This window comes from Mesorhizobium sp. USDA 3734 (assembly GCF_056279665.1).
Genome location: NZ_JBWCCW010000001.1, coordinates 3167884 through 3220860 on the forward strand (window position 1 = coordinate 3167884; position 52977 = coordinate 3220860).

General features: G+C 62.0%; 65 protein-coding genes, 1 tRNA gene and 1 pseudogene (2 of these 67 cut by a window edge). 38 read left to right on the plus strand and 29 right to left on the minus strand.

The window, feature by feature from the left end:
- A protein-coding gene (gene panC / locus ACZ89F_RS15280; RefSeq protein ID WP_476092700.1) for a pantoate--beta-alanine ligase crosses the window boundary here: on the plus strand, positions 1-583 show its 3' portion. 269 nt of this gene lie to the left of the window's left edge; only the last 583 of its 852 coding nucleotides appear in the window; its start codon lies off the left edge, out of view; it ends in the stop codon at positions 581-583.
- A gap of 40 nt (positions 584-623) precedes the next feature.
- Here panC and ACZ89F_RS15285 read toward each other — a convergent pair whose 3' ends face one another.
- The 4 genes and pseudogenes from ACZ89F_RS15285 to gatB all read right to left on the minus strand — a co-directional run bounded on the left by ACZ89F_RS15285 (position 624) and on the right by gatB (position 3874).
- Positions 624-968, minus strand: coding sequence for a VanZ family protein (locus ACZ89F_RS15285; RefSeq protein ID WP_476092702.1), 345 nt, complete (start codon positions 966-968; stop codon positions 624-626).
- Between the two features lie 96 nt (positions 969-1064).
- Positions 1065-1763, minus strand: coding sequence for an AIM24 family protein (locus tag ACZ89F_RS15290; RefSeq protein WP_476092703.1), 699 nt, complete (start codon positions 1761-1763; stop codon positions 1065-1067).
- A gap of 116 nt (positions 1764-1879) precedes the next feature.
- Positions 1880-2368 carry an N-acetyltransferase family protein gene (locus tag ACZ89F_RS15295; protein WP_476092704.1) on the minus strand — a complete coding sequence of 163 codons (489 nt, stop codon included), beginning with the start codon at positions 2366-2368 and terminating at the stop codon, positions 1880-1882.
- A 5-nt stretch (positions 2369-2373) separates the two neighbouring features.
- A pseudogene (gene gatB, locus ACZ89F_RS15300) lies at positions 2374-3874 on the minus strand (Asp-tRNA(Asn)/Glu-tRNA(Gln) amidotransferase subunit GatB).
- A 280-nt stretch (positions 3875-4154) separates the two neighbouring features.
- On the opposite strand from gatB, the gene ACZ89F_RS15305 reads away from it, so the two are divergent.
- Positions 4155-4412: a YjhX family toxin gene (locus tag ACZ89F_RS15305; protein ID WP_476092705.1), complete on the plus strand. Its 258-nt coding sequence runs from the start codon at positions 4155-4157 to the stop codon at positions 4410-4412.
- Positions 4413-4460: 48 nt separating this feature from the next.
- On the opposite strand, the gene ACZ89F_RS15310 is transcribed toward ACZ89F_RS15305, so the two are convergent.
- Positions 4461-4892 carry a CBS domain-containing protein gene (locus ACZ89F_RS15310; protein WP_183452886.1) on the minus strand — a complete coding sequence of 144 codons (432 nt, stop codon included), beginning with the start codon at positions 4890-4892 and terminating at the stop codon, positions 4461-4463.
- Positions 4893-4979: 87 nt separating this feature from the next.
- Positions 4980-5741 carry a rhomboid family intramembrane serine protease gene (locus ACZ89F_RS15315; RefSeq protein WP_476092706.1) on the minus strand — a complete coding sequence of 254 codons (762 nt, stop codon included), beginning with the start codon at positions 5739-5741 and terminating at the stop codon, positions 4980-4982.
- Between the two features lie 389 nt (positions 5742-6130).
- Between ACZ89F_RS15315 and ACZ89F_RS15320 the strand changes: the two genes are divergently transcribed.
- The 5 genes from ACZ89F_RS15320 to ACZ89F_RS15340 all read left to right on the plus strand — a co-directional run bounded on the left by ACZ89F_RS15320 (position 6131) and on the right by ACZ89F_RS15340 (position 10170).
- The gene (locus ACZ89F_RS15320; RefSeq protein WP_476092707.1) at positions 6131-6763 is read left to right on the plus strand and encodes a PAS domain-containing protein; all 633 of its coding nucleotides are present in this window, start codon (positions 6131-6133) and stop codon (positions 6761-6763) included.
- A gap of 183 nt (positions 6764-6946) precedes the next feature.
- Entirely contained in the window at positions 6947-7564 is a 618-nt protein-coding gene (locus ACZ89F_RS15325; protein WP_476092708.1) for a PilZ domain-containing protein, read from the plus strand.
- 269 nt (positions 7565-7833) lie between these two features.
- Entirely contained in the window at positions 7834-8442 is a 609-nt protein-coding gene (locus ACZ89F_RS15330) for a transglutaminase-like cysteine peptidase (protein ID WP_056584421.1), read from the plus strand.
- A 297-nt stretch (positions 8443-8739) separates the two neighbouring features.
- The gene (locus tag ACZ89F_RS15335; RefSeq protein WP_476092709.1) at positions 8740-9492 is read left to right on the plus strand and encodes an NYN domain-containing protein; all 753 of its coding nucleotides are present in this window, start codon (positions 8740-8742) and stop codon (positions 9490-9492) included.
- A 117-nt stretch (positions 9493-9609) separates the two neighbouring features.
- Entirely contained in the window at positions 9610-10170 is a 561-nt protein-coding gene (locus ACZ89F_RS15340) for an ankyrin repeat domain-containing protein (RefSeq protein WP_476092710.1), read from the plus strand.
- A gap of 48 nt (positions 10171-10218) precedes the next feature.
- Here the strand turns inward: ACZ89F_RS15340 and ACZ89F_RS15345 are convergent, their stop codons facing one another.
- Together ACZ89F_RS15345 and ACZ89F_RS15350 are read right to left on the minus strand one after the other, a co-directional pair.
- Positions 10219-10746, minus strand: coding sequence for a gamma carbonic anhydrase family protein (locus ACZ89F_RS15345; RefSeq protein ID WP_476092712.1), 528 nt, complete (start codon positions 10744-10746; stop codon positions 10219-10221).
- A gap of 20 nt (positions 10747-10766) precedes the next feature.
- On the minus strand, positions 10767-11108 hold the full coding sequence (locus tag ACZ89F_RS15350; protein ID WP_136622401.1) for a DUF6949 family protein: 342 nt from the start codon (positions 11106-11108) through the stop codon (positions 10767-10769).
- A 125-nt stretch (positions 11109-11233) separates the two neighbouring features.
- On the opposite strand from ACZ89F_RS15350, the gene ACZ89F_RS15355 reads away from it, so the two are divergent.
- Entirely contained in the window at positions 11234-11965 is a 732-nt protein-coding gene (locus ACZ89F_RS15355) for a hypothetical protein (RefSeq protein WP_476092713.1), read from the plus strand.
- A 67-nt stretch (positions 11966-12032) separates the two neighbouring features.
- Here the strand turns inward: ACZ89F_RS15355 and ACZ89F_RS15360 are convergent, their stop codons facing one another.
- Together ACZ89F_RS15360 and cysE are read right to left on the minus strand one after the other, a co-directional pair.
- The gene (locus ACZ89F_RS15360) at positions 12033-12236 is read right to left on the minus strand and encodes a DUF3126 family protein (protein WP_013531334.1); all 204 of its coding nucleotides are present in this window, start codon (positions 12234-12236) and stop codon (positions 12033-12035) included.
- Between the two features lie 138 nt (positions 12237-12374).
- Positions 12375-13223, minus strand: a complete 849-nt coding sequence (gene cysE, locus ACZ89F_RS15365) for a serine O-acetyltransferase (protein WP_056584656.1) — start codon at positions 13221-13223, stop codon at positions 12375-12377.
- Positions 13224-13370: 147 nt separating this feature from the next.
- Between cysE and ACZ89F_RS15370 the strand changes: the two genes are divergently transcribed.
- The gene (locus ACZ89F_RS15370; RefSeq protein WP_476092714.1) at positions 13371-13976 is read left to right on the plus strand and encodes an HD domain-containing protein; all 606 of its coding nucleotides are present in this window, start codon (positions 13371-13373) and stop codon (positions 13974-13976) included.
- Positions 13977-13994: 18 nt separating this feature from the next.
- Here ACZ89F_RS15370 and ACZ89F_RS15375 read toward each other — a convergent pair whose 3' ends face one another.
- A complete protein-coding gene (locus ACZ89F_RS15375) occupies positions 13995-14900 on the minus strand; it encodes a LysR family transcriptional regulator (protein WP_476092715.1) in 906 nt (301 codons plus the stop codon).
- A gap of 122 nt (positions 14901-15022) precedes the next feature.
- Between ACZ89F_RS15375 and ACZ89F_RS15380 the strand changes: the two genes are divergently transcribed.
- The 7 genes from ACZ89F_RS15380 to speB all read left to right on the plus strand — a co-directional run bounded on the left by ACZ89F_RS15380 (position 15023) and on the right by speB (position 20896).
- A complete protein-coding gene (locus ACZ89F_RS15380; RefSeq protein WP_476092717.1) occupies positions 15023-16015 on the plus strand; it encodes an ABC transporter substrate-binding protein in 993 nt (330 codons plus the stop codon).
- 103 nt (positions 16016-16118) lie between these two features.
- Positions 16119-16901, plus strand: coding sequence for an ABC transporter permease (locus ACZ89F_RS15385; RefSeq protein WP_476092719.1), 783 nt, complete (start codon positions 16119-16121; stop codon positions 16899-16901).
- Positions 16902-16911: 10 nt separating this feature from the next.
- Positions 16912-17682: an ABC transporter ATP-binding protein gene (locus tag ACZ89F_RS15390; RefSeq protein WP_476092721.1), complete on the plus strand. Its 771-nt coding sequence runs from the start codon at positions 16912-16914 to the stop codon at positions 17680-17682.
- Positions 17679-18434, plus strand: coding sequence for an SDR family NAD(P)-dependent oxidoreductase (locus ACZ89F_RS15395; protein WP_476092722.1), 756 nt, complete (start codon positions 17679-17681; stop codon positions 18432-18434). Before ACZ89F_RS15390 ends, ACZ89F_RS15395 begins: the two co-directional genes overlap by 4 nt.
- Complete coding sequence (locus ACZ89F_RS15400; RefSeq protein WP_476092724.1) at positions 18428-19135, plus strand: SDR family NAD(P)-dependent oxidoreductase; 708 nt, start codon at positions 18428-18430, stop codon at positions 19133-19135. Before ACZ89F_RS15395 ends, ACZ89F_RS15400 begins: the two co-directional genes overlap by 7 nt.
- A gap of 12 nt (positions 19136-19147) precedes the next feature.
- The gene (locus ACZ89F_RS15405; RefSeq protein ID WP_476092725.1) at positions 19148-19918 is read left to right on the plus strand and encodes a creatininase; all 771 of its coding nucleotides are present in this window, start codon (positions 19148-19150) and stop codon (positions 19916-19918) included.
- A gap of 12 nt (positions 19919-19930) precedes the next feature.
- Positions 19931-20896: an agmatinase gene (gene speB, locus ACZ89F_RS15410; RefSeq protein ID WP_476092726.1), complete on the plus strand. Its 966-nt coding sequence runs from the start codon at positions 19931-19933 to the stop codon at positions 20894-20896.
- A 91-nt stretch (positions 20897-20987) separates the two neighbouring features.
- Here speB and ACZ89F_RS15415 read toward each other — a convergent pair whose 3' ends face one another.
- From ACZ89F_RS15415 to ACZ89F_RS15430, 4 genes are read right to left on the minus strand one after another with little or no spacing between them, the layout of a single operon-like run.
- Complete coding sequence (locus ACZ89F_RS15415) at positions 20988-21359, minus strand: hypothetical protein (protein ID WP_476092727.1); 372 nt, start codon at positions 21357-21359, stop codon at positions 20988-20990.
- A 27-nt stretch (positions 21360-21386) separates the two neighbouring features.
- Positions 21387-22154, minus strand: a complete 768-nt coding sequence (locus ACZ89F_RS15420; protein WP_476092728.1) for an alpha/beta fold hydrolase — start codon at positions 22152-22154, stop codon at positions 21387-21389.
- Positions 22155-22174: 20 nt separating this feature from the next.
- Positions 22175-22738, minus strand: coding sequence for a DUF192 domain-containing protein (locus tag ACZ89F_RS15425; protein WP_476092729.1), 564 nt, complete (start codon positions 22736-22738; stop codon positions 22175-22177).
- Between the two features lie 25 nt (positions 22739-22763).
- Positions 22764-23360 (minus strand): cold-shock protein, encoded by a 597-nt coding sequence (locus tag ACZ89F_RS15430; protein WP_109671722.1) that lies wholly within the window; start codon positions 23358-23360, stop codon positions 22764-22766.
- Positions 23361-23577: 217 nt separating this feature from the next.
- Here ACZ89F_RS15430 and ACZ89F_RS15435 point away from each other — a divergent pair, with 217 nt between their 5' ends.
- Together ACZ89F_RS15435 and ACZ89F_RS15440 are read left to right on the plus strand one after the other, a co-directional pair.
- Entirely contained in the window at positions 23578-24018 is a 441-nt protein-coding gene (locus tag ACZ89F_RS15435) for a VOC family protein (RefSeq protein WP_476092730.1), read from the plus strand.
- A 147-nt stretch (positions 24019-24165) separates the two neighbouring features.
- Complete coding sequence (locus tag ACZ89F_RS15440; protein ID WP_476092732.1) at positions 24166-24459, plus strand: DUF2218 domain-containing protein; 294 nt, start codon at positions 24166-24168, stop codon at positions 24457-24459.
- Here the strand turns inward: ACZ89F_RS15440 and ACZ89F_RS15445 are convergent.
- Together ACZ89F_RS15445 and ilvA are read right to left on the minus strand one after the other, a co-directional pair.
- Positions 24456-25028, minus strand: coding sequence for a DUF1697 domain-containing protein (locus ACZ89F_RS15445; RefSeq protein WP_476092734.1), 573 nt, complete (start codon positions 25026-25028; stop codon positions 24456-24458). The genes ACZ89F_RS15440 and ACZ89F_RS15445 overlap by 4 nt on opposite strands.
- Positions 25029-25042: 14 nt before the next feature.
- Entirely contained in the window at positions 25043-26299 is a 1257-nt protein-coding gene (gene ilvA / locus ACZ89F_RS15450; protein WP_476092736.1) for a threonine ammonia-lyase IlvA, read from the minus strand.
- A gap of 204 nt (positions 26300-26503) precedes the next feature.
- Here ilvA and ACZ89F_RS15455 point away from each other — a divergent pair, with 204 nt between their 5' ends.
- From ACZ89F_RS15455 to ACZ89F_RS15465, 3 genes are all read left to right on the plus strand, one after another.
- Positions 26504-26641 carry a hypothetical protein gene (locus ACZ89F_RS15455; RefSeq protein WP_476092738.1) on the plus strand — a complete coding sequence of 46 codons (138 nt, stop codon included), beginning with the start codon at positions 26504-26506 and terminating at the stop codon, positions 26639-26641.
- 112 nt (positions 26642-26753) lie between these two features.
- A complete protein-coding gene (locus tag ACZ89F_RS15460; protein ID WP_023812164.1) occupies positions 26754-27827 on the plus strand; it encodes an alpha/beta hydrolase in 1074 nt (357 codons plus the stop codon).
- Between the two features lie 143 nt (positions 27828-27970).
- Positions 27971-29134: an alpha/beta hydrolase gene (locus ACZ89F_RS15465; RefSeq protein WP_476092740.1), complete on the plus strand. Its 1164-nt coding sequence runs from the start codon at positions 27971-27973 to the stop codon at positions 29132-29134.
- A 165-nt stretch (positions 29135-29299) separates the two neighbouring features.
- Here the strand turns inward: ACZ89F_RS15465 and ade are convergent, their stop codons facing one another.
- Entirely contained in the window at positions 29300-31117 is a 1818-nt protein-coding gene (ade, locus tag ACZ89F_RS15470) for an adenine deaminase (protein ID WP_476092741.1), read from the minus strand.
- 148 nt (positions 31118-31265) lie between these two features.
- Between ade and ACZ89F_RS15475 the strand changes: the two genes are divergently transcribed.
- From ACZ89F_RS15475 to ACZ89F_RS15485, 3 genes are all read left to right on the plus strand, one after another.
- Positions 31266-32117 carry an alpha/beta fold hydrolase gene (locus tag ACZ89F_RS15475; RefSeq protein ID WP_476092743.1) on the plus strand — a complete coding sequence of 284 codons (852 nt, stop codon included), beginning with the start codon at positions 31266-31268 and terminating at the stop codon, positions 32115-32117.
- Between the two features lie 119 nt (positions 32118-32236).
- Positions 32237-32902, plus strand: coding sequence for an outer membrane protein (locus ACZ89F_RS15480; protein WP_476092745.1), 666 nt, complete (start codon positions 32237-32239; stop codon positions 32900-32902).
- A gap of 274 nt (positions 32903-33176) precedes the next feature.
- Positions 33177-33262, plus strand: a tRNA-Leu gene (locus tag ACZ89F_RS15485).
- Between the two features lie 124 nt (positions 33263-33386).
- On the opposite strand, the gene ACZ89F_RS15490 is transcribed toward ACZ89F_RS15485, so the two are convergent.
- The 4 genes from ACZ89F_RS15490 to ACZ89F_RS15505 form a co-directional block, all read right to left on the minus strand.
- Positions 33387-33680, minus strand: a complete 294-nt coding sequence (locus ACZ89F_RS15490; RefSeq protein WP_476092747.1) for a hypothetical protein — start codon at positions 33678-33680, stop codon at positions 33387-33389.
- Between the two features lie 407 nt (positions 33681-34087).
- Positions 34088-34297: a hypothetical protein gene (locus tag ACZ89F_RS15495; protein WP_136617415.1), complete on the minus strand. Its 210-nt coding sequence runs from the start codon at positions 34295-34297 to the stop codon at positions 34088-34090.
- A gap of 13 nt (positions 34298-34310) precedes the next feature.
- Entirely contained in the window at positions 34311-34568 is a 258-nt protein-coding gene (locus ACZ89F_RS15500; RefSeq protein ID WP_476092749.1) for a PilZ domain-containing protein, read from the minus strand.
- A 239-nt stretch (positions 34569-34807) separates the two neighbouring features.
- Positions 34808-35386 carry an NUDIX domain-containing protein gene (locus tag ACZ89F_RS15505; RefSeq protein WP_476092751.1) on the minus strand — a complete coding sequence of 193 codons (579 nt, stop codon included), beginning with the start codon at positions 35384-35386 and terminating at the stop codon, positions 34808-34810.
- A 233-nt stretch (positions 35387-35619) separates the two neighbouring features.
- Here ACZ89F_RS15505 and ACZ89F_RS15510 point away from each other — a divergent pair, with 233 nt between their 5' ends.
- From ACZ89F_RS15510 to ACZ89F_RS15525, 4 genes are all read left to right on the plus strand, one after another.
- The gene (locus ACZ89F_RS15510) at positions 35620-36723 is read left to right on the plus strand and encodes an NADH:flavin oxidoreductase/NADH oxidase (RefSeq protein WP_476092752.1); all 1104 of its coding nucleotides are present in this window, start codon (positions 35620-35622) and stop codon (positions 36721-36723) included.
- Between the two features lie 134 nt (positions 36724-36857).
- A complete protein-coding gene (locus ACZ89F_RS15515) occupies positions 36858-37175 on the plus strand; it encodes an SH3 domain-containing protein (protein ID WP_476092754.1) in 318 nt (105 codons plus the stop codon).
- A gap of 153 nt (positions 37176-37328) precedes the next feature.
- Positions 37329-37607, plus strand: coding sequence for a DUF982 domain-containing protein (locus ACZ89F_RS15520; RefSeq protein WP_013532012.1), 279 nt, complete (start codon positions 37329-37331; stop codon positions 37605-37607).
- 29 nt (positions 37608-37636) lie between these two features.
- Entirely contained in the window at positions 37637-37876 is a 240-nt protein-coding gene (locus ACZ89F_RS15525; protein WP_140607517.1) for a DUF2188 domain-containing protein, read from the plus strand.
- Between the two features lie 131 nt (positions 37877-38007).
- Here the strand turns inward: ACZ89F_RS15525 and ACZ89F_RS15530 are convergent, their stop codons facing one another.
- A complete protein-coding gene (locus tag ACZ89F_RS15530) occupies positions 38008-38295 on the minus strand; it encodes a hypothetical protein (RefSeq protein WP_476092756.1) in 288 nt (95 codons plus the stop codon).
- 67 nt (positions 38296-38362) lie between these two features.
- Positions 38363-39361: an alpha/beta fold hydrolase gene (locus ACZ89F_RS15535; protein WP_476092757.1), complete on the minus strand. Its 999-nt coding sequence runs from the start codon at positions 39359-39361 to the stop codon at positions 38363-38365.
- Between the two features lie 164 nt (positions 39362-39525).
- Between ACZ89F_RS15535 and ACZ89F_RS15540 the strand changes: the two genes are divergently transcribed.
- The 8 genes from ACZ89F_RS15540 to ACZ89F_RS15575 all read left to right on the plus strand — a co-directional run bounded on the left by ACZ89F_RS15540 (position 39526) and on the right by ACZ89F_RS15575 (position 48620).
- Positions 39526-40269 carry a competence/damage-inducible protein A gene (locus ACZ89F_RS15540; protein ID WP_476092759.1) on the plus strand — a complete coding sequence of 248 codons (744 nt, stop codon included), beginning with the start codon at positions 39526-39528 and terminating at the stop codon, positions 40267-40269.
- A gap of 80 nt (positions 40270-40349) precedes the next feature.
- Positions 40350-41183 (plus strand): universal stress protein, encoded by an 834-nt coding sequence (locus tag ACZ89F_RS15545; protein WP_476092761.1) that lies wholly within the window; start codon positions 40350-40352, stop codon positions 41181-41183.
- A gap of 236 nt (positions 41184-41419) precedes the next feature.
- Positions 41420-41920, plus strand: a complete 501-nt coding sequence (gene gpt, locus ACZ89F_RS15550; protein WP_057145797.1) for a xanthine phosphoribosyltransferase — start codon at positions 41420-41422, stop codon at positions 41918-41920.
- A gap of 211 nt (positions 41921-42131) precedes the next feature.
- The gene (locus tag ACZ89F_RS15555) at positions 42132-42620 is read left to right on the plus strand and encodes an NUDIX hydrolase (protein ID WP_476092763.1); all 489 of its coding nucleotides are present in this window, start codon (positions 42132-42134) and stop codon (positions 42618-42620) included.
- A gap of 114 nt (positions 42621-42734) precedes the next feature.
- On the plus strand, positions 42735-43046 hold the full coding sequence (locus ACZ89F_RS15560; RefSeq protein ID WP_476092765.1) for a PilZ domain-containing protein: 312 nt from the start codon (positions 42735-42737) through the stop codon (positions 43044-43046).
- Between the two features lie 668 nt (positions 43047-43714).
- On the plus strand, positions 43715-47497 hold the full coding sequence (locus tag ACZ89F_RS15565) for a vitamin B12-dependent ribonucleotide reductase (RefSeq protein ID WP_476092767.1): 3783 nt from the start codon (positions 43715-43717) through the stop codon (positions 47495-47497).
- 118 nt (positions 47498-47615) lie between these two features.
- A complete protein-coding gene (locus ACZ89F_RS15570; protein WP_476092769.1) occupies positions 47616-48386 on the plus strand; it encodes a hypothetical protein in 771 nt (256 codons plus the stop codon).
- 27 nt (positions 48387-48413) lie between these two features.
- Positions 48414-48620: a type II toxin-antitoxin system HicB family antitoxin gene (locus tag ACZ89F_RS15575; RefSeq protein ID WP_476097292.1), complete on the plus strand. Its 207-nt coding sequence runs from the start codon at positions 48414-48416 to the stop codon at positions 48618-48620.
- Between the two features lie 46 nt (positions 48621-48666).
- On the opposite strand, the gene ACZ89F_RS15580 is transcribed toward ACZ89F_RS15575, so the two are convergent.
- Both ACZ89F_RS15580 and ACZ89F_RS15585 read right to left on the minus strand, forming a co-directional pair.
- Positions 48667-49293 carry a hypothetical protein gene (locus ACZ89F_RS15580; RefSeq protein ID WP_476092771.1) on the minus strand — a complete coding sequence of 209 codons (627 nt, stop codon included), beginning with the start codon at positions 49291-49293 and terminating at the stop codon, positions 48667-48669.
- Positions 49286-49807: a hypothetical protein gene (locus ACZ89F_RS15585; RefSeq protein WP_476092773.1), complete on the minus strand. Its 522-nt coding sequence runs from the start codon at positions 49805-49807 to the stop codon at positions 49286-49288. Before ACZ89F_RS15585 ends, ACZ89F_RS15580 begins: the two co-directional genes overlap by 8 nt.
- Before the next feature lie 165 nt (positions 49808-49972).
- Here ACZ89F_RS15585 and ACZ89F_RS15590 point away from each other — a divergent pair, with 165 nt between their 5' ends.
- On the plus strand, positions 49973-50332 hold the full coding sequence (locus ACZ89F_RS15590) for a hypothetical protein (RefSeq protein ID WP_476092774.1): 360 nt from the start codon (positions 49973-49975) through the stop codon (positions 50330-50332).
- A 14-nt stretch (positions 50333-50346) separates the two neighbouring features.
- Here the strand turns inward: ACZ89F_RS15590 and ACZ89F_RS15595 are convergent, their stop codons facing one another.
- Together ACZ89F_RS15595 and ACZ89F_RS15600 are read right to left on the minus strand one after the other, a co-directional pair.
- The gene (locus tag ACZ89F_RS15595) at positions 50347-51312 is read right to left on the minus strand and encodes a DUF3592 domain-containing protein (protein ID WP_476092776.1); all 966 of its coding nucleotides are present in this window, start codon (positions 51310-51312) and stop codon (positions 50347-50349) included.
- A gap of 388 nt (positions 51313-51700) precedes the next feature.
- The gene (locus tag ACZ89F_RS15600; protein WP_476092778.1) at positions 51701-52309 is read right to left on the minus strand and encodes a class I SAM-dependent DNA methyltransferase; all 609 of its coding nucleotides are present in this window, start codon (positions 52307-52309) and stop codon (positions 51701-51703) included.
- 65 nt (positions 52310-52374) lie between these two features.
- Here ACZ89F_RS15600 and ACZ89F_RS15605 point away from each other — a divergent pair, with 65 nt between their 5' ends.
- A complete protein-coding gene (locus tag ACZ89F_RS15605) occupies positions 52375-52551 on the plus strand; it encodes a hypothetical protein (protein WP_476092779.1) in 177 nt (58 codons plus the stop codon).
- A gap of 9 nt (positions 52552-52560) precedes the next feature.
- On the opposite strand, the gene ACZ89F_RS15610 is transcribed toward ACZ89F_RS15605, so the two are convergent.
- Positions 52561-52977, minus strand: partial view of a glycoside hydrolase family 25 protein gene (locus tag ACZ89F_RS15610; RefSeq protein WP_476092781.1) — the 3' portion only. 678 nt of this gene lie beyond the right edge of the window; the window shows 417 of its 1095 coding nt (coding positions 679-1095); its start codon lies off the right edge, out of view; it ends in the stop codon at positions 52561-52563.

Here is a 52977-nt window from a genome sequence, read left to right on the forward strand (position 1 = left end):
CCACCTCGCATTCACGCCGACGGTCGGCGAGATGTATCCCGCCGGCTTCGCCACGAAAATCTCGGTTGGCGGCCCCTCAGCCGGGCTCGAATCGGACTTTCGGCCGACCTTTTTCGACGGCGTCGCCACGGTGGTGGCAAAACTCCTCCTGCAGGCAACGCCTGAATGTGCGGTCTTTGGCGAGAAGGACTACCAGCAGCTTTGCGTCGTCAGGCAGCTCTGCCGCGATCTCGACCTGCCCGTCGACATCATCGGCGCACCGACAATACGCGACGCCCATGGTCTCGCCATGTCGTCACGCAACGCCTATCTCAGTGAGGCCGAACTGAAGATCGCCCGCCAGTTCAACGTGATATTGCGCAACACGGCGGTGGCCCTGGCGGCAGGCGCCGACCCGAGCGACGCAACCGAAGAGGCCAGCCGCGCCCTGATCGCCGCCGGCTTCCAAAAAGTCGACTATGTCGAGGCCCGCGAAAGCCTTACGCTTGCGCCATGGCGTCGAGACCGCGAAGGGCGCCTGCTGGCAGCCGCCTGGCTCGGTAAGACCAGGCTGATCGACAATGTGGAGGTTTCTTCTGACTAGCGCGGAGGGCTCGATCCTCCGCGGCGGATTGCTGCCGCGCCTACCTCTCGCTCTTTTGTCCACCGGCCCTGACGATCAGGTGTCCCGCGACGATCCCAACCACCCCGGCAAAGGCTTTCACAAGCGCATCGATGAGGCGCGCGTGGCGACCGGGATCAATGATCTGAAGCAGTTCCAGCATGCCGGCGGTCACAGCCACAAAGATCACGGCTTGATACAGCCGGTTGGGGAAGCCGAGCGCCAGGGCGAAGCCCAACAGGACATAAGCCAAGGCGCGCTCAACATTCGCTTCGGCAAGGTGCGGCCGCATCTGGATCGGCGACAAGGTCGCGAAAATAATGATGGCGAGCAGCGCCAACGCTGCAGTGCGGGACAGTTTGGTCATTCTCTTGCATATCCGTCGTGAGCCGGCACAGCAAATGCCGGGATGACGCATGGCCGGATCGCCATGCGGTGCTGCCCGCCAGTCGCCTTCGTCGAACTATTCCTCGGTCGGCATATGCAGATACATCGACTGGATGCCGACCCGGCCCGGCCCGGTGAAGCGGTTGACGATGAAATTCATGTTGGCGCCGAAGAAGCCGCTCGACAGGCGGTCGATCCTGGTTTCCATGCTGACCGAGACATCCTTGAACAGCCAGCCACCCGGTTCGATGTCGATGGTTTCGCCGGCGGCGAGCGTCTTTTCGAAGACGTTGCCATAGCCGTGCAGCCAGACGATGCCGTCGCCGGAATCACCGCGAAACCGATCAATGAAGAAGCCGCTTTGGCCGAACAGCATCGTTGCCAGGCCGCGCATCCGTTCGAAGGTGTAGTCGACATTGCCGGTGGCGGCGAGGAACTGGTGCTCGCGCACCTGGATCTCCTCGCCGTGCCTCAGATGGATCGGCACGATGTGGCCCGGCCCGTCGCGGCTGAAGGCAATGATGCCCGCCCCCGACGCCTCGGTGATGAAGATCTGCATGCCGGCCATCATCCGCTTCAGTGCACCCTTCAGCGATTTCAAGCCGATGGTGATGGTGGAATTCTTCCACAGCAGGATGTGGTGCTCGAAATAGACCGGCATCCGCGTCACATCGACCGAAAGCACCGGCACCAGCTCGCCCGCTATATGATAGGTGACGCCGCCAAAGGTCTCGTCCGACACCTGTGTCGGCATCAGTTCCGGCAAGCTCGGCATGACAATCCCCCTCGCGCCGTTGCGTCCTTTGGATGCGGACGCTGGCTCAGGCAGCGTTGATACGGCTGCTGGGGCCGGTCAAATCAAAAACGCGAGACAATTGCCGGCTGGGCCGCCTATCCGAGCGACTTCTCGAAACTCAGCGTCGTCGGCTTTGAGGTATCACCGGACTCTACGGCAGTGCTGACGGGCAAAAAACCCTTCGATCGGTAGAAAGCAATGGCGGCGCCATTGGCCTCCTCGACCTCGACGCGCAGCGTTTGCGCTTCCGGGAAACTGGCTTCGACCTCGTCGAGCAGTGCTTGCCCGATCCCGCGCCTTTGGCAGTCCGGATGGACGTAGAGCTGGTTCAGCAGGATGACCTTCGCATCCGCGGTGGCGGCGGCGAAAGCCATGCCGCCGATGCGCTTGCCATCATCGGCCACCAGGAATTCCGAATTCGGCCGTGTCAGCCGTGAGCGGAGCGAGGCAATCGAGTGCCACTCATCGGTGATCTCGGTGACTTTGGCAGCGCCATAAATAGCGTCATAGGTCGCATGCCAGGTTTCCACCAGCAGCGTCCGCACAGCGGCAAGGTCGCGTTCGCCTGCGGTGCGGACGAACACGGCCCTTACTCGATGCCAAGCTTGGCCTTGACGAGGTCGTTGACCGCTTGCGGGTTGGCCTTGCCGCCGGTCGCCTTCATCACCTGGCCGACGAACCAGCCGGCCATGCTCGGCTTGGCGCGCGCCTGTTCGACCTTGTCGGGGTTGGCAGCGATCACCTCGTCGACGGCCTTCTCGATGGCGCCGGTGTCGGTGACCTGCTTCATGCCGCGGCTTTCGACCAGCTGGCGCGGATCGCCGCCCTCGTTCCAGACGATCTCGAACAGGTCCTTGGCGATCTTGCCGGAGATGGTGCCATCCTTGATCAGGTCGATGACCGCGCCGAGTTGGTCGGGCGAAACCGGAGCGTTTTCAATGTCTTTTCCGGCCTTGTTCAATTGCCCGAGCAGATCGTTGATGACCCAGTTGGCGGCGAGCTTGCCGTCGCGGCCGGCGGCCACCTTCTCGAAATAGTCGGCGATCGGCTTTTCCGACACCAGGATCGAGGCGTCATAGGTCGACAGGCCGAGCGACGCGATCAGCCGCGCCTTCTTGTCGTCGGGCAGTTCCGGCAATTCCTTGGCCAGCGCATCGACATAGGCCTGGTCGAATTCCAGCGGCAGAAGGTCCGGATCGGGGAAGTAGCGGTAATCGTGCGCCTCTTCCTTGGAGCGCATCGAACGCGTCTCGCCCTTGACGGCGTCGAACAGCCGCGTCTCCTGGTCGATCTTGCCGCCATCCTCGAGAATGGCGATCTGCCGGCGCGCCTCATAATCGATGGCCTGGCCGATGAAGCGGATCGAGTTGACGTTCTTGATCTCGCAGCGCGTGCCGAACTCGCCGCCCGGCTTGCGCACCGAGACGTTGACGTCGGCGCGCATCGAACCCTCGTCCATGTTGCCGTCGCAGGTGCCGAGATAGCGCACGATGGTGCGCAGCTTGGTGACATAGGCCTTGGCTTCGTCGGCCGAGCGCATATCCGCGCTTGGAGACGATCTCCATCAGTGCCACGCCGGAGCGGTTGAGATCGACATAGGACATGGTCGGATGCTGGTCGTGCATCGACTTGCCGGCATCCTGCTCCAGATGCAGCCGCTCGATGCCGACCTCGATGTCCTCGAATTCGCCCTGGCGGTCCGGGCCGACCGAAACGATCACGGTGCCCTCGCCGACGATCGGCTGCTTGAACTGCGAGATCTGGTAGCCCTGCGGCAGGTCGGGATAAAAGTAGTTTTTCCGATCGAAGACCGACTTGTGGTTGATCTGCGCCTTTAGCCCCAGGCCGGTGCGGATCGCCTGCTTGACGCATTCCTCGTTGATCACCGGCAGCATGCCCGGCATGGCCGCATCGACCAGGCTGACATTGGCGTTGGGCGCCGCGCCGAAGGCGGTGGAGGCGCCCGAAAACAGCTTTGCTTCCGAAGTGACCTGCGCATGGACCTCGAGGCCGATGATGATCTCCCAATCGCCGGTGGCGCCAGAAACAAGGCGCTTGGCGTCGGGCGTGCGGGTGTCGATAAGAGACATTGTGGCCTGCGTATTGGAACTACGGATTATGCGTTTACGCATATTTTGGTGTGCAACTTCGCTAGTGCAAACCGCTTCGCGAGACAAGCGCAAAGCCGCGGACTGGCCTTTTCCACGGCCTTCAGCTACATACCTCTCCATCCCAATGGAGAGTGGATGTCCACTTACGCACAGTCCCGGTAAGGCCCTGACCTCCTAGCGAGGCAGGGCAGAAAACCTGAAACCCCGTGCCGCGAAGCTTCGCGGCGGCGGCATTTTCTGTTTTCCCGGAAACTCTCCCATGGACATTTCGCGCATAGAACAGCGCATCCTGCACCTGCTCGCGCAGGGCGGACGCATTGAAATCGAAAAGAACGAGAAAAAGCGGATCGCCTCCGTCAAATGCCTGACCCGTGACGGCTGGCACTATCCGGGCGTCGATCTCGACCTGTTTCGAAAGCTGAAACGCAAGAAGGCTGTTTCATCGTCGGACGGCGGACCTTACCGCATCACCCGGCGTGGGCTCGAACTCGTCCGTTCCGAACTCGACAACAGGTAGAATACGGCTCCGCCGGTCGGCACTCCGGCCGGCGGTTTCCTTCACCGCTCAGGCGGTGGCGATATAGGCCCTGATCTCGTCGGCCTCGCGTTCGACATCCTCGATGCGGCGCTTGACCACGTCGCCGATGGACACGATGCCATCGAGCATACCGTCCTTTTCCACCGGCAGATGGCGGAAGCGGCCTCGGGTCATGATCTCCATCACCTCGTTGACGGTGTGGTTTTCGTTGCAGATCTTCACCTTCGGCGTCATCGCCGAACGCACGGCGATATCGAGCGCGGCTCCCCCTTCGCGGGCGACAACACGCACGATGTCGCGCTCTGAAAGGATGCCGACGATCTTGCGATCGCCATTGGTGATGACCAGCGCACCGATCTTGTGTTCTGCCAGGATACGGATGGCTTCGCTCAGCTTTTCGTTCGGCCCGAGCGTGAATACGTCATGGCCTTTTTTCTCGAGAATTGCCTTAACCGTCATGGCGTCCTCCTCTGCTTTGCCTGCCGGTTCCTGCCCTGACCGGCCTTCACATAAGAGTGAACATCGTGCGCCGTGATCGGTTGCATTTCAAGTGTGGTGGTCGTCGGTCTCCCATTCGGGCGCCTGCCATCGTCTGTCGAACCAGCGCAGGCCGAAGAAGCCGGCGACGAAGCCGCCAATATGGGCTTCCCAGGCGATCTGGCCGTCTACCCCAGGCGCAAAGCCGAGAAGGCCCGTGGCGAGGTTGATGATCATCCACACCGCAAGGAAGATCACGACGCCGCGCAAGCGCAATACGAATGCGATCGGCAGCACAGGGCCGGCGAAGGCGGCCTTGCCGGCCGAACGGTCCGTACGGAAGCCAAAACGCGCCGCAGCCCCCATCATGCCTGATATGGCGCCGGAAGCGCCGACCAGCGGCGCCTCTCCGTAAGGATGCACCGCCCAGAAAAGCGCGACCGAAGCCAGCCCGGTCACGGCAAAGAACAGCGCGAACCAGAGCGTGCCCAGACGATTTGCCAACGGCGAACCGAAAGCGGCGAGCCACACCATGTTGATGGCAATGTGGGCAAGGCCACCATGCATGAAGGCATAGGTGAAGGGCCGGGAAAACAGGAACCAGTCGAAGCCGTATTGCCCAGTGTAGAGAACAGGGATGAAGGCCCCGTCATACAGCAGTGTCATCTGCTGGGATTCGCTCAACACATACTGTTGCAGCAGATAGACGGCCACGCAGATGCCGATCACCGCCAGCACGACGGGCGGCAGATTGAACACCGGCTCGCGCCGCCGGGGCTCGGGCGCGTCCTCGACCGGGTCGACTTCCGAGGGAGTTACCGGTTCACTCATTTGAAAATGCACTCACTGCGGGCTTCGGGGTTCGAGCATCTAGATCACCGCGGACCGAACCGCAAACCGCGAATCGCTGGGCGCGAATCAAAAAAGAAGCCGTTCAAGGTTTCCCTTGAACGGCTGGTCGAGCCCCCTGCTCCCCTAAAACTCTTGACTGAAGTGCTGCCGATCGTCGCGAAACGACCGCTTCTGGAGTGGTTTTTATGTGCCACGGGGCTCGCTTCGATGCAATGTAAACCACTTGTTAACCTTAACGGCCCCGACCCGTGAACAAGTGTTAACGACGCTGGCACGCTTCCTGCTCCGCAACGCATGTAAGTCATCGGAGGGCGCCCTTCTGTTCACCGATGGGACATCAGACGACAGATTGCGCGGAGCAGCATAGCATGAACCAGAACGGATCGATCACGCTGTTCCAATATTGGAACCGCCTGCGTGACGGACGCCCTGCCCCGAAGCGTTCGGAGGTCGAACCGGCGGACATCAAGTCGCTGCTGGCCGACACCTTTATCCTGGAACGGGACACGCGCGGGCAAGCCGTATTCCGGCTAGCCGGCACCAGGCTTTGCGCCTGCTATGGCCGTGAGCTCAAGGGTTTTTCCTTTCCATCGCTGTGGCGCGAGAAGGATCAGCGGCTCGTTTCGCGGCTGATCCACGGCGTCTTCGACCAGAAGTCGGTCGTGCTCATCAGCTATGAGGGCTTCAGCCGCAACGGACGCTCCAACAAGTTCGAGCTGCTTGCCTTGCCGCTTGACGGCGGCGTCGAAAATCCGCGCTGCCTGGGCGTCATCAGCGCCGTGGAGAAGCCCTTCTGGCTGGGCGCCGACCCGATCACCGACGCGTTGATCGATTCGATCCGCGTCATCGATCCGGAGAAGGAGCTGCTGAACAACCGCCCGGCGATCGATGTCCCCTCGCTCGTTCCCGATGAACTCGGAACACCCGAGACGATCTCGGCGCTCGGCCGGGCCCGCCGCATCCGCCATCTCGTCGTCTTCGATGGGGGACGCGAGGAATAGTCCGCAATCTCACGGCTTGACGCATGTCACCAAAAAAGGTGCGCTGCGGTTTTGGGACAACGACATGCATAAAAAGGAAAGCCTGAAGCGCCACTTTTCCCCTTTGTTAACCCGCTTTGCTGTACTTCTGCGATGAAGTTCCTCGCATCGACGCGTGGGATGCCAAACGGGGTGTAGGCAGTCATGAGGTCAGCGGCGGTCGACTACGCGCCGTCCCAAGCTGAGAGGCGTAACTTTCAGCGCGTCCGGGTCAAGATATACGGGCGCTTCATGCTGGAAGACCGCACCGAGCATCCCTGCCAGGTCGTCGACATGTCGCCGGGCAATGTTGCGTTTCGCACCGACCGCGTCGGCATGCCCGGCGAAAAAATCATCGCCTACATCGATCATATCGGCCGTATCGAAGGTGTCGTCACACGCACCTTGCAGGATGGTTTCGCGATGACCGTCATCGCGTCGGATCGCAAGAAGGACAAGCTTGCCGCGCAATTGACCTGGCTTGCCAACAAGCACGAACTCGACCTGCCGGAGGACCGTCGCCACGAGCGCGTCGCGCCACGCAATCCGACCAGCGTGCTGCAGCTCACCGACGGCCGTCAGTATCAGTGCCGCATCATCGACCTGTCGCTTTCCGGCGCCGCGATCGAGATCGACGTCAAGCCGGCGATCGGCATCCAGGTCATGCTCGGCACCATGCGCGGGCAGATCGTGCGCCATTTCGAGGACGGCGTCGCCATCGAATTCGCCGTCATCCAGCGCCCCGAGACGCTCGATTCCGAATTCAACACGCCGCGCGTCTGACAAGACCCGACAGCAACTCCAGGAAACCGGCCCTCGTGGCCGGTTTTTTGTTTTCATGCCCATGACCAGCGTGCTTCGGCCGATCCCGGCAAGGCCTGCGTGACATCAAAGCACGAGAGCCGAGGCTTCAAACCACAAACAATTTAATACTCAAATGATTCAAATTTTACGTTTATTCTATTGGCGTTTTACTCAATATCTACTTCGCGCTTTTGCGTCAAATAAATCCACTTGTGGCAATGTCTCCTTCGAACGGGGAGACTACAACAATGAAGAAAACGAGGGGCAAGCTGTTGCTGGTGGCAATGGCGATGCAGCTTTCCGCTTGGGGATCAGCATATGCCGCGGGACCGGCCTATATGCACACCGGCGGACGCACCACGCAGCCTGTTGGCCATTATGAATTCTGCCAGCGCATAGCCGGCGAATGCAGCGAAAGGACCCCCAAGGGCGCGCCGGTCGAACTGACCCGCAAACTGTGGGCGACGATCGTCAACATCAACAATTCGGTCAACACCCACATCAAGCCGCGCACCGACATGGAAAACTACGGTGTCGAGGAATACTGGGCCTATCCCGACAATGGCTATGGCGATTGCGAGGACTACGCTCTGGAGAAGCGTCGCGAATTGATGGCTGCGGGCGTGCCCGCCGGCAATCTGCTGATGACGGTCGCGCGCCAGCCGAATGGCGACGGACACGCAGTGCTGACCGTGCGCACCAGCCTGGGGGAATTCATCCTCGACAATCTGGAGACCAAGGTGCTGTCCTGGACGGACACCGACTACACCTATCTCAAGCGCCAGTCAGATCAGAATTCCGGCGTTTGGGTGACGATCAACGACGGCCGCTCCGACGCGGTCGCCAGCGTCCGCTAGAACAGAGATCAAGCGCGTCGCATGAATGCGACCGCTTAAGGAGAAACCCGGTCGAGTCCCCACCCTCCCCGTCCCCAACGACCGGGTCATAGGAGCCGGCCCCGTCCCCGGGCCGGCTCCGCCATTTCTGGCGATAGCTCATTGTAACTGTGATAGTTTTATCGATTCCAATAGCTTGGATTTCTGTTTGCTGCCTACCTCTGCTACAACTGCGAAGTAGCGCAAACCGCGCGTCGACGATGGTTTCGCCCGCTAAAATTCGAAACTCGAGAGTGAGCCAGCCGCAGGAAGTGTCGTATGCCGATCGAACCCCGATCACCGCGTCTTGCGGTTCTTATCGACGCAGACAACGCTTCCGCCAAGATTGTCGACGGCTTGTTCGAGGAGATCGCGAAGATTGGCGAAGCCAGCGTCCGCCGCATCTACGGTGATTTTTCAAACGCCCGATCGAAGGGATGGGCAGACGTCTTGTCAAAGCATGCGATCATTCCGCAGCAGCAGTTCGCTTATACCGCCGGGAAGAACGCATCCGATATCACACTGGTGATCGATGCCATGGACCTGCTCCATAGCGGTCGTTTCGACGGTTTCTGTCTGGTCTCTTCCGATAGTGATTTCACCAGACTCGCCGCCCGCATTCGCGAACACGGCGTCGATGTATTCGGGTTCGGCGAGCAGAAAACTCCGGAAAGCTTCCGGCAAGCATGTCGCCGGTTCATCTACACCGAAAATCTTCTGCGTGGCGCGACGAACATTCAGGATACCGCGCCTGTAGCCAAGCCGCTCCAATCGTCCAGCGCTGCTATGCCCATACTCAAGAAAGTCATTGGTCAAATGGACAGTGAGGATGGCTGGGTATTGCTCGGCACCTTCGGAAAGCAGTTGTCAAACCTGTTTTCAGATTTTGATCCTCGCACCTACGGTTTCAGCAAATTGAGCGATCTGGTGAGGAGCACAGACGCATTTGAAATCGAAACCCCGAAGGGCGGAGCCATGCGAATACGGACCAAGCCTGCGGCTGGGAAAAAGGCAAGAAACAAAGCCGCCTAGCGATGTCTGGAAGGGCACAGGTCCCATAGCCCTACCAAGCACATCAGACCACCGCCTTTCCACGGGCAGAAGATCGGGGCACTATAGGCAGTCAGTTTCGCCTTCTGGATCACGGCGATGTTGGAAATCCCGGAAGATCGGTGCGAGCGTCATCGCCTGTTCAAGGCGATCGACGACGCCTTCAAGGCCGGCGATTTCGAAGGCCTCGGCGTAGCCCTGGGCGGCTCTTCCCGCTGGTTCGACGAGCGCATGCCGTTTGAGTTCGGCCTCGGGCATCCGCTGGAATATGCGATCTATTGGAGCCCTGTCGGCTTCATCTCGACCCTGCTGGATGCCGGCTCGGATCCGAACTACAGGGATCACGGCGGGTTTCCTTCCATCATTGCGGCGCTGTCCACCGACCGGGCTGACAGGCTGGGCATCGTGCGGGTATTGATCGACGCCGGCGCCGACCCCAACATGCGGGGCGTCAACGACTGGACGCCGCTTCACTATTCGGTGGCGATCCGCAGTGTCGATGCGATCCGCCTGCTTTTGGCGGCGGGCGCCGACCCGGCGCTCGGAACCCGCATCGATGACTACAGGACAGCCATCGAGGAAGCCGAGATTGCCGGTTTCGAAGCCGGTGCTTCAATGCTGCGCGATGCGATGGCCGGGCGCAGCATTGACGGACAGTGAGTGGACCCGCGATGAAACCGCCGGCGACAGGATCGGCCAAAGCTGGCCTCAGACCTTCTTCAACCCCGCCTTGAAGCGCTTGCCATTGGCAATGTAGTGCGCCGCCGAGCCGCGCAACCTTGCGATGGCCGCGTCGTCCAGCACCCTGATCGCCTTGGCCGGCGAGCCGACGATCAGCGAATTGTCCGGGAATTCCTTGCCTTCGGTGACCAGCGCGCCGGCGCCTACCAGGCAATTCCTGCCGATTTTCGCGCCGTTCAGCACGATGGCGCCCATGCCGATCAGGCTGTTGTCGCCGATCGTGCAACCATGCAGCAAGGCGCGGTGGCCGATCGTGCAACCCTCACCGATGGTCAGCGGGAAGCCGGGATCGGTGTGCATCACCGTATGTTCCTGCACATTGGTGTCGGCGCCGATGACGATAGGCTCATTGTCGCCGCGAATGACGGTGCCGAACCATAAGCCGGCGTTGCGGCCAACGCGCACGTCGCCGATCAGCGTCGCATCGGGCGCGATCCAGTTCGAGTCCGCATCCGCGAAGCTGGGCTCCGTTCCATCGATCGCATAGAGCGGCATTTTTCGGTCTCCGAATCGTCTCAGGCTGGCAATTCGGACCCTAGGAGACGGATCGTCCATGAGGCAATGGCAAGCACGACGATGCCCAGCGCCAAGGACCAGGCTATTGCCGTGCAGCCGCAGGACATCAGCGCGAGCGTCGAAATGCGGCGCTCACGCCGGGCATCGATGGCATCGTTGACCAGCATGAAGGGCCCGGCACACGCGGTGGCGAGCAGCGAGCGCAAAACATGTGACGGCGACACATAGGGTTCGGTGAAGGCGACCTTGCGGCCTGACACCAGTTCCATGGCCGATCCAGCCAGCCCGCAGGCCGTCAGCCCGACGACAAAAGCAAAGAGTGTGAGTTCCAGCGGTCCCATCTTAACTTTCCATTTACCATGAAATTGCACAGTCGTTCCATGAAGGCTGCAAGAGCCATGCCGTGCGATGTGTGCCGCCCAGGCACACCAGAGGCGGACAGGCGGCCCGAGATCCGAGGACTGAGATGAAGCAGGCAGCGCTCACCAACGGCCCCGAACTCACCGTGGTCGATTCCAGGCTGATGAAGCGGGTGTTCTACGGGTTCGCGGCGCTGGCCCTGCTGTCGGTGGCGATCAGCCTTGGCGGCAAATGGTTCGGCCATTCGATCGCCATGGCCGGATACACCGACGACGCAACGGTCCACCAGGTTGTGATCGGCAACAACGTCATTGCCGTGCCGGCCAACACCATCCGTTTCGCCCAGGCCCGGCACGACGGCATCGCCTCGCGGCTCGACCTCTATCTGCGTTATCCCCAGATGGACGGCTACAGCGAGGCCGCGCGGGACGACTTCAATCACACGGGGACCGGCAAGAGCATCATCTTCCTGTCTTTCGAACAGCAGATGATGTCGCGTGACATGAGTGGCCGCTTCGCGCCGATCTACAGCGCGTTGATCACCCAGCCCGGCATTGCGGGACCCGGCGGCACGATGGCGTACGGTTTCAATGAGAAATCAGGCTATCTGAACGAGGTGCTGGTTGTCGGCAACCGCCCCGGCAAGGACCCGTTCGTGGCCCGTTGCCTGAGCGGGCCGAGTGCCGAGGAATCGCTGGCGCCCTGCGAGCGCGACATCCAGGTCGGCGACGAACTCAGCCTCACCTATCGCTTCCCAAGAGAGTTTCTGGGTGATTGGCAGGCGCTCGACGCGGCAATCGCCACCGAAGCCGAACATGTCCTGAAAGCAGGACATTAAGAACGCCTCGGGAGATCCGGCTGGCCGGCCGCATAAGGCAGAGCCGGCCGAGCGCAAGATTGCTGGCTCAGGCCAGATCGATGTCGAGGATCGCCATCGAGAAATTGTAGTCGCCGTCGTCCTCGTCCTTGAAGACGATGCCGAGGAATTCGTCGCCGACATAGACCTCGGCCGAATCATCCTTGCGCGGTCGTGCCTTGACCTCGAGCTTGGGGTTCTGGAAGACGCGCTTGAAATAGGCGTCCAGCTTTCTGATTTCGTCCGGCTTCAACAGTCTTCTCCGATCATCGGGCTTGCTCGTTCGAACGCGCTTCTGGCACGTCGACAATGGCGATGTAAAGGCAAGCGAGACAACCACCCGCTCATGCAAGCGGCCGGAATCCGGCGGCAGGCGGCGGCCTCGTGAAAATCAGATGTCGAAACTGACGACCTGATCCATCGTCTGCGACGGCAGAAGCTGGTCCATCTGGCGCGACGGCTGATCGCAGCCGGTCTCGCCGACGACACGGGCCGGCACGCCGGCAACCGTCTTGTTGTGCGGCACCGGCGACAGTACCACCGAGCCTGCCGCGATCTTCGAGCAATGGCCGATTTCGATGTTGCCGAGAATCTTGGCGCCGGCGCCGATCAGAACGCCGTAGCGAATCTTGGGATGACGGTCGCCGCCGGCCTTGCCGGTGCCGCCCAACGTCACGCCGTGCAGGATCGACACGTCGTCCTCGATGACCGCGGTCTCGCCGACCACCAGGCCGGTGGCGTGGTCGATGAATATGCCCTTGCCGATACGGGCGGCCGGGTTGATGTCGGTCTGGAAGACCGAGGATGAGCGGCTCTGCAGATAGAGGGCGAAATCCTTGCGGCCCTGATTCCACAGCCAATGCGCCAGCCGATGGGTCTGGATGGCGTGAAAACCCTTGAAATAGAGCACCGGCATGATGAAGCGGTCGCAGGCCGGATCGCGATCGTAATAGGCCTGGATGTCGACGCGCACGGTCGTTGGCCAGTCCTTGTCGTCGGCCAGCATGGACTTGAACGTCTGGCGGATGAGATCGGAGCCGATGTCCTGGTGGTCCAGCCGCTCGGCCAGCCGATGGATGACCGCTTCTTCCAGGCTGTCCTGGTTGAGGATGGTCGAATAGAGGAATGCGGCAAGCAACGGGTCGCGGTTGACCGCCTCCATCGCCTCGTCGCGGATCGAACGCCAGATCGGATCGACCGGCTGCAATGCGCTGTGTCGGGAAATGCTGATGCTGTTCATCGCCGTCTCGTCCTGCGCCCTGCCGGGCTTGCCTGTTGCGCTTGCCTGTTGTCTGGCCGCACATATAGGCCAGATCTTAGCACGATTGAACTCAATTTTCCTTAGTGCATTGTCAAATGGATTTGGTTCGCGGGAATTCAAGCAGCCATGGAAAACGAACCCTTGATCGACGACACGCTGAAAAGCGAGCTTTCGGGACTCTACCGGGCACAAGGCCGCCACTACCACAACCTCGCCCATATCGAGGCGATGCTGGCGCTGGCAGGCGACTATCGAGGGTCGCTCGGTGACCCCGAAGCCGTCGAAGCCGCGATCTGGTTCCACGATGCCATCTATGACAGCAAGGCCAAGGACAACGAGGCGCAAAGTGCCGGCCTTGCCGAGAAAAGACTGGCGGGCCGCGCGGATCCTTCACGTCTCAACCACATCTCGGCGATGATCGTCGCCACCGCCACGCACCAAGTGCCTCCGTTCGACGACGCGACGGCCACACGGGACGCAAGTCTTTTCCTCGACATGGACCTGTCGATCCTGGGTGCCGCGCCGGACGCCTTCAACGCCTATGAGCGCGCCGTGCGGCGCGAGTACGCCTGGGTGGAGGAGCCGATGTGGCGGGCCGGACGCAGTGCCGTCCTGAAGAATTTCCTCGCTCGCCCCCACATTTTTCACACCGAAGAGTTTCGCCAGCGCTTCGAGCCGCAGGCCCGGGAAAACATGACGCGGTCATTGCAGGCCCTGCAAAGCCCTTCGTGAAGCACGCTGCATGTGGCCCTATCCTGCCACCGGCGTTGCATCGAACAATGCACCGAGAAAGGCCTGAACAAGCGAGCGCTGGGCGTCGCTCTTGCGGTAGGCGACGCGGTGTATGGAACTGAACGCATAGGCCCTCGGCTTGATGGCCCGCATGTCTCCGGCCGCGACCCAGGGATCGGCAAAATGGCATGGCAGAAAGCCGATGAAGTTGCCCGACAGGATCAGCATCAACTGCGCTTCCATGTGAACCACCGATGCGCTCGCCCTGGGATGGCCGACAAGATAGAGGTCGTCGAAATGTCGATAGCTGCGCACCGAGAACCGTGCAGCGTCGACGGCGCTCTGGTCGATCCTTGAATCGGGCACCGCAAAGAGCGGATGCCGGCGGCCGCAATAGAGAAGATGCGGTTCGCCGCAATAGTCCCGATAGACGACGCCGGGCGCCTTCTGCGACAGCGGCCCGATGACGATGTCGCGGCCTCCATCGGCGACTTGCTGCTCGAGTTCGGACGGCGTGCCCACCGAAAGGTCGATGAAGACGTCGGAATCCGGCCCCATGAAGCGGCTGAGGGCGTGCTGGATACCCAGTTCACCACTGGTGAAGACACCATCCGACGTACCGACCCGCAAGCGGCCCGACAGGCTGCCGCTGGCGGCATTGATGCGATGTCCGAAATCGTCAAGGTCGCGGAACAGCTTCTGCGCCGCATCATAGGTCGCCTGTCCGACCTCGGTCAGCCGGAATTGCTTGCGTCCGCGATGGCAGAGCTGGGCACCGATGCGTTTCTCCAGCTCCGCCAGATGCGTGCTGAGCGTCGGCTGCGACAGGTTGAGCGTGATTTGCGCGGCGGCGAACCCTCCTGAATCGGCCAGCGCCACGAAAACGCGCAGCAGGCGGATATCGATGTTGTCCAGCCGGCGCATGCCACTCCCCCATGATGCCCAGAACGACACATCGATGCTATTCGATGTATCGTTCTAAATAAACTCATTTACATCAATGTCAGAAATCGCGAGCCTGCGCGGAACAAAATTGGGGAACAATCATGAAACCGTTACTCGGCACCGCCTTGTCCGCAGCCCTCCTGCTCGCCAGTTCGCAGCTCGCCCTCAGCGCCGACCAGATCCGCATCCTGGCGCCGACATGGCTGGGATTTGCGCCTGTCCATATCGCCAGCGACCTTGGCTGCTTCACGGCCAAGGGTCTCGACGTCAGCATCAAGTTCGAGGACGACCTGACCAATGTCATGGCAGCGATGGCGCGCGGCGACATCGAGATGCAGATGCGCTCGGTCGGCGAATATCAGGGCCGCCCGCGCGACGCCTCGACGCCCGGCATCATCATCGGCACGATCGATGAATCCGTCGGCGGCGACGGCGTCATCACCGATGAGAAGATCAAGTCGGTGGCCGATCTCAAGGGCAAGGTCGTCGCGGCCGAACCCAACATTCCCTCACGCCTGCTGCTGCAGATGGAGCTGAAGCAGGCCGGCCTGTCGCTGAAGGATCTGCAGATCAAGGACATCGCGACGGCCGATACGGGCGCGGTTTTCGTCGATGAATCGATCGCCGCGATCGCGACCTACGAACCGTTCATGTCGCAGGCGCTGAAGGCCTCGACCCGCCCCGGTGCCCGCATGCTGATCTCGTCCAAGGATCATCGCGGCATCATCATCGACGCGATCATCGCCCGCAACGACGACTTCAAGGCGAACCCCGACAAGTACACAAAATTCCTCGGCTGCATCTATGAGGCGGTCGACTTCATCAAGGCCGAGCCGGAAAAATTCGCCGACATGGCATCCAAGCATTTCGGCCTGACGCCTGCCGAAGTGACCGACATCGTCAACTCCAGCCTGTCCTACACGACGCTTGCCGAATCCCTCGCCTATATGGGCAAGCCGGGAGAAAAGGGCACGCTGCACGGGATCTTCGACACGGTCATGGATCTCAACCTGGAGAATGGCGCCGCCGACAACAGACTGGTGGCGGCCGACCAGATCGACAATACGGCAATCAACAAGGTCCCGGCAAAATAGCGGCCGCGCGGCCGGACCGGCAACCGTTTGGCGGCTGCCGGCGGGGTCATTCCGGCTCGCCGTCGATGACGGCCGCTCTTTTCGATCATCCGGGGATAGTGATTTGTTCAGCAGCCTGTTTGTCTTCCGCGGTCGCGCGTCGCCGATGCTGGAGTTTGCCGTCAGCGTCGCGGCGGCCGTGCTCGTCGTTGCCCTCTGGGAGCTGGCGGCGCGCGCGGGCATCGTTGCGCCGCAGTTCCTGCCGTCGCCGAGCCGCGTCGTCATCGCGCTTTGGACAATGCTGACCGAGCAAAACCTGCTCTGGCACGTCGCGGTTTCGACCACCCGTGTCTGGATTGCCTTCCTGCTCGCCGCCGTCCTGGCGATCCCGATCGGCATCATGATGAGCAGCTACCGGATCGTCGGCGCCGCCCTCGAGCCGATGATCGACTTCATCCGCTATCTGCCGGTCCCCGCACTCGTACCGCTGTCCATCATCTGGTTCGGCGTCGGCGAGGAGACCAAGATCTTCCTGCTCTGGCTGGGCACGTTCTTCCAGCTCGTGCTGCTCGTCGCCGACGACATGCGGCGCGTGCCGCAGGAGTTCGTCGAGGTCGCCCGCACCGTCGGCGCCAATTCGAGGCAGGTCATGATCGACGTCGCCCTGCGCTGGATGGGGCCGACGCTGCTCGACAATCTGCGCATCACGCTCGGCTGGTGCTGGACCTATCTGATCATCGCCGAGATCGTCGCCGCCGATTCAGGCATCGGCTATGTGATCTGGACGGCCCGGCGCTTCGTCAAGACGCCGGAGGTCATGGCCGGCGTCGTCGTCATCGGCCTGATCGGCCTGGTCACCGACCAGCTTCTTCGCCTGCTTCACCGCCGGCTGTTCCGGTATCTGTGAGGAGCATGACATGACCGGATACGTTCAATTCGTCGACACGGCCAAGTCCTTCGGCCCCGTCGATGTCGTACGAAAGACCAGCCTGGGCCTCGACCGCAATTCGCTGGTCGTGTTCCTCGGCCCGTCGGGCTGCGGCAAGACCACCCTGATGCGCATGGTCGGCGGCCTCGACGAACCGAGTTCGGGCTCGATCCTGCTTGGCGGGGAAAAGGTCGTCAGGCCGGACCGTCGGCGCGGCATGGTGTTCCAGTCCTATTCGTCTTTTCCCTGGCTGACTGTCAAAAACAACATCGCCTTCGGCATGCGCTACAGGAAGGACCTCGGCGCAACCGAAAGGGCCGGGCGTATCAGCCACTATCTCAAGCTGTTCGGGCTCGCCGACTTTGCCGACTCCTATCCAAACCGGATCTCGGGAGGCATGCGCCAGCGCGTGGCCATAGCCCGCACGCTCGCCGCGGGTTCAGACGTGCTGTTGATGGACGAGCCTTTCGGCGCCCTCGACGCGCTGACGCGCGAGCGGCTTCAGGTCGAGCTGCGGCAGATCCAGATCCGCGAGGAAAAGACCATCATCTTCGTCACCCATGACGTGGAAGAAGCGGTGTTTCTCGCCGACCGGATCATCCTGTTCTCGCGCCGTCCGGCCTCGATCGTCGCCGATATCGACGTGGCGGCAGAGCTTGGCCCGGACCGGCCGCTGGAGATCCGGGAAACCCAGAAATTCTTCGAACTGCGCAACAAGGTCCTGCATCTGATCCGCAACGAAACCGGAGTGGCCGTATGAGCCTCTCCTTTTCCGGAAAGACGGTGGTGATCACCGGAGCAAGCCGTGGCATCGGGCTCGGCATTGCCAAGGGCTTCGCCCAGGCCGGCGCCAGCCTGCACCTCATTGCCAACGACGCGGCCGTGCACGAACGGGCCCGCGAATTGGGCGCCACCGGCATGGAGGCCGACATCGCCGACCGCGAGGCGGTCAGGGCTGCACTCGAACCGATCCCGCGGATCGACGTGCTCGTCAACAATGCCGGCCTCGAGCTGATGACGCCGATCACCGACAGCAGCGACGAAGCCGAAGCCGCCTTCCGGCGCATCATCGAGATCAACGTCATCGGTACGGCGCTGGTCACCGCGCGCGCCTTGCCGCGCATGCAGGCCGGCGCTTCGATCATCAACACCGCCTCGATCTGGGGCCGTGTCGCCGAAGCGCGGTTCGGCGCCTATGTCGCCTCCAAGCACGCTATCATCGGCCTGACGAAAACCTGGGCCAAGGAGCTCGGATCGAGGGGCATCCGCGTCAATGCGGTCTGTCCCGGATGGGTCCGCACGGAAGCATCGATGCGCTCGCTTGGCCGGATGGCCGAGCAAGGCGCCGTCAGCGAGGCAGCGCTGCTCGAAGACATCGTCGGCGCGCAAGCGCTGCCCGGCCTGATGGAGCCGGCCGACATGACCGGCACCTATCTGTTCCTGGCGTCGGACCTGGCGGCCAACATCACCGGGCAGTCGCTCGGCGTCGACAGGGGAGAAGTGCCTTGGTAGCTCCGCTGCACGGAAAACGCGCCCTGGTCACCGGTGCGGCCAGCGGCATCGGCCGCGCGACCGCGCTCGCCTTGCGGGATGCCGGGGCCATGGTTCTCGGGTTCGATCTCAAGGCATCCGAAGGCGATATCCCGATCCTTGCCTGCGACCTTGCCAGCGAGGCCGACATCATTGCCGCGGTCAGGCAGGGGGCGGGACGGATCGGCGGCTATGACATCCTGGTCAACAATGCCGGCATCCTCCAGGAAGCACCGCTTGGCGCGGTTTCGCTCGACCATGTGGACAGCATGTTCGCCGTCAATGTGCGCGGCGCCATCATCGTGGCACGTGAAGTCCTGCCGCACCTTCCCGATGGCGGCCGCATCGTCAACATCGCCTCCGAGCTCGCCTATCTCGGCCGGTCCGGCGCCTCGGTCTATTGCGCGACCAAGGCGGCATTGCTCGGCCTGACACGCGCCTGGGCGCGCGAGCTTGCGCCTCGCATCCTGGTCAACGCCGTGGCGCCGGGGCCGACCGACACGCCGCTTCTCGGCTTCGAGGCGCTGAGCGAGAGCCAGCGCGCGCTGGAGACGACACATCCGCTGGGGCGGATCGGCCGGCCGGACGAGATCGCCTCAGCGGTGGTTTTCCTTGCCGGCCCCGGCGCCACCTTCTTCACCGGACAATGCCTGGGCGCCAATGGTGGCGCGGCGATGCTTTGAAATGGGATGATCATGAAAGACCGAGTTTTCCTCGCTGAACTGCCATGGCCCGAAGCCGAAAGGCGGATCGCCGCCGGCGCGCCCATCTTCCTGCCGCTTGGCTCGACCGAACAGCACGGCCACCACATGGCGATGAATGTCGATGTCGTGCTTCCCACCGCCATCGCCGAAACGGTGGCGAAGCAGGTCGGTGGCCTCGTCGCGCCGACCATCGCCTATGGGAACCGCTCGCAGCCAAGAACAGGCGGCGGCCCGGCCTTCCCCGGCACGATCAACATCACGGCGCATACGTTTTCGCTGCTGGTCAGGGATGTGATCTGCGATCTCTATCGCCAGAAGGTCCGGCGCATCGTCGTGCTCAACGGCCACTACGAGAACATCGGCCCGTCGATCGAGGGCATCGAGCTGGCGCTCGACGCCATCGGCCGCGAGCGTGCGGCGGATCTGACGATCCTGCGCATCGACCATTGGGAAATGGTGCGCACAGAGACGCTGGCGAAGGTCTTCCCCGACGGCTATCCCGGCATCGAGCTCGAACATGCGAGCGTCATCGAGACCTCTATGATGCTGGCGCTGCGCCCCGAGCTCGTCGATCTCGGCAAGGCGCTGCATGACGGCCCCGCACAATTCAAGCCGTATGATCGCTATCCAAGGCCAGCCGAGGAAGTGCCGCTGTCGGGCGTCCTTTCTTTGACCGAGGGCTCATCGGCGGAGAAAGGCCGGTGGCTGCTCGACGACTGCGAGATCCGCATTGCGGAAATCGTCAAACGTGAATTCTCCTGAGGTGCCGACACCATGAGCAGCAATTTCTTCCAGCCGATCGACGCCTCCGCCGTTCCTCGTTTCGCCGGACTTTCGACCTTCATGAGACTGCCGGCCGTGGCGAGCGCGGAGGGGCTCGACATCGCGCTCGTCGGCATACCGTGGGACGGCGGCACCACCAACCGCGCCGGTGCGCGGCACGGCCCGCGCGAGATCCGCAACCAGTCGAGCCTGATGCGGCGCGCCCATCACGTCTCGGGGACCGAGCCCTTCAGCATAGCCAATGTCGCCGATGTCGGCGATCTCTCGGTCAATCCGATCAACCTGCTGGACGGGCTGAAGCGCATCGAGGACGGCATCGCGGCGATCGTCGCGGCGGGCGCCATTCCGCTTGCCGCGGGCGGCGATCATCTGACGACGTTGCCGGTGCTGCGCGCCGTGGCCCGCAAGGCGCCCGTTGGCATGATCCATTTCGACGCGCATTCCGACACCAATGACCGCTATTTCGGCGACAATCCCTATACGCATGGCACGCCATTCCGCCGCGCCATCGAAGAGGGGCTGCTCGATCCGAAGCGCGTCGTCCAGATCGGCATCCGCGGCTCGATATACGAACCCGGCGAACATGACTGGGCGGTCGCCCAGGGCATCCGCATCATCTACATGGAGGAATTCGTCAGGCGGGGCGCGGCCAGTGTCATGGAGGAGGCGCGCAGCATCGTCGGAAACACACCCATTTATGTGACCTTCGACATCGACTGTATCGACCCATCGATGGCCCCCGGTACCGGCACGCCCGAGTTGGGCGGTTTCACCACCCGCGAGGCGCAGGAAATGGTCCGCCTGCTCGATGGATTGAACATTGTCGGCGCCGACGTCGTGGAGGTGGCGCCGCCTTTCGACCTCGGTGGAATGACGGCGCTCGCCGGCGCGACGATGATGTTCGAGCTGCTGTGCGTGATGGCGAAGACGGTCCAGGCAGCGAGAGCGTTGGACTGAGCGCAAGCATCAGAACCGCCGACGCGTCGCCGCCAGGCAAATGCTCGATCCAGGATTATCGCGACCCGCGGCAAGCCGGGATCGCGCAAGATCATGTGAAAGCGCCTATCGACGACGCCATTGCCACCAGGAGAGCGAGCCCCGCCATCACCGACAGACCGTTGAGGATAATCCCCAGAACGCCAAGCGCGCGGCTGTCGTTCGAACGCACCAGCGCCATCACGCCGAAAACCGCGCCGGCGATATGCGCCAGCGGTGCGGCGAGCAGAAACACCGCCATGAAGAATCCGGTTGCGATGTTCTGCGCAAGTTTCGAGGCGTCGCTCGGCATCGCCACCAGGATGGTTATGGCAAGTGCCCCTGCCGCGAGCGCCGACAATGCCAGTATAACCGAACGTTTGCCGAGCCTACCTTGCGCCACCGCAGCCGGCACGGTGGCCGTGCTGCGTCCCCATTGTGCCACTGTTGCCCACTCCCCCTCGCCGTCCGCTCAGAGCGGATTTTCGGCATAGAACTCCAGGACGCGATGCTTGAAGGTCTTGTCCCCGACGGCCAGCATATGGTCACGGCCCTCGATGTGAAAGGCCCTGGCGTTCGGCATTAATGCTGCAAGCTCATCGGGCGAACCGCCAATGTCGTCGGTCGTGCCGACGGCGATCAGCGTCGGCTGGGCAATGCGGGCAATATCCTGCTCGCTCAGCAATTCGCGTGATTTGGCGATGCAAGCGGCCAAGGCACGGCGATCGCTGCGGGTCTGGTCCGCGAAGGCGCGAAACGATCGGCCGCGTGGATGGCTGGTCGCGGCGGGATCATCGGCAAGCAAGGCGGCGGCGATCGGATCCCAATCGCCGACACCATCGATCATGCCGATGCCGAGACCGCCGAAAACCAGCGTCGCCACCTTGTCCGGATCGGACAGTGCCATGAACGCCGCGATGCGCGCGCCCATCGAATAGCCCATGACATGGGCGCGCTCGATGCCGAGATGGCCGAGCAAGGCGGCGGCATCTGAGGCCATCTTGACCGGCGTGTAGTCGGCCTCCTCATAGCTCTTGGACGACGAGCCGTGACCGCGATTGTCGAAAGCGATGGCGCGGTAACCGGCATCGTTCAGCGTCTTGAACCAGCCGGGCGATACCCAGTTGACATAATGGCTCGAGGCAAAGCCGTGGATCATGAGCACCGGATCGCCCTCGCCCGATGCCGGCTGGCGGTCGAGGAAGGTAAGATCGAAGCCGTCATGGGTGAAAAACTGCATCTGCGATCCCGCCTGCGCGCTCAACCGGCACCGCCATTGGGTGCATCGCCATTATCGGCGGGCGGCATGCCCGGGCCAGACACTGCGCCCACGGCCGGATGGCGCAGAAGGTCGCCATACTCGATGCCGTTCCTGGCGGCTGTGCCGGCCTTGAGCTCGAGCACGAAACGCACCGGTACACCGGGCGAAATAACGGCGTCGGATTGCGGCTCGCCGTGCTTGACCGCCCGGATCTTGCCGTCCTGGCCGACAAAGATCAGATCAAGCGGCATCGGCGTGTTGTGCATCCAGAAGCCAACCTGCTGCTGGACCTCGAAGACGAACAGCATGCCGTGGTCGTCCGGCATGTCCTGGCGATACATCAAGCCGGCCTCGCGCTCGGCGGCGGTGTCGGCGACTTCGATGGAAAAGGAGCGATCGCCGCCTTTCGTCACCACGACCAGCGGCGCCGGATCGGCCGGAAGGATCATCGCCCGGCTGTCCGCCGAGGTTGGCTTTTCGGAATAGAAGTAAGCACCGGCTGCGACGACCACGGCAATTGCGGCGCATATCACGCCCGCAGTCAGCCAGTTCCTATGAGCCATTCGAGATCCTCGGCCGGAAATCGTCCTAGTGCGAGACCGGCAAGGTCCCCATATCGGGGTGAATTTCGGCGGCCATAAGGCCTTTGTCGCCACGTCCGAAACGAACCAGCACGACCTGCCCGGGCCGAAGCTCGGTGATGCCGTAACGGCGCAAGGTCTCCATGTGGACGAAGATGTCCTCGGTGCCCTCGCCGCGGGTGAGGAAACCAAACCCCTTGGTGCGGTTGAACCATTTCACCAGGGCACGTTCGAGACCGCTCTCCGGCGTCACCGCGATATGGGTGCGCTGCTCCTGCATCTCGGCGGGATGGACCGCCGTGGTGACATCCATGGAGAGCACCCGAAAGGCCTGCAATCCGCGGTCGCCATGCTTGACGAGACAGACCACGCGCGCGCCCTCCAGGGCCGTCTGAAAGCCGTCCCTTCGAAGACATGTCACATGGAGGAGGATGTCGCCCGAGATGCCGTCATCCGGAAGGATGAAACCGTAGCCTTTGGCCACATCGAACCACTTGATGGCGCCGGCTACTTCGAGCAGATCAGCGGCATCGCCGCCTTCGTCACGCTGCAAGGCGTCGCCGAGGGTTCCGTCCCGCCCCGTCAAAGAGGCCTTTTCCCCCATAAGAATGCCCCCTTTTTTCAAGAACACCGCAACTGATTCTTGACACCAGATTAACACCGCGGCTTCCGGTGTGTGCAAGACCTGCCGTGCCTTTTTTCACGGTTCATTGGGGCAATACCGGATTTGTTCTTTGCCGGCATTGCGCACTGCCGCATGATTGCCCTTTGACAGGGCCGATCCTATGTTGCACCGCAACGCAATTTATCGAGGAAATCACATGCGCTATCTGCACACCATGGTCCGCGTCGCCGACATCGACGCCTCGCTTGATTTCTACTGCAACAAGCTCGGTCTCAAGGAGGTGCGGCGCTACGAAAACGAACAAGGCCGCTTCACGCTGATCTTCCTCGCGGCCTCCGAAGACGAGCAAAGCGGCATCGCCGACAAGGCGCCGCTGGTCGAACTGACCTACAATTGGGATCCGGAAGACTACAAGGGCGGGCGCAATTTCGGCCACCTCGCCTATGAGGTCGACGATATCTACGCCACCTGCCAGCATCTGATGGACAATGGCGTCATCATCAACCGACCACCGCGCGACGGCAACATGGCCTTCATCAGGTCGCCGGACGGCATCTCGATCGAGCTTCTGCAGAAAGGTCCGGCCAAGTCCAAGGCCGAACCGTGGGCATCGATGGCGAACACCGGAAGCTGGTAGCCGATCACGCTGTCTTGAGCGGATAATGCTCGGCTGACAGGTCCGGCACCGTTTGGCTTTTCCCGGGACGGCGCCTATCTATCCGGCTGTGGCGCCCGCCTTAGGCTGGCACCACATCATGCAACAGGCGCTTGTCCAGGAGAGCTCATGCCGACCAGCCATGCCGACGTCACCACCGAACATGCCAGCCGCTACCTGCAGCAGCTGTGCAAGCACTGGGCGCACAAATTTCCGGTCGAGTTCGATCCCAATCATGGCACCATCGATCTCTCGATGGGCCGTACCGTTATGGACGCCGATGCGACCGCGCTACATATTGTGGTGACGACTGACGAGGGCGGATCGCTCGAGCGACTGGAAAGCGTCGTCGCCGATCACATCAAGCGCTTTGCTTTCCGCGAAGAACTGACCTTCGACTGGAAGCCCGCTCCGGCAGCCTAGGCGGCGACTGACTTCCCGCCAGCCCGAGCGGCCATTTCCAGCAGCGCCAGCACCGAGCGCCAGTTGCGCGCGGTGCCCGGCACTTTCAGCGTGCGCGGGATCAGTCCCGCAAACACCGATTTGCCCAGCCCGTCCGGCGCGCTGAGGTAGAGCACATCGCCCCTGATCTCGAAGCGTTCGGGGCCGGTGCACTTTTCGGCCAGCCGCGCCACCTCATCGGCGGTCGGCTCGCGTTCCAGCACATAGGCGTGCAGCTTCGTGTGGTCCGCGGCAACTTCCGGATAGGGATTTTCGCTCACCAACCGCTCGAACCATGAGAGATCGCGCACCATGATGCGCGAATAAAAACCCCATTTCTTCTCGAAGGCTGCTTCGATCTGCTTCGTCAGCGTGACCGCGTCGCCCTTGTCAGCCCGGAACACGGCATTGCCGCTCTGCACATAGGTGGCGACATCGGAAAAGCCGAGATCCTCGAAGAACGACCGCAGCTCCGCCATCTTGACGATGCGGTTGCCGCCGACATTGATGCCGGAAAACAGCGCGACGAAGATTTTTCCCGGATCAATCATTTGATCCCGACCGCTCATATGATGAACCCGGCCAATGTCTCGTTGTCGGTGATGTCCTGATACTGGACGCCCTCGGCCTCGAAATTCGCCTTGAGCAGATCGAAATTGCGGCGGTCCTTGGTTTCGATGCCGATCAGCACCGAACCGAAATTGCGCGCCGATTTCTTCAGATATTCGAAACGAGCGATGTCGTCGTCGGGCCCGAGCAGTTCGAGGAAGTCGCGCAGCGCGCCCGGCCGCTGCGGAAAGCGGATGATGAAGTACTTCTTCAGCCCCTCGAAGCGCAGCGCCCGCTCCTTGACGTCCGGCAGCCGCTCGAAATCGAAATTGCCGCCCGAAACCACGGCAACGATGGTCTTGCCCCTGATCTCCTTCTTCGAAAAATCCTTCAGCGCATCGATCGCCAGCGCGCCGGCCGGCTCCAGCACGACGCCTTCGACGTTGAGCATTTCGATCATGGTGGCGCAGAGCCGGTTTTCGGGGATCAGCCGCACCGTGTCGGCCGGAAAGTCCTTGAGATGCCGCAACGGCTCGCGGCCGATCTCTGCCACCGCCGCGCCGTCGACGAAATTGTCGACCTTGGCGAGCTTGAGCCGTTTTCCCGCGGCGAGGCTCTCGCGCAGGCTCGGCGCGCCGGCCGGCTCGCAGAAGACGAAGCGCGCTTCCCGGCCCTGATCGGCGAAATAGTGGGTGACGCCGGCGGCAAGCCCGCCCCCGCCAACCGGCAGCATGATGATGTCGGGCATGCGAGCGCCCGGCATCTGGTCGGCGATCTCATAGGCAACGGTCGCCTGCCCCTCGATGATGTCCTTGTGGTCGAAGGGCGGCACCATGTGGGCGCCGGAGCTTTCGGTGAATTCGAAGGCGGCGCGATAGCAGTCGTCGAAAAAATCGCCGACCAGCCTGATCTCGATGAAATCGCCGCCGAACAGCCTGGTCTTGTCGATCTTCTGCTGCGGCGTCGTCACCGGCATGAACACAACGCCTCGTCTGCCGAAATGGCGGCAGACGAAAGCAAAGCCTTGCGCATGGTTGCCGGCGGACGCGCAGACGAACAGTTCGGCCTCATTGCCGGCCGCCAGCGTCTTGCGGAAGAAATTGAAGGCGCCGCGGATCTTGTAGGAACGCACCGGCGACAGGTCCTCGCGCTTGAGCAGAACCCGCGCGCCGGTCTTTTTCGACAGATAGTCGTTTTCCTGCAGCGGCGTTTCCGGGAAGATCTGGCGGATCGCGGCGGCAGCGGCAGCGACGCGGGAAGAGAAACTGTTCATCGGAAAACCACCTTGCGCCGCATGTCGTCCGCGGACCTCTACCGTTTGTCGGGTTGCGCGCCGTCTGTTCGTTGAGCACCTGACGTCGCACAGCCCGGTCCCGCCTATTGCATATCCGTCCTCGCGGCGCCATTGTTCGGCCATTCATGCCCTCCCGTAACGGGCATTCGTAAAACCCTTGGAAACACTTGGAGGCGTTTGTTCATGCCCGTCGCGTCGGTCGGCCTGAAATCCATGTCCTTGCCGGAAATCGGCGAGCTGACGGTGAAGCCGCCCATCGCGCCACCACGCAGGCGTTTCTCCCGCCATTTTGGCTTTCGCGCAACAGTCCCATGGCTGTAACCGGGCGCTGATCACATTTCGACTGGACATGACTTAGTTCCGCCGCACTCTCCCTGTCCGGGAGGTGTCGCGGGGGTAGACAGGCCTTTCGGCCGGAGTTGGAATTTCAGGCGTGCCTTTGAAGAAGATCTTTACCGTTGTCCTAGCCTTGTTCGTCGCCGGCTGCGCCGGCCAGCAAACACAGGAACTGCTGGGTAGCGCCATGGTGTCCGCTCCGGTGACGGAGATCGCAGGCAATCACAGCATCTTCATCGCCACGACGCGCAAGAAATCCGACGATCCCAACAAGGTTTTCGACGGCGAGCGCTCGGCCACGCTGAACTACGCCCGCGTCAACGTCACCGTTCCGGGGCTCCACAAGACCGGCCAGATCGAGCGGCGCTCGCGCGGCAAGTCGGATGACCCGGCGAAATATTTCATGGCTTCGGAAGTCGTCGGCTATGACACACAGCCGAAATTCTCCAGCGCGCTGAACGCCGACATCGCGGCGCGGGGTGGCCGCGTCATGGTCTTCGTGCATGGCTACAACACCGGCTTCGACGCCGCCGTCTATCGCCTGACCCAGATCGTCCATGATTCCGGCTATCCCGGCACGCCTGTTCTGTTTTCCTGGGCATCGGGCGCCAGGACCACCGACTATGTCTATGACAAGGAAAGCGCCAGTGCTGCCCGCGACCAGCTGGAAGTGACGCTCAGGATGCTCGAGCAGTCCGGCGCACGGCGCATCGACATCGTCGCGCATTCGCTCGGAACCTGGGTCACCATGGAAACGCTGCGCCAGATGGCCATCACCGGCGACCGCGATCTCGGCGGCAAACTCGGCGACGTGGTGCTGGCCTCGCCCGACATCGATGTCGACGTGTTCAAGAGCCAGATGCGGCGCTATGGCAAGCCCGACAAGCCGTTCATCCTGCTGTTGTCCGACGACGATCGGGCGCTGAGGCTGTCCGGCCTGATCGCCGGTTCGCGGCCACGCGTCGGCGACTACAAGGATGCCGCCGATCTTGCCTCCTACGGGGTGACGGTCGTCGATCTCTCCAAGGTCAAGGGAAGCGACAGCTTCAACCATACGAAATTCGCCGACAATCCGACGCTGGTGAAGATGATCGGCCAGCGGCTGCGCGAGGATGACGGGTTTGCCAGCGACCGTGACGTGACGGATCGCATCGGCCTGCTTGGGCAATAGATGCGGTCCCGCGGTTTTTGCCGTGTCTGTTCACCATCGCGGACGTATGGACTCACTTTGAACTGGACCGCGCCGGACTCTGGCTCTATCGGAATAGCCAGCGACGTCATGCGTTTGACGTCCCCCTTTGCGGGAGCCGGCGTGTGACCGTGCGTTCGAAGAGCTACCTCGTCGTTGCGTTCGCGCTCGCTGTCACCGGCTGCGCCGGCCGGAATACGCATGACCTGCTCAACAGGACGACGATCGCGGTGCCCGCTTCCGACATCGCGGCCACGCATGAGATCTTCGTCGCCACGACCCGCCAGAAGGCAACCAAGGATCCGCGACAGGTGTATGATGGCGATCGCTCGCTGACCACCAGCTTTGCCCGTGTCGACGTCACCGTCCCGAAAAGCCATCAGGTCGGCGCCATCGAGCGGGCCAAGGGATCGGCCAACAGCAATCCGGCCAAGGACTTCACCGCCAAGGACGTCACCTTCTACGAAAGCGCGCCGCAATTCGCCAAGGCGGTCGGCGCCGACATCGCCATGCGCGGCGACCGTGCGCTGGTTTTCGTGCATGGCTTCAACAATGGCTTCGATGACGGCATCTACCGGCTGACGCAGATCGCCCACGACACCAAATACCCCGGCACGCCGGTGCTGTTCTCATGGGCTTCGAGCGGCAAGACCACCGGTTATATCTACGACAAGGAAAGCGCCAATGCGGCGCGTGACGACCTCGAAGCGACGCTCAGGATGCTGGCCAAAACGAAGGTCAAGAGCATCGACATCATCGCCCATTCGATGGGAACCTGGGTGACGATGGAGGCGCTGCGCCAGCTTGCTATCACCGGCGATCGCGATCTCGACGGCAAACTCGGATATGTCATCCTGGCCTCGCCCGACATCGATGTCGACGTCTTCAAGAAGCAGATGATCCGCTACGGCAAGCCCGACAAGCCGTTCGCCATCCTGCTCTCGGCGGATGACCGGGCTCTCAAGCTCTCCTCGCTGATCTCGGGCGACAAGCCGCGCGTCGGCGACTACGGCAACGCTGCCGACCTCGCCAGCTATGGCGTGTCGGTGGTCGATCTTTCCCAAGCCAAGGGCGGCGACCGTCTCAACCATGCCAAATTCGCCGACAACCCGATGCTGGTGCAACTGCTCGGCGACCGGCTGCGGGCGCCGGCGGGTCTCGCCTCGGACGAGCCCGACCCGACACAGCTCAACAATCTCGGTCAAGGCCTCGGCAAGGCCGTCGGCTCGGTCGCCGAGATCGTCATCACCACGCCGTTCAAGGTGTTGACCATCGCCACCGGCGGGTGAGCAAGCGACGACATTGACCCTAGACTAGGATTGTTGAGATTCGGGTCAGGCCGAGCCGAAAATGGCGGTTTTCGAGAACCTGAGTGGAGCGTACTTAAGTACGTGAGCACCGGAAGCGCAGAAAATCGCTACTTGCAGGCCGGCATGGCCTGAAAATCAACAATCCTAGACGAAGAGGTCGACCTTCTGGAATGTCGTCACGTCGATCAGGCCGACATCGGAAATCCTGAGCTCGGGAATGACGACCAGCGCCAGCAGCGAGTGCTGCATGTAGGCGTTGTTTAACGAACAGCCCATCTTGCGCATCGCCTCGGTGAGCTTCTCGGCCTTGGCCGCGACGATTTCGGCCCGCTCGTCCGACATCAGCCCGGCGATCGGCATTTCGACCAGCGCCAATTCCTTGCCCTTGGAGAACAGCACGACGCCGCCACCGACCTCGCCCAGACGGTTTACCGCCAGCGCCATGTCCTGCTTGTTGGTGCCGACGCAGATGATGTGGTGGGCGTCATGCGCCACGCTGGACGCCATGGCGCAGTCGCCCATGTAGCCAAAGCCGGAGACGAAGGCGTTGGTGACGCCGCCCGTGCCCCGGTGGCGCTCGACAAGCGCGATCTGGCAGATGTCGTTGCGGCGATCCATGGCCACCAGTCCGTCCTCGACCGGCAGATCGGCCTCCAGCGCGCGCGTCGGCGCCTGGTTCTCGATGACGCCGATGACGCGCACCCGCACCTCGTTGGCGCCCTTGGGAGCGGCGATGTCGAAGTCGCCGCCCTTCAGCTTCTTGCCGAGTTTGACGGTGTTCTTCGCCGTCGTCGGGTAATCATAGGCCGGAATATCGACTTCGAGCTTGCCGCCCTTGGCCAGCCTGACGCCGCGTGCATAGACCTCGTCGATGGTCATTGCGGCGAGATCCGAGACGATCAGCAGGTCGGCCAGCCGCCCCGGCGCAATCGAACCGATCTCGCGCTCCAGCTTGAAATGCTGGGCGGTGTTCAGCGTCGCCATCTGGATCGCCGTCACCGGCTTCAAACCCTGCTGGATGGCGTGGCGCACCACGCGGTCCATATGGCCTTCCTGGACCAGCGTGCCGGAATGGCTGTCGTCGGTGCACAGGATGAAATTGCGCGGATCGATGCCGCTCTCCGTCACCGCCTTGATCTGCGAGGCGACGTCGTACCAGGCCGAGCCAAGCCGCAGCATCGCCTTCATGCCCTGGCGTACGCGGGCGATGGCATCCTCGGCGCGCGTGCCCTCATGATCGTCCTCGGGGCCGCCGGCGACATAGCCATGGAACGGCAGGCCGAGATCGCGCGAGGCATAGTGGCCGCCGACTGTCTTGCCTGCCCTGACCGTCGCGGCGATCTCGCCCGACATCACCGGGTCATTGGCGGCGACACCGGGGAAATTCATCACTTCGCCCAGGCCGATGATGTTTTCCCAGGTCATCGCTTCCGCCACATCGGCGACCGTCAGTTCGGCGCCGGCATGTTCCAGCCCTGGTGCAGAGGGCACGCAGGACGGCATCTGCACATGCACGTTGATGGGCATGGCGACGGCCTCGTCATGCATCAGCCGCACGCCGGGCAGGCCCAGCACATTGGCGATCTCGTGCGGGTCGATGAACATCGAGGTGGTGCCGTGCGGGATGACAGCACGGCAGAACTCAGTCACCGTCACCATGCCGCTTTCGACATGCATATGCGCGTCGCAGAGGCCGGGCACCAGATAGCGCCCGCCGGCGTCGACCACCTTGGTGCCCTGGCCGATGGCATGGCTGGCGTTCGGTCCGCAATAGGCGAAGCGGCCGCCGGCAATGGCAATGTCGGTGCCGGCGATGATCTCGCCCGAATGGACATTCACCCAGCGGCCGTTTCGCACGACCAGGTCAGCGGGCTTCCGCCCCATGGCGACATCGACCAGATGCGTCGCCATCTCGGTCCATGGTCTGGGTTTCGCGGGCCTTGCGGGCTTGGTCTTCGTCATTGGCGATTCCTCGGTTGCGGCCAGTGTCGCAAATGTAGGCGGGCGCCGCCAGAGCCGTTGGTCCGACATCCGGCGGCAGGCCTGGCTTGTTGACTATTCCGGCTGAAAGGCGATGCTGACTGCGGACCGAGCCATTTGAGGGAAAAACATGACCCGTTTTTGGAAAGCGTTCGCCATCGTCATCTTGTTCGCAGCGTCGACCACTTTTGCTGTCGCCGAGGAACGTTGGCAGACCTTGCCGGAGCCAGCGGCCATGCCCAAACCTGATCAGAGCGGATATGCGCCGGTGAACGGCATCCAGATGTACTACGCCGTTTTCGGCGCGGGCGACCCGGTGCTGCTCATCCATGGCGGCCTCGGCCATGCCGACATCTGGGCCAGCCAGGTGGCCACGCTTTCCAAAACGCACAAGGTGATCGTCGCCGACAGCCGCGGCCACGGTCGCTCCACCCGCACCGAGCAGCCTTACGGCTACGACTTGATGGCGTCGGACTATCTGGCGCTGCTCGACTACCTGAAAATCGACAAGACCGCGCTTGTCGGCTGGAGCGATGGCGGCATTATCGGTATCGACATCGCGCTGCATCATCCGGAGCGGCTGACAAGGCTCTTTGCCCAAGCCGCCAACGTAACCACCGATGGCCTCGATCCGGGTGTGATGACCAACAAGACCTTTGCCGCCTACATCGACCGCTCCGGCCGCGACTACAAGAAGATGTCGAAGACGCCGGACCAGTATGACGCCTTCGTGGCGCAGATGAGCCATATGTGGGAGAGCGAGCCGGCGTGGACCAAGGAACAGCTCGCCAAGATAACCACGCCGACGGCGATCGTTGCCGGCGACCATGACGAGGCGATCAAGCGCGAACACACCGAATACATCGCCTCCGCCATCCCGGGCGCAAAGCTGATCATCCTACCCAACGCCAGTCATTTTGCCATGCTGCAAGCGCCGGATGAGTATAGCCAGGCGGCGCTGGACTTCATCGACGCCAAATAGGGGATCCTGTGCCGCAACAGGGGGAGATTGCGATTGTTGAGCAATGGGATTCCGTTTTGCGGCGAATGTGGTTATCCTCGCCGCAAGGATCTTTCTGAATCGTCATTTCGGGGAGTTCGATGCATCGGCTGATGCTCGCAAGTGCCGGTTTCCTCGCCGCCCTGGCCGTGCCGGCTTTCGCAGCCGACCCGGCGGTCGACGTGCCGATGACCGCGCCCGGCTTCGACTGGACAGGCTACTATGCCGGCATGCAGGCCGGCTATGGCTGGGGCCAATCCGACATATCAGGGACAGAGGGCGAGCCGTTTTCAATCTCGCCCGACATTGACGGCGGTTTCGTCGGCGGCCATGTCGCCGGCCTGTGGCAGTTCGACCAGGCGGTACTCGGCGCCGAGGCAGACCTCAACTATTCCTCGATCGGCGGCACGGCCGAACTGGGCTTGGGAAACACATTCGGAACCGACATCAAGTGGTTCGGGTCGGTCAATGCCAAGGCTGGCTATGCGATGAATCGCGTGCTGGTCTACGGTATTGGCGGCGTTGCTTTCGCCGGCATCGAAACATCGCAAGTCGCGGGTCCGGCGTTCGTCAGCACGCGCACAAATGTCGGCTGGACCGTCGGGGCCGGCGTCGACTACGCGCTGACCGACAAATTCGTCGTCGGCGCGCAGTATCGCTACTATGATTTCGGCTCCGAGCATGACGACATGGCGGAACCCTTCAACGATCGCGATCAGAACGTGAAGCTCAACACGGTCGGCATCAATTTGAGCTACAAGTTCTGAACCAGAACGTTGTTGTGACGCTGGAGGCCGGGATGGTCTTCGGGGGAATTGGGGCGGCCGACGCTCCCAGTGGGCGGGGGGAATGGGTTGGGCCTGAGAGGCGCCGGCCTTGGCGGATCAAATCCACCTACAGGCATCCTACCAGTTACCCGCCGCGCCGATAATTCCGTGATCGCGCCAGTATCGCCAAGCCGCCCGGTCTGTTTGCACGTTCGGCCAAGGCCCAAGAACACGACTTGACGGCCTGTGTCTGGCGTCTGAAAAGGGCTGGCCTGCGGACGTGGCGGAATTGGTAGACGCAAGGGACTTAAAATCCCTCGATCTCTGATCGTACGGGTTCGATTCCCGTCGTCCGCACCACTGCTATGATTTGTGCCGGATTCGGCTTGAAACAGCCCGGAAACGACGGTGTTCCAGCGCAGCCGTCAAATGTCAGGCGTCGCGACACGAACCATGAACTGAAAGGGCAACGCCGGTGTCCTGCTCACAGTGACGCCATGCCGACAAGGGTCTGCGCGTGAGCATAGAGCTCGCGGGCGGCTCGCCGATATTCGATCTCCTCGCCGCTACAAACGACCATGAACTGCGCCGCGAACTCATGGGTGGTTGTGGCCGGGGTTGCGAGCATGGTTTCCACGACGCCGGACATGTCAGCATACACGCGAACCAGATCATTGTCGGAAATGTCAAAGGAGATCGATTCCCTGAGCGCCTCCCAACGGCGAAAGCTTGCCAGGATCGGGCTTTCATTCAAGTTTGCAGCAGAAGCCCTTGCCACTGCAGCGGCTCCTATTGCTGGAATGGAGACGACTGTGCCGAGCGCAGTGCGTCTGGTCGTTACGTGAAAAGTCATGTCCAAGTCCTACAGCCGACTTTCTACGGTCGACAACCCGAAGCTGCATTGCTCTAAATCAAAATCATCGGCAGACGGGCCGAACCGAAGGAAAACACGCCAGATGGCTGCGCTCCCCATAACAAACGGCCCGGCACGCTCGCAGTCGGGGGGACGTTGGGGTCGTGCCGGGCCGTTGCGGGTGGGCTTGGTTTGGGATCTTTCCCCGCACCGACAAGCGTACATGTATATTAGCCACACCTCAATTAAGACTGAAGTCCTGCCGGCCAAGAGCTCTTTGTTTTAACGCAATTCCGCACGGAAAACCGTTTCACACTTTTCCTGGAATTGCTCTAGCGGCCCAAGGGTTGCCTGGAAAGCGAAACCAGCTCCAGCTCGTCAGTCACGCCGGCCATGTAATTTGCGATGATCCGAGACGCGAGCGCGCTACGCGCTTCAGTCGATTGGTTGTTGAGCTTAAGTTGCTCAAAAACGCGCCCCAACAAGGCCAGTTCGGATGGATCAAAAATCCCGGCCTCCGTTGCTTTTCTCCGAATAGGCACGCGACCCCCCAACTCAGTATATTTGAATGCCGAGGCGCTCACGCCTTCGCCACCTCACCACGGCTCGATAGCTGGCGTCATCTTCAGGCACTTGCAGGACGAAACGGTCGGGAATTGTGACGCCGGGGTCCACCCGCAATTCCGCGCCATGAGCGTGTTGATTTCTAACGGAGCAACCGATCTTCGCATCGTCCGTGACGATGGTCGCATCCTTCAGGACAATCCCACGAGCGTGAGAGCGTCGCTCCATTGGCGGATCAATGGGGGGCATGGTGTTCTTCTTCCGGTAAATCCAGCAGTGAACGATTGATGCACTTCAAACGCATGCTCGACTCGCACAACCACAATTCAATTAGCTAGCACTAAAATGGTTCCCAAAACGCAAAGCCGACAGCCCGCCTCGTTTGTTCTGCTCTCGAAAAGCGCCCTCGCGGCCGTCCGTGGCCTACTTTGATGGCACCTATTTTCCAGCGCTCCGATGCAGGCAAGGCGCCGGCTAGCCGCCGAGGGTCAAGCAGCGATCGGGTTCAGCTTCAGATGCTGGATCAGGATAATCGTCTTGGCATCGATGATGCGACCGTCGGCGATGCCGGCCAACGCCTCGTCGAGCGGCATCTCCAGCACCTCGATGTCCTCGCCCTCTTCCGGCGCGCCGCCGCCGGCCGAGATGCGGTCGGCCGGCGAATAGCGGGCGATGAAGAACCAGAGCCGTTCGGTGACGCTGCCCGGGCTCATATAGGGCGAAAACAGCCGCTCGACGTTCTGCAGCCGGTAGCCGAGCTCTTCCTCCGCCTCCTTGCGGATGCAGGTTTCCGGATCGTTTTCGTCGAGCAGCCCCGCACAGGCCTCGATCAGCGGTTCGCGGTGGCCGGTGACGTAGGCGGGATAGCGGAACTGGCGCACCAGAAGCACGGTCGATCGCGAGGGATCGTAAGGCAGGATCACCGCGCCGTCGCCGCGATCATAGGTCTGGCGCACCTGCGTCTCCCACTCGCCGTCACGCCGGCGGTAGTCGAGGACGGTCTTCTTCAGGACGGCCCAGTCGTCGGAGAGGATCTCCTCTGAACGGATGCGAATGCGATCTTCCATCATGGTCTCCATGCTAAAGCGCGTCGCGACGCGCTTTATGCTTTTGTTTTATACATGTCGTTCTCCCAAAACCGGGGCCACTTTTAGGCGACATGCATTGGGCCGAGGCGTAGCCGCGAACCGGCGTTTCGGCAATGCCGTCAGTGATTGGTCCAGAAGCCGTTTCACCGCCTCGTGTCTGGCGCAGGCTCAATCGACTGCCTAAATAGCTGCTAACCCTCCCGGAGTTTCTCATGACAGCATCGCTTTTCCAGCCGATCACCCTCGACGGCCTTACCTTTCCCAACCGCATCGCCGTCGCGCCCATGTGCCAATATTCGGCCGAGGACGGCTCGGCCAGCGACTGGCACCTCTATCACTGGATGAACCTTGCCATGTCCGGAGCCGGCATGGTCACGGTCGAGATGACCGATGTCGAGCGGCGCGGGCGCATCACGCATGGCTGCCTCGGCCTCTATTCCGAAGACAATGAGGCCGCCGCCCGCCGGGCGCTGGATGCGGCAAGACGCGTCGCCGCGCCCGGCACGAAATTCGGCTCCCAGCTTGCCCATGCCGGCCGCAAGGCCTCGAACCGCAAGCCGTGGGAGGGCGGCGGGCCGCTGCAGCCAAACGAGGATCCCTGGCAGACCGTGTCGGCCTCGGCCATCGCCTACGACACCGGCTGGAACGTGCCGCACGCGCTGGAGGACGAGGAGATCCTGCAGCTCATCGAACGCTTCACTGATGCGGCAAGGCGGGCCGAACGCGCCGGCTTCGATTTCCTCGAACTGCATGCCGCGCACGGCTATCTGATCTTCCAGTTCCTGTCGCCATTGTCCAACCAGCGCACGGACCGCTGGGGCGGTTCGCTGGAAAACCGCATGCGTCTTGTCGTCGAGATCGCCAAGGCGGTGCGGAAGGCAACGCCAAGGCTGATGCTCGGCGCGCGGCTGTCGGTGAAGGATTGGGTCGATGGCGGCTTCGACGTCGAGGATGCGATCGAAGTCGCGAAAGCATTGAAGGATTTGGGTGTCGCCTATCTCTGCTGCTCAAGCGGCGGCAATTCTCCGCTGCAGAAATTGCCCACTGGTCCCGGCTACCAGGTGCATCTGGCGGAAGCCGTGCGCAAGGGTGCTGATATTCCGACCCGTGCGGTCGGCCTGATCGACGACCCGAAGCAGGCCGAAGCGATCCTCACTGAGGGCCGCGCCGACATGGTGGCGCTGGCGCGCGCTTTCCTGGCCGATCCGCGCTGGGGGTGGCGTGCGGCGGCGACGTTCAGCGAGACAATCCACCCGGCGCCACAGCTTGCCCGTTCGGTGACCACGATGCAGCACTGGATGAAGGCGGCCGGCTGATCGACGGGTTCCGGATACCGGCGCAATGCTGCCTTCTCGCCTGGATAGTTTGCCACAGCTTCGCTTCAATTTTACGCGCAACCTGTTACGTTGGGTGAGGCTGCGGCGGGCGCGGCCGGGCTTGGGAGGAAATCATGTCGTTCAGGGCATTCTTGCCGGTTGCAGCGCTGACCGTGGTGGCTGGCCTTTGGATCGGCGCATCGACGCCGGCCGGCGCACAATATTGCGAGGGCACGGTGCACGGCCTGTCCGGCCGCTACAATCTGGCGACCGGAAGCGGCTTTCTTGCCGTGCGGACACGGCCGAACTCGTCGTCGCGGATGATCGGCCAGTTGTTCAACGGCGATCATACCGAGATCTTCGACCGGCGCGGCAACTGGTATCAGGTCGAAATCGGCGGCCGGACCGGCTGGGCAAACGCACGCTGGCTGCGCAACGATTGCGGCTACTGAGACATCCGTGCATGTCGCCCAAAAGTGGATCCGGTTTCGGGACAACGACATGCATCGAACAAAGACCTAAGGCGCGTCGCAAACGCGACGCGACTTTTGGGCGCAGGCTGAAGGCCATGGTTGCAACCAAATTGGCTGCTTTGCGTTGCGGCCATGATGGACAACAAACCTTTTGAAGTGCCGGTCGTCGTCGAACTTGGCCACGTCGGCAAATATCGCCATATCCGCAGCGCCCAGGAGGCGGCGGAGTGCCTGATGACCGTGTGGCCGCTCAATCGCGGCCCGCGCCATCGTGATGCCCTCGACACTTGCCTCAAAGTACTGGAAGGTTATCGTTCGACTGCAGATGCGCGCCGGGCGCTGATTGAAGCCGCCAAGGAATCGGAAGTGCTGGTGCCCGACGACCGACTGCCCGACGACCGACTGCATTGAGCAGACGGCCCTTTCAACTGGAGGTTTTCATGGCGAAGCTGACTTACAAGATTGTCGAGCATGACGGCGGCTGGGCCTACAAGGTCGGATCGACCTTCTCGGAGACTTTTCCCACCCATCAGGACGCCTTGCGCGCCGCCGAAATCGCTTCGGCCGAGCAGCAAGTCGCCGGAGCCACGGACGGCATCCAGTACGAGGACGCCGAAGGCAAATGGCATGAAGAACTGGCCGATGGCCGGGATCGACCGCAGACAGAGGTCTCCGACTGACCTTGGTCAGGGAGCCGACCGCGGACGCCCCGGAGAGAAGGGCGTCTCGCGGCAGCAGAAGCCTGCGGCTCTATCTTCTGAGCATGATCTTTTCCGAAAACCGGTACCCACTTTCCGGGATCATGCTCTGACTATTTGCCGCAGTACTGGTCGTTGACGTTCCCCTGAGCGTTCGCATCGGGACCGGCGGTGTTGGAGGCGCAAGGCCCGGCTGCGCCGGTATTGCCGAGGGTGTTCAGCCCGGAGCTGTCGCCATTGATGCTACCGGTTGTGGTGGTGTCCACAGACGATGAGTCCTCATTGCCGAAAAGCCAGTTATGATGGAGCCAATCTTGACGATTGCCGTCCGACGACTGCGCCATCGCCGATGTGGCGAGACCGATCGTCAGGACGGACGCTGCGAGAAGTTTCCTGTACATTGAATTACTCCGTGTCTTGGCCGCCTTGGGTGCGACACGGGTAGAACCCGCCAATGAGCCGAATGGTTCATTGAAATTGTTGTGAAGCCGGGTTGATGTCGGATCGGAAAGCACGGGCCGCAATGCGTTTGATGAACGCAATGACCCGTTCCGGCTCGTTGAATTGCGGCATGTGTCCGAGGCCGCCGACAGATTCGAAATCGAGCCTTTCGATCTTGTCCTGCATGGGCTCGCCGTGGGTACGGATATCGATAACGCGATCGGCCGTTCCGAAAAGAATGCCGGCCGGCATGGCGATCTCACCATAGCGACCCTCGATGCGGCCGAGATCTTGTTCGACTGCCACGACATCGGAGGACGTGGCGTAGAAATGAGCTGGCCTCAGCCCCAGCCATCCACCTCCGTCGACCATGTAGTCGGCAGGAAAAGCCTGCGGCGCGAAGATGAATTCCATTGTCGGCCGCGCGTATCTGAGGCTTGTCGGTATCGCCAGGGTATAGCTCATGATCCGGCGCCACAGGCGTGACGGGATATAGAGCGAGCCCAGCTTTTCGCGCGCCCCAGCTTCCATGTGGGTCAATGGCGACAACAAGGCGATGCCGGAAATCACCTCGGGGTGCTCCACGGCAAGGGTCAGCGCGATGGCGCCGCCGAGGGAATGACCAACCACCAGCGGCCCTTCCAGCCCAAGCGCCTCTATGAAGCGTCGCACGATCTCGGCCTGTTCGGGCAGGCTACCGGTGGCGCCGCTGGCGCGCGCCGAATAGCCCGCCCCCGGCCGGTCGAGCGCAATCAGCCGGTAGCCCGGACCGAACCGGCCGAACAGAGTATGGCGGAAATGGTGGAGCTGGGCGCCAAGCCCGTGCACGAAGACGATCGGCCGCCCCTCACCCTGATCGACATAGTGGATGCGGTTGCCGTCGATCTCGATGAATTTTCCGACCGGCGGCACCAGCCTTTCGGCCTTGGCCGCGATCCATAGCGTCGCCAGCACCAGACTGGCGATCGCCAGGACTGCCAGCAACACCAGAATGACCAGCAGCCACGACAGGATCGACAGGAGCATTGTTCACCAGGATCAGAGCCTGGTTGAGCTTAGCCGCATCCGGTGCCGCTGCAACCTCGCATCCTTGCATCGAAACGAGGACCGCCCGTATTCATCGCTCGGGCGGCATTGCGGCCACTGCCGCGCCGCGCTATCTCAGGCGACCCGTCCTGCCGGAGCTTCCCATGCCTGAAATCGTGACCGCCGCCATGCTCGTCATCGGTGATGAGATTCTGTCCGGCCGCACCAAGGACAAGAACATCGGCCATCTCGCCGACATCATGACGGCGATCGGCATCGACCTGAAGGAAGTGCGCATCGTCCCGGACGAGGAAGACGAGATCATTGCCGCGGTGAATGCCGTGCGCGTCCGCTACACCTATGTGTTCACCACCGGCGGCATTGGCCCGACGCATGACGACATCACGGCCGATTCCATTTCCAAGGCTTTTGGCGTGCCTTGCGAATACGATGCCAAGGCCTATGCGATGCTGGAGGCAAGCTATGCCACGCGCGGCATCGAATACACGGAGGCCCGCAAGCGCATGGCACGGATGCCGCGCGGCGCCGATCTCATCGACAATCCGGTGTCGGTCGCGCCCGGCTTCCGCATCGGCAACGTCCATGTCATGGCCGGTGTGCCGTCGATTTTCCAGGCCATGCTCGACAATGTCGTGCCGACGCTGAAGGCCGGCATGAAAATGCTGTCGGCGACCGTACATTGCCCATTCGGCGAAGGCCTTATCGGCGGGCCGCTGGGCGACATCCAGAAAGCGCATCCGGACACGATCATCGGCTCCTACCCGAAATATGGCGACGGCAAGTTCTGGACCGAACTGGTCGTGCGGGCCCGCAGCCAGGAGGCGCTGGACGCCGCCCGCGCCGATGTCGAGGCGATGGTCACCGGGTTCGCCAACAATCCAGGTTGATCTGTCCGGGCCGGAACCAAGCACCGCGCAGCAACGTTTCCTCAGCACGAGTTCGATAGCTCGTAGGCTGAGGGATCATCATGCGATTCAAAACCATCGTAGCCATTCTGCAGAACGAGCAGGACGCGGAGCGAGTGCTAGACTGCGCCATTCCGCTCGCAACCCGCTTCCAGAGCCATCTGATCGGTATCCATGCCGAAACGCTTCCCGTGCCCTACACCTCGGCCACAGGCTTTCCGGACACCGAGTTCCTGCAGGTTTCGGCCGACATGAACCGGGAGCGGGCCGAGAAGCTGCAGGCCGTGTTTCTCAGGCATATCGAGGATTCCGGTCTTTCCTTCGAGTGGCGAAGCCTGGAGAGCTTTTCGGGCGACAGCGCGCTGACCGGCATTTCGAGCGTGCGCGCCGCCGACCTGATCATAGCGGCGCAGCGCGAAACGGGCGGTGACCCGAGCGCGGATGTCGACACGCTGGTCTATGATGCCGGCCGGCCGGTGCTGGTGGTGCCGCATGCGGGTCCGCTGGTCACGACCTTCAAACGCGTGCTGCTGGCCTGGAACGGCAGCAAGGAAGCGGCGCGCGCCGCCTTCGACGCGCTGCCCTTCATCATCGAAGCCGAGAAGACCGACATATTGGTCATCGACCCTCCTGAAACGCTTGACGACAGCCCGGAGGCCGCCGGCGCCGAAATCGCCTCCGCGCTGTCGCGCCACGGCGCCACCGTCAGCGTCTCGGTGCAGAAATCGGACGGCAATTCGATCGATGACATCATCCAGACCAGGATCGCCGAGACGGGCGCCGATCTGCTGGTGCTCGGCGCCTACAGCCACTCATGGCTGAGCCAGCTTCTGTTCGGGGGCGTGACGCGCAGCGTGCTGCGCACGGCGCCGGTGGCAGCCTTCCTGTCACGCTGATGCATGTCGCTCAAATTGGCTCCGGTTTTGAGACAACGACATGCATGCAAACAGAGACTTGAAGCGCGTCGCCTGAATCCGTTTCGACGCGACACACCTTAAGTCCACAGCGATCGCTGAGCCCTGCCCTTTGCCAAGGCCCCTACTCTTGCCAAGATGGGGGCTTTCCAGTTAATTCCGCGCGCATTCCCCCTGTTTTCTTGCGCGCGATCCCCGCGTGCTGCGGAGTGCGCGACATGTCCCTTCCCGAAAAAGCCTTTCCTGTCTCCTGGGACCAGTTCCATCGTGACGCCCGCGCGCTCGCCTGGCGGCTAGCCGGCGCCAACAAGGGGCAGTGGAAAGCGATCGTCTGCATCACGCGAGGCGGGCTGGTCCCCGCAGCGATCATCTCGCGCGAACTCGGCATCCGCGTCATCGAGACGGTCTGTGTCGCCTCCTACCACGACTACACCAGCCAGGGGCAGTTGCAGGTCCTCAAGGAGATCACCCCTGCCCTGCTCGCCGAAGACGGCGCCGGCGTGCTGATCATCGACGACCTCACCGACACCGGCAAGACGGCGGGCATCGTGCGCGCGATGATGCCCAAGGCGCATTTCGCCACCGTCTACGCCAAGCCGAAAGGTCGGCCGCTGGTCGATACTTTCGTCACCGAAGTCAGCCAGGACACCTGGATCTATTTCCCGTGGGACATGGGCTTCACCTATCAGAAGCCGATCGCCGACGACCACGCCGGCTGATTCGCGACAACCTGCCTGTTACATACCAGCAGCTTGCACCGGGCGTGATTTGCTTTCGCAAACGGGCCCGGCAGGCCAGATATTTTGCGAAATCGACGTCTATTGGCGCAAATCGGCCAGACGAGTGAAATTTTTTACTTTTATTGCCGACAATTAGCCGTAAGATTCGTGAGACGGCAAACGATTCTGGAGGCTGGGGCTAGCTTCTTCGATGTTGACGAGGCCAACGACGCACAATCATCTGGTCGAAAGGGTCCGACGGCTCTTCGGCACGGCGCCGTGCCGTCTGCAGGTTGCCGCCCTGCCCTGGCGCGATACCGGGAACGGCGTCGAGATCATGCTGATCACCAGCCGCGATACCGGTCGCTGGGTGCTTCCCAAGGGCTGGCCCGAGGCCAGGGAGCCGCTCTGCGAGGCCGCAGCGCGCGAGGCCGGCGAGGAAGCCGGGCTGCGCGGGAGCGTCTCCCATCTCGAAGCCGGCCGTTACTTCTATGCCAAGGTACTGGCTTCCGGCGAAGAAGTGCCGTGCGAGGTGCTGGTGTTCCCGCTGCATGTCGACAAGATCGCCGACCGCTGGAAGGAAAAACATTCCCGCACCCGCAAATGGGTCAGTTCCAGCGAAGCGGTGCGCATGATCAACGAACCCGATCTTTGCCAGATCATCGCCTATTTCTGCGCCGACCCGCATAGCTTCCCCTGATCAGCCGAAACTCCCTTCCTGCGTGCGCCGCAGATTGATCACAACCCTGCGATGTGAGATGAACGGTTCGCTAACAATTGGGTGTTAGGGATACGCCAATCCGGCGTATAACCAATGGCGAAGCCTGCAAACCCAATCCCGAACGAATCCGACGAGCCGCAGCGCGAGCGTCGTCCGCGCGTGCTCAAGGGCGGCTCGATCATCACCGGAATTCAGAACTCGGAGGTCGGTTGCACGCTGCGCAATCAGCACGAAGGCGGCGCCGAACTGAAGGTGCCGCTCGAAGCCCGGATTCCCGATCGCTTCCTGCTCTATGTGCCGCTCGACGGCATTGCCTATCGGTGCGAGGTCCGCTGGCGTCGCAACGACCGTATCGGGGTGCAGTTCACCAGCACCGAACCAAAACCCCGACTGCATTACGGCTGATCCTGCCGGGACCTGGGGTTGGCAAGCCCGTGCCTGGGCCGCCCCTCACGACACTTTGGATCGTTGCCGCATCTGCGTTGCCATCCAGCGACAAAATCGCGATCGCCGCACCGCCATTCTATCCCCGTTATCCACATATGTGACACACAAGATGTTGGGGTCACAAAAGCTACGCAAACGAATCCTTGACGGCGCAAAACGAGTCGCCTTTTATAGGCCATGCGCTCCTGTTGAGAGTGCGACCGGAAAGTTTTGAGCCCGGTCTTTTTCCCGGATTATGTGCGTTTTTACCCGCATTTCCGCCTGTTTACGAGGCCGGCGGAAGCGTTGGGATTGTGGGGTGGTTGGGGACGATAGGGACAATTGTCGGACTGGAATAAATTGTCTGTTAATACTATATTTAGTGTTTGCAGGTAGGTTCGGCGCTAGATAGTGTGAATTTCCCTCCAGCGAGGGAATCGGAAAAAATCAGTTTTGAGGGACCCGCGGGTTCGTCGGCGCGTTGGACAGGCACTTCGCAAGGAGTTTGACCAGCAGGGCCGGCGGAGACTGCAAAATGGAGAGCCGGCCGTTTTCGAACGCCGGCAGACGGCGGACATGCGCGTTTCGCATCGGGGGCAGAAATCCCTGGGGAAAAGCGCTATATATAGACAAAAGGGACCGGACCAATGCGCATCGAGCGTCGTTTCACCAAGCCAGGACAATCTGCCTATGCGGAGATCGAATTCCGCAAGGCGCTTTCGGAGATCAAGAATCCCGATGGCTCGGTGGTGTTCCGTTTGGACAATATCGACGTGCCGGCGCAATTCTCCCAGGTTGCCGCCGACATCCTGGCGCAGAAGTATTTCCGCAAGGCCGGCGTCCCCGCGCGCCTGAAGAAGATCGAAGAGAACGACGTCCCCTCCTTCCTGTGGCGCTCCGTCGCCGACGAGGCCGAACTCGCCAAGCTGCCGGAAGCCGAGCGCTATGGTTCCGAGATCGACGCGCGCCAGGTCTTCGACCGGCTGGCCGGCACCTGGACCTATTGGGGCTGGAAGGGCGGCTACTTCAAGGCGTCGGAGGAAGACGCGCGCGCCTTCCGTGACGAGCTTGCCTATATGCTGGCCACCCAGCGCGTGGCGCCGAATTCGCCGCAATGGTTCAACACCGGCCTGCATTGGGCCTATGGCATCGACGGCCCGAGCCAGGGCCACTTCTATGTCGACCCCTTCACCGGCAAGCTGACCAAGTCGAAGTCCTCCTACGAGCATCCGCAGCCGCATGCCTGCTTCATCCAGGGCGTGCAGGACGACCTCGTCAACGAGGGCGGCATCATGGACCTGTGGGTGCGTGAAGCGCGCCTGTTCAAATACGGCTCCGGCACCGGTTCCAACTTCTCGCTGCTGCGCGGCGAAGGCGAAAAGCTGTCTGGCGGCGGCCGCTCGTCAGGCCTGATGAGCTTCCTCAAGATCGGCGACCGCGCGGCGGGCGCCATCAAGTCGGGCGGCACGACGCGCCGCGCCGCGAAAATGGTCATTGTCGACGCCGACCACCCCGATATCGAGGAATTCATCGACTGGAAGGTCAATGAAGAGCAGAAGGTCGCCTCGCTGGTGACCGGCTCCAAGATCGTCAAGAAGCATCTCGAAGCGATCATGAAGGCCTGCGTCAATTGCGAAGGCAATGGCGACGACTGCTTCGACCCGTCGATCAACACCGCGCTGAAGCGCGAGATCAAGGCGGCCAAGAAGTCCGCCGTGCCGGAGAACTACATCTACCGCGTCATCCAGTTCGCCAAGCAGGGCTATTCGTCGATGTCGTTCAAGACCTACGACACCGACTGGGATTCGGATGCCTACCTCACGGTTTCGGGCCAGAACTCCAACAATTCGGTGTCGCTGAAGGACAATTTCCTGCGCGCCGTCGAGGACGATGCCGACTGGCACCTGACCGCCCGCAAGGACGGCAAGGTGATGAAGACGCTGAAGGCCAGGGACCTGTGGGAAAAGATCGGCTATGCCGCCTGGGCGTCGGCCGATCCAGGCCTGCACTTCAACACGACGATGAACGACTGGCACACCTGCGCTTCCGCCGGTGCGATCCGGGCGTCCAACCCGTGCTCGGAATACATGTTCCTCGACGACACGGCGTGCAACCTGGCATCGATCAACCTGCTGCCCTACCGCAACGCCGACGGCACCATCGACATCGCTGCCTATGAGCACACGGTGCGGCTGTGGACCATCGTTCTCGAAATCTCGGTGATGATGGCGCAGTTCCCGTCGAAGGAGATCGCCAAGCAGTCGTATGAGTATCGCACGCTCGGCCTCGGCTACGCCAACATTGGCGGCCTGCTGATGACCTCAGGCATTCCCTATGACTCCGACGAAGGCCGCGCGATCTGCGCCGCCCTCACCGCTGTTATGACCGGTGTCGCCTATGCGACCTCGGCCGAGATGGCTTCCGAACTCGGCGCCTTCGCCGACTACGACCGCAATGCGCAAAACATGCTGCGCGTCATGCGCAACCATCGCCGTGCCGCCTATGGCGAGAAGCAGGGCTATGAGAAGCTCGCCGTCAACCCGGTGCCGCTGGTCGCTTCCGACCTGAAGCAGCAGGACCTCGCGACCCACGCCAAGGCCGCCTGGGACCGCGCCATCGAGCTTGGCGAGGAGCATGGCTACCGCAACGCGCAGGCAACCGTGATCGCGCCGACCGGCACGATCGGCCTGGTCATGGATTGCGACACCACCGGCATCGAGCCCGACTTCGCCCTGGTGAAGTTCAAGAAGCTGGCCGGCGGCGGCTACTTCAAGATCATCAACCGCGCCGTGCCGGAAGCGCTGCGCACGCTCGGCTACTCCGAAGCCCAGATCGGCGAGATGGAGGCCTATGCGGTCGGCCACGGCAACCTCAACCAGGCACCGGCAATCAACCCCGGCGCGCTCAAGGCCAAGGGTTTCACCGATGAGAAGATCGCGGCGCTCAACGCAGCCTTGAAGTCGGCCTTCGACATCAAGTTCGTCTTCAACCAGTGGACGCTTGGCGCCGACTGGGTGAAGGAGACGTTCGGCTTCACCGACGAGCAGCTCAACGATTTCTCGTTCGAGATCCTGCCGGCGCTCGGCTTTTCCAGGAAGGACATCGAGGCCGCCAACATCCATGTCTGCGGTGCCATGACGCTGGAAGGCGCGCCCTTCCTCAAGGCCGAACACCTGGCGGTGTTCGACTGCGCCAGCCCGTGCGGCAAGATCGGCAAGCGCTCGCTGTCGATCAACAGCCACATCCAGATGATGGCGGCGGCGCAGCCCTTCATCTCCGGCGCCATCTCGAAGACCATCAACATGCCCAACGATGCGACGGTGGAAGACGCCAAGGGCGCCTACATGCTGTCGTGGAAGCTGGCGCTGAAGGCCAACGCGCTCTACCGCGACGGCTCGAAGCTGTCGCAGCCGCTCAACTCCTCGCTGCTCGCCGATGGCGAGGACGATGAGGACGAAGCGCTTGAGCAGCTGATCGCGGCGCCGGCGGCGGCGCGCGCGGCGCAGATCACCGAGCGGATCGTCGAGCGCATCATCGAGCGCGTGTCGCGCGAGCAGGAAAAGCTGCCCGGCCGCCGCAAGGGCTATACCCAAAAGGCCAAGATCGGTGGCAACACCATCTTCCTGCGCACCGGCGAATATGACGATGGCCGTCTCGGCGAGATCTTCATCGACATGAACAAGGAAGGCGCGACGCTGCGTGGCCTTCTCAACAACTTCGCCATCGCCATCTCGCTCGGCCTGCAATATGGCGTGCCGCTCGACGAATATGTGCACGCCTTCACCTTTACCAAGTTCGAGCCGGCCGGCATGGTGCAAGGCAACGACGCCATCAAGAGCGCGACGTCGATCCTCGACTACGTGTTCCGCGAGTTGGCGATCTCCTATCTCGGCCGCAACGACCTCGCCCATGTCGACCAGTCGGACTTTTCCAACACCGCACTTGGCCGTGGCATCAGCGAAGGCAAGACCGACGCGGTCTCCAAGGGCCTGACCCGCGGCGCCTCGCCGGTGAAGCTGGTGTCGCGCGTCAGCGGCAATGATCCGAAAGGCTTCGCGGCTCCCTCGGGCGCCCCTGCCCGCTCGGCTCCGACCGCCTTCTCCGGCTCCAACGTGCTGGCCCTGAAACCGGCCAGCGACGAAGCGGTCGCCTACAAGCGCGACTATGAGGAGAGGGCGAAGGAACTGGCCGAGGACATCGCCTTCGAGGACGCGGCGGGTGTTGCTTCGGACGCCACGGCGGGATTGTTCACCGACGCCGCAGCCGTTGAGGCGGCCGAAGCCAAGAAACTCGCCAACGACCGCCGCGCCAGGTCGCTGCTCCAGGGCTACACCGGCAATTCCTGCTCCGAGTGCCAGAACTTTACGATGGTGCGGAACGGGACTTGCGAGAAGTGCGATACGTGCGGCGCCACGAGCGGGTGCAGCTGAGAAAATTCTGAGGCGCTAAAACGCAACATCATCGGCCCGGTCGCAAGATCGGGCCGAAATGGCAAAGGGAACAAAAAGGGTACGACATAATTTGCTAAACAATACAACCGGAGCACTCATGTCAGAAGTTAAACCGATCTCAAGAACGCCGCCCGTTGACGTTCGACGACGGCTTCGAGCGGAAGTCGGCTTCGGATGCCCGATGTGCGGCTCTCCACACTTGGAATATCACCACTTCAATCCTACCTGGGCTGAGCAAAACCATCACGATCAACAGGGCATGATCGCATTGTGTGCCGAACATCACGCTGCCGCGGATTCGGGAGCGTTCACAAACGATCAACTTATGAGCCTCAAGCGGCCCAGCCATACCTTTGTCCAAAGTAGCTTTCAGTGGCGAAGGAAACACACCGTTTTCGTTTGCGGTGGAAATTACGCCTATCAATGCAACAGTATGCTTCGCGTAGGAGGGATAGACGTAATCTATTTTGAAAAAGACGAATTTGGATATGATACCCTTTCTTTGAATATATACGACATTTGCATGAATAGGGTATTCGAAATGCGGAAAAATGATTGGATATCTAGAATAAATGTAGATGATATTGAGGCACCTCCGGCCGCCCGGACGCTCTTATTCAAATCAGCTATCCATCGAGTTAACATCAGAATCGAATTCAAAGATCGGAAAATGTTGAACCGAGAGGACGAGAACATCTCTGCCGAATTTGGAATCCCCGCTGAGGAAAACGTCGTCTTCTGCTTCTTTACAGGTGATATGGCTGCACCGGTGCCCGTCAAATTTAACAACAGCAACATCCAGCTCGGCGGCATGATAATAGGAGGCAATCGTATGGCAGGCTGCGGTGTCGGCGTCCAAGTTGGTTGAGTTTAGTCCAATTAAGGGAGTACTGACATCCGTTACGCGGTAGTCATTGAAAAAGCAGGAAATAACTTTTCTGCCTATGTGCCGGACCTACCCGGCTGCATCGCGACCGGTGCGACGGTGTCTGAGGTGGAAACCGATATTCGCGACGCAATTCGCTTTCACATCGAAGGTTTGCGAGCCGATGGGCTGGATGTGCCCAAGGGTGTCAGCCTCGCCGAGTACGTAGAGGCATAGAAGGCAGACCGCGCGATCCACTCAATCTGGATCAGAATCCCAGCGCCTACCCCGCCGGCAACACCCGCAGCGTCTGCTCGTCAAACAGCGGCTCGTCCTGGCCGATCCGGACAAACAGCACTTTTCGTGCCTCACCCGCCGGCACCTCGAAATATTGGATGCCGTCAGGCATTTCGCCCCAGTCGCTGCAGGGCGGTTCTGGAACCTCGTCGGGATTGGCAAGCGCTTTCAATTCTTTCGCGTAGGCGGCGTCCGGGCTGAATGTGTAGCGTTTGACGTTGGCGGGCACGGTGCCCTCGGTGTAAGGCGTCAGCACGCAGCGGACGGTGACGGCCTTGTCAGTCTTTTCCAGGAACAGGCGCTGCAACGCGGCCTCGGCGGTTTCGCCTGGCTGGATGTCGAAGACCTCGACAAGAGGATCGGCCGCGCCGCCATCGCTGTATTTGATGGCGAGTGCGTTGCCGACGAACTCGAAATGGATCTGGCGGAAGCCGAAATCGCAGCGCTGCGCCCAGGCGGCCAGCCCGACATTTTTGTCCGTCAGCCTTTCCCAGACGCATTTGTCGATGGGCGGGCGCGATGGCGCCGGCTCGTCCGCACGCGCCGCCGTGATTGTCGTCGCGGATGCAAGCAGGGCGCTGGCCCAGATGATCGATCTCATGGCGCTATTCATCGCTGCATCCTGTCAAGGTGAAGGCATCCCACGCCGAGCCGGCGGGATTGGCATTGGCGAAATCGGCTCCTTCAGTGAAAGCCACGCCGAAATCAGGCAAGAGCAGCCCTTTCGGCGCCGGCGTCGCTTCGCGCGAGTTCAGCTGCTCAGCGCCGCCACCGGTCAAGGCATAGACTTGGCCCATCCAAATCCTGCACAGTCCGCTGCCGTCTTGCAGGCCCGCTTCGCGGTCGTCGTCGGTGCAGGTGTGGCGGATGGTGCCGAGCGGAAAGGAATTCCTGCCGTTGGTCCAGGTGATGTCGGCCGGCAGGTTTTTGTCCGTGTTGGGCACGGTCAGCGAAAAGACTTGCGCCGTCAGCGCCGCCGGCTCGTTGGCGAGCGGCCGGAATTGCATGACAGCGCCCGAGCGCGGCTCGCGATAGGTGGCGTGGCTGAGAAGGCATTCTTTTGCGTCGGCGGCTTGCATCGGGCCGAGCAGACCCAGGAGAACGAAGGCCAGTTTGCGTATGATCATCAGATGTCTCTGGGAAAGCATTGCCTGGGGCCGCACAGTCGCATCATCCGCGCAAAAGCATAAGCGAAATCCGGAACGGCCGCCTTATCCATACCCGGACGAAAACTTGCCCGCACAAATCACAACAATCTGTATGGTCGAGCACAGCGGCCCAGGAGACAGATGATGCGGCGTTTGGTGATGACGATGGCGATGTCCGCATTCGCGGTTGGCCCGGCATTGGCTGCGGCGCCCTATGTCGGGACATGGTCCGGCGACAGGCTGAACTGCAGGGCGACCGCCGACGTCCAACGTCAGACTGTGTTCACCGTGGATCGGGCGTCGCTTTCGCTTCCCAAGTTCGGCTGCGAGCACGCGACGTTTCGCAAAAGCCCGACCGGCTGGGTGGTGCATGCAAGCCAGTGCTACGGGTCGCACCCGTCGCTCGAGGAACCGTTCACGCGCGTCATCCGTATCGTCAGGCATGGCGGTACGCTGCGGTTCACCTGGCCTGGCTTCGATAGCGGACCCCTCGTCCGCTGCTGAAGGCGTCCGTCGGCTCAGAACAGTCCGATCAGAAACGCAGCGCCGCCGAGAAAGCCAGCCGAACAGACCCACAGCAGCCAGAGCCCGCGCACCCGGCATTCGAGCACCGCCGAGGCGGGGTTGGCGGGGTCATAGTGGACGTCGACCTTGCTGCCCTCGACATACTGCCGTGCCTGGCCGCCGACGAGGCCGGGCAGCGAAGCCGTCACTGTTCCGCCGAAGGTGACGCGATCGGCGCTGTAGCGCTGGCCGTCGACGCCATAGGAGTAGACGATGCGGGATTTGAAGACCGTGCGCCAGCGTCGATAGCCTGAATGGCTTTTGAGCGCCTGCAGGCCCGAGGCATCGATGCGGCCGGCCGTGACCGGCCATTTTGCCGCCTGCTCGGCCAACGATTTCTGGGCGAAACCCATGCGCAGGATCATCAGGCCCATGAACAGCAGCAACGCTCCCGCGCCGAGGTTCTGCGGCTTAGGCAGATGCGGGCCGATCGCCTCCAGCAGACCGCCGACGGAAAACACCAGCACCAGCGCGCCGACCACCAATCCGGCCGAAAGCTGGACCATGAACTTGAAGGCGCCGTCCGGCATGGTGCGCTCGATCACGGCTTTGCTCGGATCGGCCGGGTTGTAGAAGACAGTCACCTCCGCGCCGCGAGGAAACTGGGCAAGGGTCTCCTTGACTTCGAAATTCCCCAAATTCTCCTTCACGCTGTAGCGCGAGCTTTGAAATTTCTTGCCGCCGACCTTGTATTCGAAGGTGATCGCCGGAAAATTGCGCATTTCGGTGGTGTCGGTGCTGTCCGAGCCAACGCCAGAGCGTCTCACTTCACGGGCTTCGACGCGCGAGGAGATGATCTTTCCCGGCACCGGCAACCAGCGGCTGAGTGCCTTCACCTCGCGCCATTTCAGGAAGGTGATGAGCGACAGCATGCCGGCGACCACGCAGGCAAAGCCGACAAGCATAATCTTGAGTTCCAACTCGTCTCCCCCCAGGAGTGCAGGAGCCTGCACATAGACAGCAAGGCGACGCCAAAGTCTTGTATTTTCGAGAAGGCGCCTCTCCAGAAAGAAATGACTGTCTTCCGTTGATCCAGATCAACGCACATGCACCGCTCATGCTGTCTCCTCGACACTTATCGAAGGGAGAACGAGCATGTCGACTTACGACCTCATGGTTATCACCGCAGTGCTAGTCTGTTTCGGGTCATTCTCCGCAGTCCTGGCCTATGCCACCCTTGATGAATCGCGTCGCCGGTCACGCAGATAGGGTGGGCATATGGGGCGACTGCTCATCGCGGACAGGCACCGGCGTTCAGCCGACGCGACAGAAGGCTGAGCAGCCCAAACGGCAACAGCCCGCGGCGCGTCATGACGGCCTCACGGCCAGGAACGTGTTCCATTCTTCGCGATCACGGCCAACGTTGAAATCGTCCCTGATGAGGACCAGCCCGGCACTTTCGAGACGGGCCGCGAAGTCGTCCCTGCGCCAGTAGACCGTGTGATACTCGCCCGATGTCTCGCCATCGCCATTGCGCATCGAGACGAGGAAGACGCCGCCCGGCCGCAGCGACCCGGCTATCCTGGCAAGCACCTGGTCGGTCTGGTCGCGCGGCACATGGATCAACACGCACAGGGCCAGGACCGCGTCATAGGGACCGCCGAGATCATCGGTGATGAGATCGAGGAGTTCGCCGTGCTTGCCGCGCGCGGCCTGCAGCTCCAGAAACCGCCTGGTCGCGTCGGTGCGCCGAACCTTGACGCCCAAAGTCTCCAGAAAGTCCGCATCGTATCCGGGTCCCGACCCGACTTCCAGAATCCGGCCACTTGCGCCGGCGATCGCCACAAGGCGCTTCAGCGACGCCTGCTCCCTCTCGTTGGGAACATGGCGTACGATGGCATCGTATTGCTCCGCATAGTCCTCATAGGCACTGATCGTTTGACGGCTCTTCGCCAGATCCTGTGATGACACACCCATCTTTCCCTCCCTTGCACTCTACGTCGGTCAAAGGACCAGCCTCAGCGGATGCTGCCGTTGGGAACGTGTCCGTCGAGCATGCCGATATCGCGCAGGAAGTGGTCCGACAGGCAACGGCGGTCAAGCAGGCGGCGCGAGCGGGGCCTGAACGGAGCCGCAACGCGCCGAAGATCAGGGTGTTCCGCGACTGGGTGCTGGCCCAGACGGCGGATATCAGGGAGAGCGAAATACGCCGGGCCTGATGGGCTGTTTCAGTCGGCGTCGGCGACGGAAATCCGTCCACCGCCGGCAAAGGCGCGCCAGGCGCGTTCGTCGCCATGGAAGACGTTGAGGTCGATGCGGCCGGTGACCCCGTGCGACAGGCCGGAGCCGGAATACTGCCAGAACACCCATTTGCGGTCAGGGTAGACCTTTGACGGGTGCCGCGCCACGGCCCGCAGCCAGAACGGATAATCGAGGAAGGCGCCACGCAGATTGTCGCGATAGAAGTCGGGCGCGGTGTAGATGATGGGCCGCTGGCCGTAATGGCGCTCCAGCCTGTCCATGAACACCTGCATCTTCTCCAGCACCTTTTCGCGCGACGGCCGCCGCTTGCAACTGGATTCGCCATTCCATTCGACGTCGATGACCGGCGGCAGCGCGCCGTCCATCTTCGGCACGTTGCGGAT

Excerpts from the sequence above, each read along its gene's own strand:
- ACZ89F_RS15285 (WP_476092702.1), bottom strand. The coding sequence starts at position 968 with ATGACCAAACTGTCCCGCACTGCAGCGTTGGCGCTGCTCGCCATCATT.
- ACZ89F_RS15290 (WP_476092703.1), bottom strand. The coding sequence starts at position 1,763 with ATGCCGAGCTTGCCGGAACTGATGCCGACACAGGTGTCGGACGAGACC.
- ACZ89F_RS15305 (WP_476092705.1), top strand. The coding sequence starts at position 4,155 with ATGGACATTTCGCGCATAGAACAGCGCATCCTGCACCTGCTCGCGCAG.
- ACZ89F_RS15310 (WP_183452886.1), bottom strand. The coding sequence starts at position 4,892 with ATGACGGTTAAGGCAATTCTCGAGAAAAAAGGCCATGACGTATTCACG.
- ACZ89F_RS15315 (WP_476092706.1), bottom strand. The coding sequence starts at position 5,741 with ATGAGTGAACCGGTAACTCCCTCGGAAGTCGACCCGGTCGAGGACGCG.
- ACZ89F_RS15320 (WP_476092707.1), top strand. The coding sequence starts at position 6,131 with ATGAACCAGAACGGATCGATCACGCTGTTCCAATATTGGAACCGCCTG.
- ACZ89F_RS15325 (WP_476092708.1), top strand. The coding sequence starts at position 6,947 with ATGAGGTCAGCGGCGGTCGACTACGCGCCGTCCCAAGCTGAGAGGCGT.
- ACZ89F_RS15330 (WP_056584421.1), top strand. The coding sequence starts at position 7,834 with ATGAAGAAAACGAGGGGCAAGCTGTTGCTGGTGGCAATGGCGATGCAG.
- ACZ89F_RS15335 (WP_476092709.1), top strand. The coding sequence starts at position 8,740 with ATGCCGATCGAACCCCGATCACCGCGTCTTGCGGTTCTTATCGACGCA.
- ACZ89F_RS15340 (WP_476092710.1), top strand. The coding sequence starts at position 9,610 with ATGTTGGAAATCCCGGAAGATCGGTGCGAGCGTCATCGCCTGTTCAAG.
- ACZ89F_RS15345 (WP_476092712.1), bottom strand. The coding sequence starts at position 10,746 with ATGCCGCTCTATGCGATCGATGGAACGGAGCCCAGCTTCGCGGATGCG.
- ACZ89F_RS15350 (WP_136622401.1), bottom strand. The coding sequence starts at position 11,108 with ATGGGACCGCTGGAACTCACACTCTTTGCTTTTGTCGTCGGGCTGACG.
- ACZ89F_RS15355 (WP_476092713.1), top strand. The coding sequence starts at position 11,234 with ATGAAGCAGGCAGCGCTCACCAACGGCCCCGAACTCACCGTGGTCGAT.
- cysE (WP_056584656.1), bottom strand. The coding sequence starts at position 13,223 with ATGAACAGCATCAGCATTTCCCGACACAGCGCATTGCAGCCGGTCGAT.
- ACZ89F_RS15370 (WP_476092714.1), top strand. The coding sequence starts at position 13,371 with ATGGAAAACGAACCCTTGATCGACGACACGCTGAAAAGCGAGCTTTCG.
- ACZ89F_RS15375 (WP_476092715.1), bottom strand. The coding sequence starts at position 14,900 with ATGCGCCGGCTGGACAACATCGATATCCGCCTGCTGCGCGTTTTCGTG.
- ACZ89F_RS15380 (WP_476092717.1), top strand. The coding sequence starts at position 15,023 with ATGAAACCGTTACTCGGCACCGCCTTGTCCGCAGCCCTCCTGCTCGCC.
- ACZ89F_RS15390 (WP_476092721.1), top strand. The coding sequence starts at position 16,912 with ATGACCGGATACGTTCAATTCGTCGACACGGCCAAGTCCTTCGGCCCC.
- ACZ89F_RS15395 (WP_476092722.1), top strand. The coding sequence starts at position 17,679 with ATGAGCCTCTCCTTTTCCGGAAAGACGGTGGTGATCACCGGAGCAAGC.
- ACZ89F_RS15405 (WP_476092725.1), top strand. The coding sequence starts at position 19,148 with ATGAAAGACCGAGTTTTCCTCGCTGAACTGCCATGGCCCGAAGCCGAA.
- speB (WP_476092726.1), top strand. The coding sequence starts at position 19,931 with ATGAGCAGCAATTTCTTCCAGCCGATCGACGCCTCCGCCGTTCCTCGT.
- ACZ89F_RS15420 (WP_476092728.1), bottom strand. The coding sequence starts at position 22,154 with ATGCAGTTTTTCACCCATGACGGCTTCGATCTTACCTTCCTCGACCGC.
- ACZ89F_RS15425 (WP_476092729.1), bottom strand. The coding sequence starts at position 22,738 with ATGGCTCATAGGAACTGGCTGACTGCGGGCGTGATATGCGCCGCAATT.
- ACZ89F_RS15430 (WP_109671722.1), bottom strand. The coding sequence starts at position 23,360 with ATGGGGGAAAAGGCCTCTTTGACGGGGCGGGACGGAACCCTCGGCGAC.
- ACZ89F_RS15435 (WP_476092730.1), top strand. The coding sequence starts at position 23,578 with ATGCGCTATCTGCACACCATGGTCCGCGTCGCCGACATCGACGCCTCG.
- ACZ89F_RS15440 (WP_476092732.1), top strand. The coding sequence starts at position 24,166 with ATGCCGACCAGCCATGCCGACGTCACCACCGAACATGCCAGCCGCTAC.
- ACZ89F_RS15445 (WP_476092734.1), bottom strand. The coding sequence starts at position 25,028 with ATGATTGATCCGGGAAAAATCTTCGTCGCGCTGTTTTCCGGCATCAAT.
- ilvA (WP_476092736.1), bottom strand. The coding sequence starts at position 26,299 with ATGAACAGTTTCTCTTCCCGCGTCGCTGCCGCTGCCGCCGCGATCCGC.
- ACZ89F_RS15455 (WP_476092738.1), top strand. The coding sequence starts at position 26,504 with ATGCCCGTCGCGTCGGTCGGCCTGAAATCCATGTCCTTGCCGGAAATC.
- ade (WP_476092741.1), bottom strand. The coding sequence starts at position 31,117 with ATGACGAAGACCAAGCCCGCAAGGCCCGCGAAACCCAGACCATGGACC.
- ACZ89F_RS15475 (WP_476092743.1), top strand. The coding sequence starts at position 31,266 with ATGACCCGTTTTTGGAAAGCGTTCGCCATCGTCATCTTGTTCGCAGCG.
- ACZ89F_RS15480 (WP_476092745.1), top strand. The coding sequence starts at position 32,237 with ATGCATCGGCTGATGCTCGCAAGTGCCGGTTTCCTCGCCGCCCTGGCC.
- ACZ89F_RS15500 (WP_476092749.1), bottom strand. The coding sequence starts at position 34,568 with ATGCCCCCCATTGATCCGCCAATGGAGCGACGCTCTCACGCTCGTGGG.
- ACZ89F_RS15505 (WP_476092751.1), bottom strand. The coding sequence starts at position 35,386 with ATGGAAGATCGCATTCGCATCCGTTCAGAGGAGATCCTCTCCGACGAC.
- ACZ89F_RS15510 (WP_476092752.1), top strand. The coding sequence starts at position 35,620 with ATGACAGCATCGCTTTTCCAGCCGATCACCCTCGACGGCCTTACCTTT.
- ACZ89F_RS15515 (WP_476092754.1), top strand. The coding sequence starts at position 36,858 with ATGTCGTTCAGGGCATTCTTGCCGGTTGCAGCGCTGACCGTGGTGGCT.
- ACZ89F_RS15520 (WP_013532012.1), top strand. The coding sequence starts at position 37,329 with ATGATGGACAACAAACCTTTTGAAGTGCCGGTCGTCGTCGAACTTGGC.
- ACZ89F_RS15525 (WP_140607517.1), top strand. The coding sequence starts at position 37,637 with ATGGCGAAGCTGACTTACAAGATTGTCGAGCATGACGGCGGCTGGGCC.
- ACZ89F_RS15530 (WP_476092756.1), bottom strand. The coding sequence starts at position 38,295 with ATGTACAGGAAACTTCTCGCAGCGTCCGTCCTGACGATCGGTCTCGCC.
- ACZ89F_RS15535 (WP_476092757.1), bottom strand. The coding sequence starts at position 39,361 with ATGCTCCTGTCGATCCTGTCGTGGCTGCTGGTCATTCTGGTGTTGCTG.
- ACZ89F_RS15540 (WP_476092759.1), top strand. The coding sequence starts at position 39,526 with ATGCCTGAAATCGTGACCGCCGCCATGCTCGTCATCGGTGATGAGATT.
- ACZ89F_RS15545 (WP_476092761.1), top strand. The coding sequence starts at position 40,350 with ATGCGATTCAAAACCATCGTAGCCATTCTGCAGAACGAGCAGGACGCG.
- gpt (WP_057145797.1), top strand. The coding sequence starts at position 41,420 with ATGTCCCTTCCCGAAAAAGCCTTTCCTGTCTCCTGGGACCAGTTCCAT.
- ACZ89F_RS15555 (WP_476092763.1), top strand. The coding sequence starts at position 42,132 with ATGTTGACGAGGCCAACGACGCACAATCATCTGGTCGAAAGGGTCCGA.
- ACZ89F_RS15560 (WP_476092765.1), top strand. The coding sequence starts at position 42,735 with ATGGCGAAGCCTGCAAACCCAATCCCGAACGAATCCGACGAGCCGCAG.
- ACZ89F_RS15565 (WP_476092767.1), top strand. The coding sequence starts at position 43,715 with ATGCGCATCGAGCGTCGTTTCACCAAGCCAGGACAATCTGCCTATGCG.
- ACZ89F_RS15570 (WP_476092769.1), top strand. The coding sequence starts at position 47,616 with ATGTCAGAAGTTAAACCGATCTCAAGAACGCCGCCCGTTGACGTTCGA.
- ACZ89F_RS15580 (WP_476092771.1), bottom strand. The coding sequence starts at position 49,293 with ATGAATAGCGCCATGAGATCGATCATCTGGGCCAGCGCCCTGCTTGCA.
- ACZ89F_RS15585 (WP_476092773.1), bottom strand. The coding sequence starts at position 49,807 with ATGATCATACGCAAACTGGCCTTCGTTCTCCTGGGTCTGCTCGGCCCG.
- ACZ89F_RS15590 (WP_476092774.1), top strand. The coding sequence starts at position 49,973 with ATGCGGCGTTTGGTGATGACGATGGCGATGTCCGCATTCGCGGTTGGC.
- ACZ89F_RS15600 (WP_476092778.1), bottom strand. The coding sequence starts at position 52,309 with ATGGGTGTGTCATCACAGGATCTGGCGAAGAGCCGTCAAACGATCAGT.